This is a genomic window from Thiorhodococcus drewsii AZ1 (assembly GCF_000224065.1).
Lineage (GTDB): Bacteria > Pseudomonadota > Gammaproteobacteria > Chromatiales > Chromatiaceae > Imhoffiella > Imhoffiella drewsii.
Genome location: NZ_AFWT01000026.1, coordinates 1 through 57671, shown reverse-complemented (window position 1 = coordinate 57671; position 57671 = coordinate 1). Strand labels below are relative to the sequence as shown.

Here is a 57671-nt window from a genome sequence, read left to right as displayed (position 1 = left end):
CTCCAGCATCGAGGTCGAGGAGACGCTGTTCCGGCACCCGTCGATTCAGGACGTGGCGGTCGTCGCCATGAGCGACGAGAAGTGGGGCGAGGTGCCCTGCGCCTTCATCTCCCTGATTCCGGATGCGCAGATGACCGAGGAAGAGGTCGTCCGTTATTGCCGCGAGAACATGGCCCATTTCAAGGTGCCGAAGAAGATCGTCTTCAAGGATCTGCCGCGAACCTCGACGGGTAAGGTTCAGAAATTCATCCTGCGCCAGTGGGCGAAAGAGGAATCATGACAATGAAGGTACTGGTCGCGGTCAAGCGCGTCATCGACTACAACGTCAAGGTGCGCGTCAAGCCGGATCACAGCAATGTGGATCTGGCCAACGTCAAGATGTCCATCAACCCCTTCTGCGAGATCGCGGTCGAAGAGGCCGTTCGGCTGAAGGAATCCGGTGCGGCGAGCGAGGTGGTGGTGGTCTCCATCGGACCCAAGTCGGTGCAGGACCAGATCCGCGCAGCCATGGCGATGGGTGCCGATCGTGGTATCTGGATCGAGACCGCCGAGACCGATCTCGGCGCGCTCAGCATCGCCCGTCTGCTGGCCCAGGTGGTGCGCGACGAGCAGCCCGGTCTGGTCCTGCTCGGCAAGCAGTCGATCGACTCCGACAACAATCAGACCGGTCAGATGCTGGCGGCCATGCTGGACTATCCCCAGGCGACCTTCGCCTCCAAGCTGACGGTTACGGGCGACGAGGCCGAAGTGACGCGCGAGATCGACGGCGGTCTGCAGACCCTCGCGCTCAAACTGCCGGCGGTGGTCACCACCGACCTGCGGCTCAACGAGCCGCGCTACATCAAGCTGCCCGACATCATGAAGGCCAAGCGCAAGCCGCTGGCCCAGACCAGTCCCGAGACGCTCGGCGTCACGCCGTCGGCCGGTCTGAAACTGCTGTCGGTCGAGCCGCCGGCCGAGCGCCAGGGCGGTGTCATGGTCGAGTCGGTGGCGGCGCTGGTCGACGCCTTGAAGAACCAAGCCCGAGTGCTGTGAGGGGATCGAACATGAGCATTCTCGTCATCGCTGAGCACGACAACCAAACGCTCAAATCCGCGACACTCCATGCCCTCGCGGCAGCCACTCAGATCGGTGGGGACGTCGACCTGCTGGTCGCCGGCAGCGACTGTCAGTCGGTCGCAGCCGAAGCGGCGGCTATCCCTGGCGTGCGCAAGGTTCTGGTCGCGGACGCGCCGGCCTACGGTCATCATCTGGCCGAGAACGTCTCCCGGCTGGTCGCGGATCTGGCCGAGGGCTACGGCTATCTGCTGACCCCGTCCACCACCACGGGCAAGGATTTTATGCCGCGCGTGGCGGCGCATCTGGTGGTCGAGCAGATCTCGGACGTTATGGCCGTGGTCGGCCCCGACACCTTCCGCCGTCCCATCTATGCCGGCAACGCCATCGCCACCGTCCAGTCCTCGGATCCGATCAAGGTGATGACGGTGCGCACCACCTCCTTCGAGGCGGTCGAGACCTCGGGCGGCAGTGCCACCATCGAGTCCCTGTCCCAGGTCTTCGAGGCGAGCGGAACCCGTTTCGTCTCCGAGGCGTTGGTGCAGTCCGATCGTCCTGAGTTGACCTCGGCCCGCGTCGTGATTTCCGGAGGTCGCGGTCTGGGCTCGGCGGACAACTTCGCGCACCTGTACGAGCTCGCCGACAAGCTTGGCGCGGCGGTTGGTGCCTCGCGCGCGGCGGTCGATGCGGGCTATGTCCCCAACGACATGCAGGTGGGACAGACCGGCAAGGTGGTTGCGCCAGAGCTCTACATCGCCGTGGGCATCTCGGGGGCCATCCAGCATCTGGCCGGCATGAAGGAATCCAAGGTGATCGTCGCCATCAACAACGATCCCGATGCGCCCATCTTCCAGGTCGCGGATTACGGGTTGGTCGCGGACCTCTTCACCGCGTTGCCCGAACTGATCGAAAGTCTCTAGCAGGTAATCCAAAATGAGCTATGTCCACCCCTACCGGGACGCGGAGTTCGTCCTGCGTCATCTGGTCGATTTCGATGCGCTCTGCGCCACTGCCGGACTCGACGAGGTCAATGCCGATCTGGCCGTCGCCATCCTTGAGGAAGCAGCCAAGCTCGGCTCGGAGGTGCTGGCGCCGCTGAATCGGGTAGGGGACCAGGAGGGCGCCCGGATGGACGCTCAGGGCGTCGAGGAGACGCCTGGGTTCAAGGAGGCCTACGGTCAGTTCGCCGAAAGCGGCTGGCTCTCGCTGTCGGCGGCCGAGGAGGTTGGTGGTCAGAATCTGCCCAACGCTCTCAATACCGCCGTCAACGAGATCTGGCATTCGGCCAACATGGCCTTCGCGCTCTGTCCCATGCTGAGTCAGGGGGCGATGGAGTCGATCGCCCACCATGCCGACGAGACGCTCCAGGCGCTCTATCTGCCCCGTCTGGCGACCGGCGAATGGACCGGAACCATGAATCTGACCGAGCCGGATGCCGGTTCGGATCTCGCGGCCATCAAGTGCAAGGCGATCCCGGACGGCGATCACTACCGTATCAGCGGTCAGAAGATCTTCATCACCTGGGGTGATCACCGGATGACCGAGAACATCGTGCATCTGGTGCTGGCGCGCCTGCCCGATGCGCCTCCTGGCGTGAAGGGCATTTCGCTCTTCATCGTGCCCAAGGTGTTGGTCGAGGAGAACGGCGACCTCGGTGCGCCCAACCAGGTGCGCTGTCTGTCGCTGGAGCACAAGCTCGGCATCCACGGCAGCCCGACCTGCGTCATGGAGTTCGACGCGGCCATCGGCTATCTGGTCGGCGAGCCCAATAAGGGCCTGGCCTACATGTTCACCATGATGAACCATGCCCGCCAGGCGGTGGGTCTGCAGGGGCTTTCCATCTCCGAGCGCGCCTATCAGGGCGCCCTCCAGTACGCCCAGGAGCGTTTGCAGGGCACCCGGCGCGACGGTTCGCGCGTCGCCATCATCGAGTATCCGGACGTGCGCCGCATGCTGATGACGATGAAGAGCGCGACCGAGGCCATGCGTGCACTGGCGATGGTGGCCAGCGCCGAGGTCGACCGTTTCCGCTATGCGAGCGATCCGGCCGAGAAGGCGAGCCATTTTGCGCGTCTGGAACTCTTCACGCCTATCGTTAAGGGCTGGCTGACCGAGATGTCTCAGGAGCTGACCTCGCTGGGCATCCAGGTCTACGGCGGCATGGGTTACGTGGAGGAGACCGGCGCGGCTCAGCACTATCGGGACGCGCGCATCCTGACCATCTACGAGGGTACGACCGGCATCCAGGCGCTGGACTTCATCGGCCGCAAGACACTGTCCAACAACGGCGAGGCGCTGCAGCTGCTGCTCGACGAGATGCAGTCGACCGCCGAGGCGCTGCGTTCCAGCGGCTATCCGGATGCGAGCCTGGTTGCGGCCTTGGACCAGTCCCTGGAGCACGGCGTGAAGGCGCGGGCCTGGATTCTGGAGCAGGCCGCGTCCGACCGCGATCTGGCGGGCAGTGCGAGCTTCAATTTCCTGATGCTGTTCGGCTATCTGTGCGGCGGCTGGCTGATGGCGCGCGAGGCGCTGCAGGCGCGTGCGCTGAGCGAGGCGGGCGAGGGCGATCCTTCCTTCCTTGAGGCCAAGATGACCACCGCGCGCTTCTACTGCGAGCATCTGCTGCCGCGCACCCAGTCCTACCTGGCGGCGGTGCTGGCTGGCAGCGACAGCATCATGGCCCTGACGGTCGACCAGTTCTAGGAGTTCATCATGAGCGAACGCGAATCCATGGAGTTCGATGTCGTCATCGTCGGTGCCGGTCCGTCCGGTCTGGCGACGGCGTGCCGACTGGCGCAACTCTCCAGCGATCGGCAGCTCGACCTCAGCATCTGCGTGGTGGAGAAGGGCTCCGAGGTCGGGGCGCACATCCTCTCCGGCGCCGTGATCGAGACGCGGGCGCTCGATGAACTCTTTCCCGACTGGAAGGAGCGGGACGCGCCGCTGGTCACGCCGGTCACGCGCGATCAGGTCTATCTGCTGCGCGACGACCAGAATGCCTGGAGCCTTCCGTCGGCATTGGTTCCGCGCACCCTGCACAATGAGGGCAACTACATCGCCAGCCTCGGCAATCTCTGTCGCTGGCTGGCGGCCCAGGCCGAGGAGTTGGGTGTCGAGATCTTTCCCGGATTCGCCGCGACCGAGGTGCTGTTCGGCGACCAGGGGCAGGTGATCGGCATCGCTACCGGCGACATGGGCGTCGGTGCCGACGGCGAGCCCAAGGACAGCTATACCCCTGGCATGGAGCTGCTGGCGCGCTACACGGTGTTTGCCGAGGGCTGCCGCGGTCAGCTCGGCAAGGTGCTGCAGCAGCGCTACGACCTGGCGGCCGGGGTGGACCCGCAGCATTACGGGATCGGGCTCAAGGAGCTGTGGGATGTGGATCCGGCCCTGCATGAACCTGGACTGGTGGTCCATGGAGCAGGGTGGCCGCTTCAGAACGGGACCAACGGTGGATTCTTCCTCTATCACCAGGAGAACAACCAGGTCGCCGTGGGCCTGATCGTCGACCTCGACTACGACAACCCCTGGCTCAGCCCCTACGACGAATTCCAGCGTGTGAAGCAGCATCCGGTGATCGCGCGTTATCTCAAGGGCGGCAAGCGTGTCGCCTACGGCGCGCGCGCGCTCGCCAAGGGCGGCTTCAACGCGCTGCCGCGCATGCATTTCCCCGGCGGTCTGCTGGTCGGCTGCGATGCCGGCACGCTCAACGTCGCCAAGCTCAAGGGCACGCATACGGGGCTCAAGACCGGCATGCTGGCAGCGGAAGAGATCGTCGAGGCGATCGGTGCGGGCGACCAGGGCGGTTCGGATCTGGCCGGGTTCGACGCACGTCTGCGCGGATCCTGGGTCCATGAGGAGTTGTACGCCACCCGCAACTTCGCCCCGGCGCTGCATCGCCTGGGGATCCTGGGCGGTGGCGCGCTCAACTATCTGGATCAGAATCTGGTGGGCGGCAAGCTGCCCTTTACGCTGCACGACCGCACCCCGGACGACGCACGGCTGCGTCCGGCCAGTGCCTGTTCGCCGATCGACTATCCCAAGCCGGATGGAGTGCTGAGTTTCGATAAACTGAGCTCGGTGTTCCTGTCGAACACCAACCACGAAGAGGATCAGCCCTGTCATCTGCATCTGGCCGATCCGAGTATTCCGGTCGAACGCAATCTGCCGGAGTTCGCCGAGCCGGCGCAGCGCTATTGCCCGGCCGGGGTCTATGAGATCGTCGACGATGGGGCAGGGCCGCGTTTGCAGATCAACGCCCAGAACTGCGTCCACTGCAAGACCTGCGACATCAAGGATCCGGCACAGAACATCACCTGGGTCGCGCCCGAGGGCGGCGGCGGTCCCAACTATCCAAACATGTGAGGAACGAACATGGCTCGTGAGCTCAAGATCGGCGACAAGGCGACCATCACACGGCGCTTCAGCGATGCCGACGTGCGTCAGTTTGCCGAACTGTCGACCGACCACAATCCCATCCATCTGGATCCCGACTACGCCGCCGAGACCCAGTTCAAGCAGCGGATCGTCCATGGCGCGCTGGTCGGCAGCCTCTTTTCGGCCCTGCTCGGCGAGCATTTGCCGGGAAACGGTGGCATCTACATGGGGCAGACCCTGCAGTTCAAGGCGCCCGTCTTTCTGGACATGGAGGTGATCGCGAGCGTCGAGATCACCTCCATCCACGAGCGCAAGCCCATCGTCACCCTCAGCACCCAATGTGTCGACGCCGAGGGCAAGACCCTAATCACGGGCGAGGCGGTGATGTATGTGCCTTGGCTGAAGGAGGCGGCGAGCGCCTGAGTCGGGTCGCCGACATCGCCATCGATCGGGAACAGGGTCCCGATCGATGGGGTTCTAACGCATGAATTGGGAGAAACGCTCCCGCCATTCCTCGTCGATGCGGATCGGTCGCAGGTTCTCCAGCGATACCATGACGATCTTGAGTCGGATCCGCACCCGCTCCTCTTCGCCGTTCCAGGCGCTGACCGCGAGCTGAACCGAGCTGTTGCCCATGGCCTCGACGGACAGGGTGAATTCCAGCATGTCTCCATAGACGCTCGGAACCAGATACTCGATCTCAAGTTTCACCGCTGGGATGGTGAGTCGATGTTCTTCCTGTAGCGCGCGGAAGCTAATGCCCAGCGCGTCGCGAAACCAGTCCTCGACGACCTCGTTGCAGAGCTCGGCATAGCGCGGATAGAAGACGATTCCGGCGGGATCGCAGTGGGAGAAGCGGACGTTTTTGCTGACTCTGAAGATCATGGTGCAAGGGTCTTGATTGGTGAGCCGTTCGCCCATCTGTTGGCGTGACTCGGATGGATGAAAGAACCACAGGGAGCGGATCCGTTCGTCGGAGCAGGAGGCTATTCCTGCACCCCGTGACGCACCATGTCGAACATGACGCGGGCGATTTCCTCCGGGCTGCGGATGCCGCCGGGGCGATACCAGAGACAGGCCCAGTTCATGCCGCCGAGCAGGAATAGGCGCAACAGCGAGCGATCCGTGCCGGGCGCGGCGGGCAGTGCGTCGATGAGGTCGCGGAAGACGTTTTCGTAGTCGTTGCGATAGGGCGTGGTGCGCTTGAGCAGATCGACCTTGCCGGTGAGGGCCAGGTTGCGTCCGGCGATACGGTCGATCGGTGCGCCTTCGAGGATGCCGGCGAAATGCACCTCGCAGGCGATGCGCAGTCGCTCCCAGGGATCGGCCGACTGGGCGATGGCGCTCTCGATGCGCGCCTTGACCTGGGCGATGCCCTCGCGATGGACCTCGATGAAGAGTTCTTCCTTGGAGGCGTAATAGTGATAGACCGAGCCGGGCAGCAGGCCGGCGCGTGCGGCGATGTCGCGAATCGAGGTGCCTTCGTAGCCCTTCTCCGAGAAGAGCTGGGCGGCGGCGTTGAGGACGATCTGACGGCGGTCGATGGGCTCATCGCTCTCGCCGTCTTGAGGTTGGGAGGGTGACGGGCGGCTCAAGCTTTGGGTGAGTGCGCCGCGAGCGAGGTATTGGCGTTGCTGTTCGGTCAGCGCTTCGATGCCGTCGCTCGACTGTTCGGCGAGTGCCTGGAGCCGCTTGAACGTGGTTTCCAGTCCGTGGCGCTGGAGGATGTAGCGTACCCCGGAGGGCGAGACCTCCAGGTTGCGGCCACGCAGCGTTTTGGCGACGCCGGCCTGTCCGAGCTCTGGCCGCTCGCGTGCGAGCCGCAAGATTTCGGTCTCGATGACGCTGGTCTCGGACGATGCGCAGGGGCGTCTGCGTGCCTGTTTCATGTCTACTCGTTTTCCGGGTGAGTGGCGGCGAATACCGACCCTAGAGCATAAAACTACTTATTCTATCGTTTGACAAGCTAGTTTGTCGGTATCGCCGCCCGGCGCCCGTCCGCCGGAATGGGACGGGTGCCTGAAGACCTCTATATGACGATGGGGTCAGGGTCGTTCGAAGATGGCGGCGATCCCCTGGCCGCCGCCGATGCACATGGTGACCAGGGCATAGCGACCGCCGACACGCTCCAGTTCATGGATCGCCTTGGTCGCCAGGAAGGCCCCGGTGCAGCCAACCGGGTGACCCAAGGCGATGGCCCCACCGTTCGGGTTGGTCTTGGCTGGATCCAGTTCGAGCCCTCGGGCGACTGTGATCGCCTGTGCCGCGAACGCCTCGTTGGACTCCACGATGTCCATCTGGTCGAGCGAAAGCCCGGCGCGCTCCAGCGCCTTCTTGCTGGCCGGAATCGGTCCCTCGCCCATGATGTGGTTCGGTACGCCGGCTACGGCGCTCGACACCAGACGGGCGATCGGACGATAACCCGCACGTTCGGCCGCCTCGGCCTCGGCCAGCACCAGGAAGGCGGCGCCGTCGTTGATACCGGAGGCGTTGCCGGCGGTCACGGTTCCGCCCTTTTTGAATATGGGACGCATCTTGGCCAGCGCCTCGATGGTGACGTTCGCTCGTGGATGTTCGTCGGTGTCGAAGACCATGACGCCCTTGCGCGATTCCACCTCGATAGGAACGATCTGCTTGGAGAAGCGTCCCTCGGCGATGGCCGCACAGGCGCGTCGCTGCGACTCCAGCGCGTACCGATCCTGCTCCTCGCGCTCGATGCCCCATTTCTCGGCCAGGTTTTCGGCGGTGACGCCCATGTGGCCGACACCGAAAGGGTCGGTCAGGGTGGCGACCATGGCGTCGATCATCTGGGTATCGCCCATGCGCGCGCCCGACCGCATTGAAGGTGAGAGATAGGCGCCGCGCGACATCACCTCGACACCGCCGCCGACCCCGAATTCACACTCGCCCGTCATGATCGCCTGCGCGGTGCCGAGGATTCCCTGCATACCCGAGCCGCACAGCCGGTTGACCGCCATGGCCACCGATTCCATCGGCAGACCGGCCTGGATCGAGGCGACGCGGGCGACGTAGGGATAGCGTGCCTCGGTGGGGATGCAGTTTCCGACCGTGACGTATTGCAGTTGCTGAGGGTCGGCACCCGAGCGCGCGACGGCCTCTTTCATGACGATCCCGGCGAGTTCGGTGGGTTCCATCCCGCTCAATGAGCCGCCGAAGGTTCCGATGGGTGAACGCACCGCGCTGAGGATGACGACATTAGGTGTTGGCATGAGCATCTGTCTCCGTTTCGACGATCTGATTGGCGCCTCCGTCGCACAGGCAAGGAGGCGCTGTACTTTCCTCTCCATCCTGACGTGATGCCCGCGATTCGACGCGATGGTGTTCCTCTCGTCGGATACGTCGGGCGGCAGTGCTCGGAAAGGTCGAAGATTGTACCCGGATCCGGCGGATTGAGCCGCAAAGATGCATTTTGTGATAATTAAAACAATAGTTTGTCCGCTGTGTGGCGCGGCGCAATCCTGTGCTCTCTTTGTATTCCGACGCGGGACTCGATGCTGGATCGCGATGTGGATGTCATCACAGCGTCACGGGTCGAAATCCGTTACAACAATTGGGCCGGCGTGGACGTGACGATGGCTTAAACTGGAGCAGAGCCTGGCTTGAGAAGCGGAAAGGTGGTATCCATCTTCGACGATCAGGTCCGTTTTGCGCCTTTCGAGAGCAGACCATCGGACACGCGGCAGGTGTCGATGCGACCAGCGCAGCCATGATCGGATGACGCGAAAGGGTTGCGAGTCGTTATGGCGAGAGCAGGTATGATCGAGGGCGCTCGATGCGGCTAGGAGTGCTCCCGGTCGCGGGACCTGGTCCGATTCAGGGACTGTTCGTCTTTTGTCAAAGAAGCGAAGCTCTAAGGGCGAACTGGAAAGGATCTATATATGAGCTGGCGCATTCCGGCGGCGTCTAGAATCGACCGCCCTGGATTGCTCCGGGACTTCGCCTGCGTCATTTGCGGATGTGAACGGCGTGGCACCCATCCAGAATTACATTCTGTAGAAGAGAAGGATACAGGTGGCAAAAACAAATACGCTCTCGACGGACGACGTCCTGTTGATGCTGTGCGGGTCCGTCAAAAAGGTGCTGACCACCGCCACGGGAACGGAGATCGTTTACTCCCCGATGGTGCAGCGGATTACCCGTACCTGTCTGCGGCCAGATATCGGTTGCTTCGTGCTCTTCGATGGCAGCTTTTCCGGCCTGGTCATCATGAATTTCTCCTCCCAATCGGCCATGGAGCTCTATCGGGCCTACATGATGAACATGGGCATGCCCGAGTCCGAACTGGCGACGTTGCATACCTCGGACGAGGTCGGGAATATGCTCGGTGAGTTGATGAACCAGATCGTGGGCGATTTCACCGGCAACGTTGGGCATCAGTTGCGGGTTTCCATCAATCAGAATCAGCCGAAGATGCTGACCATCAACAAGGAAGTGATGGTCAGTATCGATACCAATCTCGATCGTGCCCAGGCCCGCCGTGTCGCGTTCACGACCGAGCGACGCAACGTCTTCTACATGGAGTTGGCGATGGACAAGACCGACTTCATCAAGCTGCATGACTTCGAGAGTATGGAGTCGGATCCCGATCGCATCATGGAGGAGCAGCGCACGCCTCGTCAGCCGGCTGCGGATTCCGCCAAGGCTCAAGCGCAGGTCGATCAGGATCTTCTCGACGAATTGGGTCTTTGAGCGAGAGTCGTCGTTCCTGCGTTCGACTGTCCGCGAACGAGGCGCGCTGCATGGGTTGCAGCGGCGCCTCCGCCTAGAGGGTTATGTCTCCGATCCCACGTAACCCTGGATCTCAGGACCCCGTCATCGTCTTTGCACGATTGATCAGTTCGTCGATCTCCCGCTCTGCCTCGGCCCAATCCTCGGTCTCGTGACCCGGCCCGAAATTACGTTTCTCGGCCTTGTAGTAGGCGGCCTCCTGAACCATGGCCAGACGCTGTTGTTCGGAGGGGTTGGCCAGTAGCTTGAGATGCCCCTGAGTGTTATCCGCAACGCTTGCGCTCTTGGTCCTGGCCGCGACGGCGGTTTTCTTGACGGTCGTCTTTTTCGCAGCGGCGCTGACCGAAGCCTTCTTGGCTTTTGGCTCTGCAGGCTTGGTTGCGGTTGGCTTGCTGGGTACGGCTTTTGTTTTGGCCGCCGCCGAGGCGGTGCCTTTTTGGCTGACGGCTACCTTTTTGGCTGCCGTCTTTTTCGGAGCCGGCTTCTTCGCCGCCGTCTTCTTGGTTACGATCTTCTCGTCGGCCATGTCACTCGCTTGCCTCTTGAGTTCTGGATTTCGCCCTCGGCCTCAGCCGGTCGTACCCTAATGGTGTGAGCGACCGCGCGAAAAGCTTGTCTGCGGTGCGCTTAGGGCGGTCTGGAATACACGCGATTCCGTGCGGTCTCTGTGATGATCGATCAGGCTTCGACCGATTCCGTCTGGATCAATGATAGTGCCGAATCGCTTCGGGTGCAGTCTTGCGAGCCGGCCAGATGCACTCCGTCCGGCGTTGCTTCGAGGGTATAACATCGAAGTGCCCATATCGCCAATTTCCGACACCATTGGTCGCCGTTCGGTAAACCGGTTTCATCCGGTTGTGGTGGGTCTACCGTGCGGCCTTTGATATGCTTCTCCGTAAGCATTGCAGCCAGGATCTTACAACGATGATGATTCATCACGCGCTCGTGCTCAATCTCCACCAACCCTCCGGCAATCTCCAGGATCTGCTTGAGCATCAAACCTGGGAGGCCAAGGAGATCCTGTTCGCGCTCGACCGCATTCCTCGAAGTCTATGGGGTCATGAGGACCGTGCCCGCGTGCATCTGTCCCTGTCTGGCACCCTGTTGGAGACGCTCTCCGATCCGGCCTTTCAGCAGCAGGTCTACGGCATCGTCGATTGCGGCTCGCTGTTGTGGCACCTCCAGAACCAGTCGCTGTTCGAGGTGATCGGGACCGGTTACTACCACCCGGTGTTGCCGCTGATTCCCGAGGCGGATCGACGGGAGCATCTGCGCCGCTGGCTGGGTATCGCTCACCATCTCTTGTGGCGTCCCCGGTTTCAGGGGTTCTGGCCGCCGGAGATGGGGTTCTCGATGGAACTGATCCCTTTGCTGCGGTCGTTTGGTTACCGATACGTCATGGTCGACAGCGAGCATGTCGAGCCGGTGACCGAGATGAGTTGGCAGGAACTGCGCTATCGTCCGCACATCGCCCGTTATGGGGATGACGAGATCATCGTCGTGGTGCGCGATCGGGAGCTTTCGGACGCACAAGAGTCTGGGATGGATTTGGACTGGTTCCTCGGCGAGGTCGCCGAGCGGACCAAATGGTGCGACTTCGAGCCCTTGGTGACGACTTGCACCGACGGCGAAAACGGTGGCTGGTTCCGCAATGTCACCGAAGGGGCGAATTTCTGGAGTGTCTTCTATCTGCCGCTTCTGGAGCGTTTGTCGGCGGGCGACTCGAACGTGGCGCCAACCTTCATCAGCACCTATCTCGACACCCATGGCGTTCATGGCGAGGTGCGGGTACGCACCGGGGCCTGGAATACCGGCTGGCACAGCGGTAAGGATTTCACTCAATGGATGGGGTCGGACCGTCAGCGCCGAGCGGCGGCCGACTTCGAGCCTCTCAGTCGCGCGATCCATGATGCGCGTTGGTTCGCGGGCGAGCGCGGGATCCACGAGGGACCTCGGGTCGAGGCCATCGATCGGGCCTTGTGGCATCTGTTGCGCGCCGAGACCAGTTGTAATCTCTATTGGGGTGAGGATTGGGTGCCGCGCGCCGAATCCGATCTCGACGCCAGCCGCGCAGTCCTGTCCGAGGTCGGAATCGAGGTTCCGATCGCCGAGGCGTCCATGCCGACTCTGGAGTCTGGCGTGGAAGACGAGGTGGCTTCGGGAACGGAGGAATCGGCCGCTCCAGTGTCGGATCAGGTGATCGAGGACGATTCGAATTCAACGGGGCGCTAGTCCGCTCCACTCTTGCCACTTCCAGCAAACGACCAGATCGAACGAATCGATAGGAGCTGAGCGTGAACCAACTACCCGAGTATATCGGCGATGTCCCCAATGTCTCAGGGCGGGAGTCGGAGGTGGAGGCAGTCCTTTCGGCGGGACGTTCCCGAACGCTATTCACCGAGCGCGGCGGCATCGACTTCGGTGCCATCCGGGCGGCGAGCGCGATCGCCCTGCACCAGCATCAGCCGCTGATTCCGGCCGGTGGCGAGGATCTGCGCACCGCCGCGCTGATCAGCAATCTGCAGTACATGATGCACAACCAGCATATCGGGGATAACTACAACGCCCCGGCCTTCGTCTGGTGTTACAAGCGCATGGGCGAGTTCATCCCGCAGCTGGTCGGGGAGGGCAAGTCGCCGCGCTGCATGCTGGAATATTCCGGCACCCTGCTGCACGGATTGCGCAAGATGGGCGAGGATCACGTCATCGACGCCCTCAAGACCATCACCTGCAATCCCGACTACAACTGGGCGGTCGAATGGCTCGGCATGCCTTGGGGGCACGCGGTTGCGCCCTCGACGCCGGTGCAGGACTATCGGCTGCACGTGCGCGCCTTCCAGCAACATTTCGCCGCCCTCTTCGGCTGGGAGGCGCTGGAGCGGGTCAGGGGCTTCTCGCCCTCCGAGATGGCCCTGCCCAACCATCCGGACGTGGCCTACGAATTCGTCAAGACGCTGGTCGACTGCGGCTATCAGTGGGTTCTGGTTCAAGAGCACACGGTGCAGCAGATAGACAACGGGCGGCATCCGGAGCGTCCGCATATCCCGCACCGGCTGGTCTGCACCAACTCCCACGGCGAGACGACCAGCATCATCGCCATCGTCAAGACCCAGGGGTCGGACACCAAGCTCGTCGCCCAGATGCAGCCTTGGTACGAGGCCCAGGGGCTTGAGCGGGTCGAGCTCGGCGGCAAGTCCGTCCCGCCGCTGGTGACCCAGATCGCCGATGGCGAGAACGGTGGGGTCATGATGAACGAGTTCCCGGGCAAGTACATGGAGGTGGTCGCCTCCTCCAGTCACTCGGATACACCCCTGATGAATGTCAGCGAATATCTGGAACACCTGTTCGCGATGGGTGTCGAAGTCGCGGATCTGCCCGAGGTCCAGCCGCTGTTCCACGATCGTATCTGGTCGAGAATTCAGCCTGGCGACGGACCGGAGAAGCTGGCCAAGGCCATCGAGGATCTCAAGCGCGAGGATGGTCGTTTCCACATGGAGGGCGGTAGCTGGACCAGCGATCTCTCCTGGGTCAAGGGGTACGACAACGTCCTTGGTCCGATGGAGGCGGCGAGCGCGCTCTTCAGCGAGAAGGTCTTGCAACCGGGTACGGAGACCAGCGACGAGCGCTATCGCAATGCGCTCTTCCATCTGATGGCCTCTCAAACCAGTTGCTACCGCTATTGGGGGCAGGGGCTCTGGACCGAATACGGGCGCGAGATTTGCCGCAGAGTCGAGGATATCGTCCGGCACGACTTCGCCTGAGGCTGGGAATCGGGCGGGTGCCCCCCTATATTCCAAGTTGAGATCGTGGTTATTGGGGAGCGAGATCTTGGAAGTCTCCTCCCCGGATTGCGGATACCCAAGAACAACATGAAGGAGTTTTTATGAGTCCAAACCTATCCTTGGAAAGACCGAATATGAAGACACGGATCAAGCGCCTCATCGCGCTCTACGATCCGCGTATATGGAAGGAGAAAGGCCTCTGGTGGACGGCCGGGCTTTTCCTCGTCACCTATGTCGTCGTGGTGCTCATCCTGGGTATCGTCTGGTCGCGCTCCCCGGCAACCTTCGACGTCAAGGAAAACGCGCTCGAAATGGTCGGTGGCGATCAGAGCAAGCTGGTCACCGGAACCTATACCACTGCCACGGCGATCCAGATCGGCAACACCCTGCTGCATAAGCCGGGCGGCTATCTGACCAACGACATGACACCGCCGGGCGTCTATCTGGACAATATCCCGAACTGGGAATTCGGCGTTCTGACCGAGCTGCGCGACCTTTCCGATGCCTTGCGCAACGATTTCAGTCGGTCACAGTCTCAGTCGCTCGAAGACAAGGATCTTCAGATCGCGCAGCCTCAGTTCAATTACGACTCGAACTCATGGATTCTTCCCTCAAGCGAGTCCGAGTACCAGAAGGGGCTGACCGCGCTCGAGCGCTATCTGGTACGTCTATCGGACGATCGTGCGACCGATGGACAATTCTTCGCCCGGGCCGACAATCTGTCCGCCTATCTGCAATTGGTCGAGAAGCGTCTGGGGAATCTGGCCCTGCGGCTGTCCTATGCGGTCGGTCAGTCGGATCTGAACACCAGTCTGTCCGGCGATCCCAGTGCGCGTCAGTCGACGCCCGCTCCCGCAGAGTCTGTCAACAAGACGCCCTGGTCAGAAATCGACGACATCTTCTTCGAGGCGCGTGGCTACACCTGGGCGTTGATCCACACTCTCCAGGCCATGGAAATCGACTTCGAGAGCGTTTTGCAGGACAAGAATGCCATGGTGTCTCTGAAGCAGATCATCCGCAAGCTGTACGATACTCAGAACCCCATTTGGAGTCCTCTGATTCTCAACGGGACCGGTTTCGGCCCTATGGCCAACCACTCGCTGGTGATGGCTTCTTACATCTCGCGGGCCAATGCCGCAGTCATCGATCTGCGTAAGCTGTTGCAGCAAGGATAATTTTCAGCTGTCAGTCACCAGCTGCCAGCGTGCTGGTCCATTCCGGTAAGAGGGATGGATCGGTGCGCTGGCGGCCGGTCTCTTCATCCAGTCTATAGACGGACGATCTCTCGTTCCTGGAGATACTGGATCACCTCATCGACCAGTTCGCCGGGCGACTTCTGGCCCGCGTAGAGGGTCAATTCCGGTGAAAGGGGTTGTTCGTAGGGGTCGTCGATTCCGGTGAAACCCTTGATCTCTCCCGCGCGCGCCTTCTTGTAAAGCCCCTTGGGATCGCGTTGCTCGCAGATCTCGATCGGCGTGTCGACGAAGACCTCGATGAATTCGCCCGGTGCCATGGTGGCCCGGACACGGTCGCGGTCTTGGCGGTAGGGGCTGATGAAGGCCGTCAGCGCGATGATTCCGGCCTGCGAGAAAAGCTGTGCAACGGCCCCGATTCTGCGGATGTTTTCCTCGCGATCGATGGCCGAGAAGCCCAATCCGAAGCGTTCGGCGAAGTCGTCTCCATGAACGCTGCGCAGCATGCTGGGGCTGGCGTTGAGCGCATGGCGAACATTGTCGCCGTCGAGCACGGCGCTATGCAGGCGATGGCCATGCAGTCGATGGTCGAGCGTGTTCGCAAGCGTGCTCTTACCCGAGCCGCTGAGTCCCGTGAACCAGACGACGCAGCCCTTGTGGCCCTTCATTGCCTCGCGGTCGGAGCGTGCAACCTGATGCTCATGCCAGGTTACGTTGGTGTCGTTTGTCATCGCCTAATCTCGCTTTCGTCCGTTGATGATTGAGGGAAGATCCATTGCGGGGGATCTGGCGTATCTCGAAGGGATGCCTTTGACCCTATCTCTTTCAGCGTTTCGATGCGGGTTTCCTTGTCGGGATGTCCACTCAAGCCGGATGGCGGTTTTCGAAGCGTATCCGGTGTTCGTCGATGCCGATCAGATCGCCGTCTTGGAGCAACCGGACCTTGACGCGCTCCTTGTTGACATACACCCCGTTGGTGCTGCCGAGATCCTCGATCGAGATTCCCTTGCGGCTGGTGGTGAGTTTCGCGTGATAGCGACTGATGCGTAGGTCGCGGATGCAGATGTCGTTGTCGGTGGCACGCCCGATGGTGACGGTTTCCTGATCGAGCTGGAAGGCGCTGTCCTCGCGGAATTCGAGGATGAGCGTCGGTATGCTTCCATTGGCGCTCGGCTTGGCGGCGGCCGCTTCTACGGCCGTATCCCTCGACGGGTCCCATTGCAGGGCGTTGAAGGTGGTCTGTACCAGGTCCGGTGTGATGTGGTGTATCTGGCCCATGCTGGCGTTGAACAGCACGAAATCACACAGGGTGTTGATCAATCGCATGCTGCCGCCGGTGAGCTGATGGATGCGCAACATGGCTCCATCGGAGAACGGTATCCTCCGTTTCAGGCCGGCCGCGGTCAGTTGATATCGGATGTAGGCGGCCGTATCGGTGGTGCCCAACTTGGACAGATAGATCTGAAAGAGGATCATTTCCTTCAGCTGTCTGCTTCCGTGCATGACCAGCGACTGTTCAAAACCGTCCTGGCCGATCAGGATGATGAAGAACCCCGGACGTATCTCGTCGTGAGGCCGCAGCAGGCTCGGCAGCAGTTCCAGCACCCCGGGCTTGAGGTTCTGTGCCTCGTCGAGGACCAGGATCGCGCCCTTGCCGGCCTTCTCCTGCTTATGCAGGAAATCGCTGAACCGATTCAACGACTGGGCCGGCGTGAGTCCTGCCGACTGCAATCCGAAGGTTTGCAGCAGTGTTTGCAGGAATTCGTCTTCCGACAGCTGGGTGCGATTGATTTTGGCGACCCGATTGGTCTCGCTGCGCCGGTCGGCGATCCGATTGGCCAGGGTGGTCTTGCCCGAGCCCGGTGCGCCATTCACGACCAGAATGCCGCCCTCCCGACTGTCCAGCGCGGTATCGAATTGCGCCTGCGCTTCGGTCAGGGGGCCGTTGAGAAAGAGTTTGGCGATGTCGGAGGCATTGCGGAAAGGGGGCTCAGCGAGTCCGAAGAAGTCCAGATAGTTGAGCTTGCCGATCGAGGCGATGCGTGACTGTGCCGATAGCTCGGTATTGGACGTTGCAGATGTCATCTGTTTCGGATGTGCCTCGAAATCGGTTCAGATAACGGATTGTAACAGCCGTTCAAACGGGCGTGAGCTGGCGGTTCGGGATTTCCCGCAGTCAATGAATCTTACACGCGTTGATCGATATCGTGCAGACCGGGCGACGGCATCAGCGGTCGATGTCTGCGTGCGGTTCATTGCCGGTCACCATCGCGCGAATCTCTTGCAGCAGACGCTCGAAGTCGGGTGTGTCCGTCGCCGCGTAGTTGAGATTCTTGAACAGATTGGTGAGCCGTGTGAAGTGCTGGCGTGCGGCGTTCTTGTCCACGAACCGCTCATCGCGCTCGATCAGGGCGCAAAGCAGGTCGAAGGTCAGGCGCTGGCGTTCCAGAGGCACCGAGGCGTCGACTGCGTCGAAGGCATCCTGCTGGAGATAGACCATGTCGAGCAGTTGGGCCTTTTGGAGTTCGACATAGTCCTCGGTGGTGATGCCTTCCTCGCCGGTGACCTGCATCATCTGCTGGACCGCATCGCCGCGTTCGAGCAGCGATTGCATGGACTCGACCCGCTCGTTCCAGGTCGGGTCCAGATTTTCGGCGTACCAGGAGGCGAGTTGCTTCAGATAACGCGACCAGGAGATGAGCGGGTCGATGGCCGGGTAGAAGCGCTTGTAGGCGCGGTCGTAGGAGAGCCCCAGAAAGCACTTGACCGTCCCCAGCGTCGACTGGGTGACCGGCTCCTCGAAGTTACCGCCGGCCGGCGAGACGGTGCCGATCAGTGTCAGGCTGCCGGTCGAGCCATCGGTGCTGCGGACGACGCCGGCACGCTCGTAGAGACCTCGGATGGCCGAATCCAGATAGGCGGGGAAGGCCTCCTCGCCAGGGATCTCCTCCAGACGCCCCGAGGTCTCGCGCATCGCCTGCGCCCAGCGCGAGGTGGAGTCCGCCAGCAGCAGCACCTGATAGCCCATCTGGCGGTAGTACTCGCCGAGCGTCAGGCCGGTGTAGATGGATGCCTCGCGCGAGGCGACCGGCATGGACGAGGTATTGCAGATGATGATGGTGCGGTCCATGAGCGATCCGCCGGTTTTTGGATCGCGGATCTGGGGGAATTCGGCGATGGTCTCGACCACCTCGCCGGCCCGCTCGCCACAGGCGACGACGATGACGATGTCGACCCCGGAATGCTTCGCCAGTAGGTGTTGAAGCACCGTTTTGCCCGCTCCGAAGGGTCCGGGGATGCAGCCGGTTCCGCCGCGCGCGATCGGGAAGAAGGTGTCGATCAGCCGGATGGTCGTGGTCAGGGGCGCGTCGGGATAGAGTCGCTCGACGGTTCGCGCGCGCAGCATGGTTTCGGTCAGGGCACGGCGCACCGGCCAGCGCCGCGTCAGGTCGAGCGAGCGCTCATGGCCTTGGTGATTGCGGATGCGCGCGACCGGGGTGTCCACGGTCACGCTGCCTTCCTGGATCCATGTGACCTCAACCTCGCCTGGCTCGTCGAAGGGCACCATGATCTTGTGGGTGTAGATGCCTTCCTGGACGGTGCCGAGCACGCCGCCGGCTTGGAGCTTGGCGCCGTGCTGGACGCTGGGGACGAAGGACCATTTGCGGTTGCGATCGAGCGCCTCCAGATCGACCCCGCGCGGCAGGAAAACGCCGTGTTGGATGGCGAGCGTTTCGAGCGGGTTCTGTAGCCCGTCGTAGATCTCGCCCAGCAGACCGGGTCCGAGTTCCACCGACAGCATCTCGCCAGTCTGGGTGACCGGATCGCCGATGGAGACGCCGCGGGTGTCCTCGAAAACCTGGATGTCGGCCAGATCGCCGCGTATCCGCAGCACCTCGGATTTGAGCTGCTCCTGACGCCCGTCCGCGCTTGGGCGGTCGGGTTCGATGAAGACCACCTCGTTTTTCTTCAGCGCCAGGCGCGCTCCATCCTTCCAGCCGGCCTCAATGGTCGCCAGGCTCTCCTGGACGGAGATGACCCGGGCGGGGCTATCGGGTCGGTGAGTGTCTGGGGCTTGGATGCTCATGGTGTTTCCGCAATCGTTCGTCGTTGATCGTGCATGCAGGGGATGTCCAAAGGCGACTTCGGATTCGGCTCATCCCGCGTCATTCTGTCGATCCCGGTTCGGTTGGCGTTCTATGTCGACCGAGGCTCTGGCTCATGAAGCGATTTCGGTCTCGATCATGCGCCCCAGATCGACATCGGCCATGGCGTGCGCGACCAGCGTATCGAAGCGCTCAAGCCCGCCCTCGTCTTGATAGCTGGTCCAGCGCGCGATCAGATCCCAGCGTGTCACATAGACGACGACCGCCTCGAAATCGAAATGATGTCCCCCGCTGATGCCTTCCAGGTGATTCCAGACGGTTTGAAGCAGCAGTCGCTCCAGACCGAGCGCGTCACCGAGCGCGATCATTCGGGCGGCCTCGGGTAGCCAGGGGAAGACGCCTTGCAGTCCGAAGGCGCTCTCGGTCCAGTTGCGTCGGATCTTGTCGGTCCAGCGGCCATAGCCCCAACGGTTATTCTCTGGCGCTAGGTCGCCGCGCCGACGTCGACGCAGCGCGGCGATCAGGGTCCGCAGTTCCAGTCTCCAAACGGCCAGATCGTGCGCGAAGGGGTTGGCGATCTCGGCGACCTGGCGCTTCGCCTCGGACATAGCCTGCTCGTCGGAGCGGCTCGTGTCCTGATGGGTCCAGTCGAGGAGCTGGCCGAGGATGGCGATATCGGAGGCATCGGCCGGCTCAAGCTGGACCAGTCGCTGGTGCAGTCGAAAGCGCGACAAGGGCGTTTGCTTGGCGCCGAACAGCGGCCCGTGATAGGGCAGGGCGTTCAGCAGCATGGCATAGCGATGGGAGTCCGGCACGGTGTCTGGATCCTATTTGACGGTGCCTTCGAGGATGGCGCGGAACCTGGGCTGCAGATGCGCGAGCAGGATCGCGGCCACCTTGTCGTCGGTCAGATCGATATGCACGTCCTTGTCTCTGAGATAGAGCCGGATTCCGCGCGCGTCCGTCTTGTCGACCGAGAAGGTGACGCCCTCCGCGAGGACGTTGCCGGCCAGGGAGAGCACAAAGTGCGAGAGCGATCCCTCGCGCAGCTCCAGCGGATTGCGCCGCAGTTCCTCGGGTCCGACCAGGGCCTTGGGCAATTGGATCTCGACCGCTTGGCCCGAATCGATGCCCGTTTCCTGGCGGGCGCGGCCGGCGACCTCCAGGATCAGCCGCTCGATGAAGGTCTCCTGTTCCATCTCGGCCGCGATGAGCCGTTTCACCTCGTCGCTGAAGCGGTCGGAGAGCTCGGCCTTGAGTCGCAGCACGGTGTCGCGCATGGCGATGCGCAGGGCCTCCTCGCCACCCTTTTTGAGCGATTCGGCCTCTAGGCGTGCCGACTCAAGGATCGTGCGTGCGCGTGCTTCCGCCTCCTGGATCAGTTGGTCGGACTGTTTCCTGGCCTCGGCCGCGATCTGCTCGGCCTGGGCGCGTCCGCTCGCGACGCCCTCGTCGCGCAGCCGTTCGATCAGGGCCTCGACGCCGGATGAGGCCAGATCCTGAGTGCTTTTCTGTGTGCTTGCCGCCATGTCGCTATTCCTCCGCGATGGTGTCAGCCGGGGATGCCGCCGGCCATGACCAGGGCGAAGACGAAGGCGAAGACGGCGAAGCCCTCGACGATGGCGGCCGGCGCCAGCGAGAGACCGAAGATCTCGGGCTTGGTCTTGCTCGCGTGAATCGCCGAGGCGCAGGCCTGGCCCTGGCGCACCGCCGACATCATGAGCGCCAGACCGGCGAACAGTCCGATGCCGAACAGCGCCGGTCCGGTCTCCGGCGTGACCGGGCGCTGCAGGGTGAACATCACCACGATGCCATAGATGACCTGAGAGGAGGGCATCACCGAGATGCCGATATAGCGGCCGTAGCCCGATTCGGTATCCACCATGGCCCCGATCGCCGCCTGGCCCGCGACCGCGCAGCCTATGATGCTGCCGATGGCCGAGAGCGCCATGACCCCATAGAGGCCCGCCCAACCCAGGGCGATCACGAATTCGTTCATTCGCCTAGCTCCGCTTTCTTGAATGGCTTGAATGGATAACCCTCGCCGGATAGCGCCCAGTTGTAGAACTCGATGAAGTTCAGACGCAGTCCGTGCACCACGCCGCTCATGAGGCTGAGCGCCAGGTTCAGCAGGTGGCCGACGAGGAGGATGAGCAGGGCCATGAGCAGCCCTACGCCGGGATGGCTCGCGGCCACCTGGCGGGCGAGGTCGTTGAAGGTGATGGCCAGCGAGGCCGAGGCGAGTCCGAGCGCGAACAGTCGCAGATAGGACAGCACGTCGCCGAACACCTGGGTAACCTTGACCAGCTGTGCCAGTCCGTCCAGGACGCGCAGCGCGAACGAGCGGATATCCTCGACGCGGCGGTCGCTACCGAGCAGGAAGACGCCGATCAGACCACCGATGCCAAGCACCTGACCCAGCATGGACAGCCAGTGTCCCGATGGCCGGTCGCTGCCGAGCCAGAGGGCGAAGCCGCCGACCAGGGCCGCGATCCAACACAGGGCGACGCGGCCGGTGGCGCGTCCGCGATGGATCAGGGCCATCTCGGCATTGGCGAGCACCAGATGCAGCACCCCGATGCCCACTGAGAGTTTCATCATGCTGTCGAAGTCCTGGATCTCGAACAGCTTGAGTTGTCCTGGAAGACTGTCGGCCGGCGGCGAGAGGCCGAAGTAGCTGCCGAGCAGCACGCCCCAGACGAACGATGTCGAGGTCAGTGCCAAAGCCATCAAGCGCATCCGCTGTCCCAAATCGCTGCGTCCAAGCCGACGCCAATAGGCGGCGAGTAGCAGCCCCAGGACCGCAGCATAGCCCGCGTCCGACAGGATGAGGGCGAAGAAGAGGGTGAACGAGAAGAAGAGCACCCGCGAGGGATCCCAGGCGCGATAGGCCGGCATCTGGTAGAAGCCGACCAGATCCTGTCCCGCAGCAATGGCGGGCGGGTTGTCGAGCAGGGTCGGGGGTGCATCGTCGGGGCCGGGCGGGTCCAGGATCAGCGCGAGCCCGAGGGTCTCGGCGAGCGCGCGTACCTTGGGGATGTCGCGCTCGGCTACCCAACCCTGCACCAGGAAGACCGATGCGTCGTCCAGGGTCTGAGTCTCGGCGAATCTCAGCCTCGCCTGGTCCTCGGCCTGTGCCAGATGGCTCGACATCAGATAGATCCAGCGCGTGAGCGCATGGCGCTCCGCTTGAACCTCCTCCAGTGCGAGTTCGGCTTCCTCGGCTTGACGGCGAATCGCCGAGAGTGACAGGGCGCCCGTATGGGTGCGTGCAACCGGCAAGGCGTCGTGCGGTGGCTCCTCGGGATGGATTACCACCACCCAGGCGTGGCGCTGATCGCGATGCACCAGTTGCCAGGGCAGGTCGAGGGACTGGAGCGCGGGTATCTGACGCTCGGGCACGATGTAGAACCAGAGCTTGCGTCCGGCGAGTGCGTCCTCGGCGGGCAGACTGAAATCGCCCCAGGGTTCGAGTTCGCTCAGACGTTGCCGCAGTCCGTCGAGTCGGTCGGTCAGTTCGCGCAGACGCTGCTGATTGTCGAGCACCGTACGGGTCGTGCGGGCGATGTCGAAGTCCGGCGCCAGGCGGACCTGGCGACGCTTGTCCGGCAGGTCGCTCAGATAGCGTAGCGCCTTGCGTGTTTCCACCGCGTGCGCCGGCGGGGCGCGTTCGGCCTCCTTGGGCGCGGGGCTCAATGGCAACAGGTGCAGACAGCCGAGTGTCTGCAGCCGTTCGAGCACGGTGTGCTTCTCTTGGGTCAGCCCGGCAAGGGTCAGTCGAGCGAGTGGGAGAATGCTCATGCCGTCGTCTCGCGATGGCGCTTGGCCTTGGCGATCTTGGAGCGCACCACGGCCGCGCGCTCGGCATCCGAGAGATAGATACGGATGGTCTTGATGTTCTGCTGAGTGCGTGGGATCAGCACCTTATCGAACAGATTCACCCGCTGAGTGACCTTGCGTACCGCCGTTTCCAGAAGCGCGACACGTTGTTCGTCCAGCGCCAGACGGACCCGCAGTTCCAGCATGCGCCCGATGGCCTCGACCAGCGGTTCGACCCAGTGCGGCTGGACCATGAGACCGTAATCGGTCGTTTCCAGATCCACGCCGAGCAGCACCGGCAGCTTGGTGCCCATGCGGTTCTCCTCGCCGAGACGCACACCCTTGAGATGGACCAGATCGTCGAGCGGGATCTCGCGATGGGCGAGCATCGGCAGGCGTTCCCGGACCTCCTCGCGCAGCGCGGCGATGGCGGCCAGAGTGTCCTCGCGGGCTTGCAGCGCCTTGGCGCGCTCGGTCATCAGTTGCTTGCGTTTGAGGTCGAGCGCGGGCAGAAAGCGCTCGAAGGTCTGGAGCTGGCGAGTCTGTTTGGTCAGCGAGGATTTGCTCAGGCTCAGCCGGGCCATGGGTTTTCCTGATAAAGGATGTATTTACGGCATTGCCGTTGTTCAACTATTTGAATCGGTTTAGAAAAGTTTCTTGGCGCTGGGTCTCCGGGATTTCAGGGTAACGCTCAAGTAATCATCCCCTGGCGTTCTGCCAGGGGATGATTGTTCGATCCTTGACTTATCGACAGCGTTGTATAGGGGTTCCCGACTCGTCAAGAATATGACTGCGGATCTCCTCTAACTCCCCAATATGGGGCATATTTGCACGATTGGTGCACGAAGACTTGAGCGAGCGCATGCGCGCTTGTAGCTGCGATACCGGTGCTCCAGGTCGTTCCGAAAGGCATCGCAGAACCTCGTACATGGAGCAGGAATCGTAGCCCGCTAATTCAAGTAGACGGACGGCCTCCGCATCTGCCGCGCGTTCTGTATCAAGATCGAAGTGTTGCACAATGGAACCGTAACGGATCCGTTTGGCATCGGTTGGGGCTTGGTCGCAGAAATGTCTCAGGCGTTGATGGGCGATCTCATGAGCCAGAACAGCGACGAGATCGCTTTCGTTTCTCACGAAAGCGATGAGTCCGTCGCTAACGACGAACCGGTTGCCACCGACGGCAAAGGCTGTAGGCTCCAAATTACGAACAACGAAGAAACGCCAATCGTCGACATGATGCGGATCGACCTGCGCCACGATCTTCTGCCCCAGGCGCAGAACATAACGTCTGACCGGATCGCCTGCAAACCGAAGCGGCCATGATTCGGCGATCCGCTGCATGGTGCGTGCGCCTGCTTGCGCGGATGCGCTGCAATCTCCGGTCTCGTCGCCACCGCCCAGAAGCCCACCAAGTAGCCATAAACCAGCCAGGGACAGACTCACGGTCAGTCCCCGGCCGTCACCCGAGTGGAGGGAATGGGCACGCTTCAGCTCCGAACGACGAAGGTCGACTCGTCGACATCATAGCTGCTGCCCACTTGGACACGGTGCTCGATTAGATAAGTGCCCGTCGGCACATCGGAAGGAATGCTGATCTCGGCATCGGCCACCCAGCCTCCGGGTGCCCTCGAGGCGGATTTAGACGGCAGCTTCGCGACCTTCTTTCCGTCTTTTTTCAGAACCCAGCTTTCGGTGACCCGCGCTTTGCTTACCCCCTTCGGCAAGGTCAGGGAATAGTCCGTGCTGATGTTCACCGGATCACCGTGCCTGACGGTCCGTGGCGAAGATTTCCCTTTCCGTATCTTGACCTGGGGGCTGGACGGCGCGGTACTCAGGCCGTAGACCCTGGCATCCTTTGAGGCCGAACGGACTTGGCGGGCGTTGTATTGTGAAATGACGACGCTCCCAAAGCCCACCACGGCGCCTACGGCAGCGCCGGCGGCACAGCCTTTGGCGTCTCCCGAAATCAAGGCTCCGACCCCGCAGCCTAGGGCTGCACCGATCGTGGTGCCTATCGCTTGGTCCTGCATACTCCCCGTCGAACTGCATCCTGACGCGATCACCGTTCCCGCAGCCAATGCAGTGGCCAACCCGATTCTCTGCATCCCCTTCATTTCCATGCTCCTGACGATTCGACCATGCTGTTTCTCGATCCATTGCTCCCATTGAAGCCATCCGGCTCATTGCTCCAGCGCAGAGGCCGGGTCATTGGGCAGGGGTACCCGTTGGTATCGACATTGCGGAGTCGGAAGTCTCCCAATAAGGATTTCCGCTCGGGACTGGAGGAATCTTCTGATTCAGTGCCTTGAGGGCTTTCTGGATGGGTGCGATCGGCGGCGGCTGGATGGCCTCGAAATAGGTGTCGTCACTCATGTACTTGCCACTGCCACTCGGGAATTCGATACCGACCTTCAGATTGTGGCGTTCGCCATCCGGCTCGATATAGGAGCGAAAGGTGATGACATAGTCGCTCTGAATGATGTTCTGCACCTGCTCGACGATTCGCTGCATTCGCTCGGTGGTCTCTCCGACCACATAATAGATTCCGAACGAATTCTTCGAAAGCGCCTCCAGATTTTTGAAATGGCTCTGATCGATCTTGGAATAGGCCAGTGAATAAATTGGAATGGGGATCTCGAGATTGGAGATTCGCGTCATGAGCTCGTCGCGGCGGATGGAACTCTCTTCATCCTTGCCGTCGGACATGACCAAGATCGAGCATGATACGATGTAGTGGCCCGTGCGTACGGATCCCTGGCCGCTCATGGCACACATCTGCATCGCCGCACCAATGGTGTCGAAAAGCCGCGTCTTCAGTCCGTCAGGCTTGATGTCATTGAGACGCCGCACGAGTGCGGTACCGTCGCGCTCGAATTCCGAAACCAGATCGAAGCCGTTCTTGGTATCGCGGATGGCCAAGATGGCGACCTCATCCTGCGGTCTCTTGCTCTCGATGAAGCGCACCGCCGCTCTCCGCGAATCATCGAAGGGCTTACCAGCCATGGATTTGCTCGCATCCACCACGATCACCGAGCGCGTCGCCTCCTCGCGTTTGCGGATCGATTGAATTCCGAACTGACGCTTCAAGGGATCATAGGGCCGCCCTTTGACCATCAGACCTACATTCATCTCATTGAGATTGACCAGGGGCTGCATCTGCGAATCGAAGGTACGCAGATAAACCTGCACGAAGGGATAGAGCGTGTAGTCGGTTTTGTAGATCTTCACCCCGTAGTTGCCTGGGGCGGCAAAGCCGTAACCCTGGGCACCGACTGAGGTGCTGAGAAATATGGAGGCGGCAGCCAGCAACACGGCTAACAACTGGGGACCGGACCTACCCTTGTATCGTGACAAACGGTTTTTCATCGCTGTGTCTCCTGTGTGAATCCAGGGTCGTTGACCCTCAATCGGTCTTTCTGGCACCTTTGTACTGGAAGCCCCAATCGCTCGAGCGGCTAGTCTTCGGCTTCGGACGCGGTTTCGGCTTCGGCTTGTATCTCGTCACCTTCTTGGGTGTCGGCTTGGATCTTGTCACCGTCTTGGGTGTGGTTTTTATGGTTGACTTGGTGGTCGCTTTCGGCGTGGTGGTTGCCTTGGGCGTGGGCGCCGTGGTCACCTTGGGGTCAGCTACGGCGTCGGGCTCATTGGCGGTCTTTGGAGCGGCGTCTGGGAGCAACCCAGTCTTGGATTTGGATGGCGCAACCGCTGGAATTAGGGCGGGCAACTGGTCGGGACTGTCCGTAGCCGGAGGCGTCGAGGCGCTGCGCAGGGTTTCGAATAGCTCCATCAGGCTCTGCTTAGGCTTGGTGGCCTCGGCAGAGCGCTGATCCGCCTGGGGCTCCTCGTCGGAAAAAACGGATGGCAGAGATGAGGCCGCCGGAGGCGTCCCGGCAGAGACCTGTGCTGTCTTCGAATTTTCCGTCGACGCATCGGCGGTCGTCTTTCCAGACGGCCTCGGGGACTGGGGCGGCGCCTGGGTCGCAGGCGCTGGCGACACCGGCACGCTTTCCGTATCGTCTCCTCCGGAGACCGCGTCCGACCCGGGCTTTGAGTCGCCACTGGAAACCTCGGGCTCAGACGAGCGGGTGTGCCCGCCCCAGAGCCAGTAGCCACCGGCTGCCGCCGCTCCCAGAAACAGCATGGAGGCCAGAATCAGGGCACCGCTCCGGCGCGGCCTGGACTCGACCACCGATGGTTGGCCGACCTGGATGTTCGCGGTCGGAGCTGCTCCGGTACGAACCGAAGGCAACTGCACGCTTGGCAACGCATAGCCGCCCGTATCGACAGAGGGCTCTGCGCCTGCCGGGGCCAGAACGGTCTGCGCGCTGCCGGATCCGGATTGAATCAGTGCGAATACCGAAGCCAGTTCGAGAATGGATTGCTGGCGAAGATTGATGTTGAGCTCGAGTGCCTGCATCACCGTCGATTCCACGAGCGGCGGGATATCGGGCAGGAAGTTCGAGAGCGGCTCAATGGCTCGGCCCGTAACACGCTCATGGGCGGCGGGCGGCATCTGCCCCGTGAGACAGAAATAGAGGATGGCCCCTAGGGCATAGACATCCGATCGGGCATCGGTCCCGGTGCCGAGTACCTGTTCCGGAGGGCTAAACCCCTGGGTCACGGCGCGACCGATGGTCCGCGTCATGGTGTCCGTAGCCGCCTCTTTGGCGATGCCGAAGTCGATCAGCATCACCCGTTCATGCTCGTCCAACAGCACGTTGTCCGGCTTGAGATCCCGGTGTACCACCGGCGGATCTTGGACATGAAGGTACTGCAGGGCCTCGCATAACTGCTGAACCCAAGGCATCAGTACAAACAGCGGGATGCGGCCACCGCGACGCTCCTGCTCGGTTCGCAGCGTACGATCCCCGCCAAACTCCAGCACCTGATAGACCATGCCATCGGCGCTGAAGCGGTCGGTGATGTCGGGAATGGCTGGGTGCGTCAGACGGCCGAGCAGACGTGTCTCGTATTCGTCGAAATAGAGCTCGGGGACCTCCTTCAGCGCCCGGCGTTTTCCATGCAGACGCAGATCGTCGACCAGATAGGTGACGCCGAAGCCACCCTTACCCAGCACGGCCGAGACACGGTAGCGGTCGTTTACCAGGGTGCCGATGTCCAACAACCAGCCGAGCACGCCTCGCACGACACCATTCGACAGGGTATCTAGATGGGCGAGTTCAAGGCCGCAGTCACCGCAACGATATTCCCGCTTAGCCAGTTCTTCGGTCAGATTTGTCGCCCCGCATTTGGGGCACCGTTTGGTCTCGGTAGAATCGCTCATGAGGGCATTTCTCGCCGAGGACCCCGACGAGGGGCCGAGGAATTCCGGCCTCTGGCTCCGATGGCGATGAAAGGTTCAGGAATCATGCTACACCCGCCGGTCCTTGATCTTGAGGCCGACCAGGGTCAGAGCGAAGAAGCCACCGGCCTGGGCAAGGAGATACCAGAGGGTCCTTGACCATTCGCCAACGACCGGAATCAGTGGCGTGCCGGTGTTGGAATCGCGAAGCGCCAAGAGTTCCGGATCCAGTGTCGAACGCATGGCGTCGATGCCCCAATAGGCGATCACGACGACCCTGGCCAAGTCCTCGGTCGCTCCGGACAGGGCGACGACCGAATTGGAGAGAATGAACTGAGGGATCAGCAAGAGCGGCAGGGCCGCGATCGCCTTGTCGTTCGAGTCGACGAAGGAACTGACCGCCAGTCCCATCGCCGTGGCGGCGAATCCGGACAGGAAGAGGGTCAGCAGCCGATCGAGGAAGGATCCGTTCAGATCCAGCATATAGGTGACGATCGCCAGAAAGCTCGCCACCTGGATCAGGCAGAGGACGGATAGCGGCAGCACCTTGCTTAAGAGGTAGGCCGGAAGCGTGACGGTGACCGAACGCTCGCGCAGATACACCGGCAATTCCTTGACGATCTCGCGCGCGGAATTGATGCAGCCGAACCAGATCGCGGACAGGACCAGCACGAAGGCGATCTGGCTCTCAGCAGCGGCACGCTCGGCCAGACTGCCATCGGTATGGAATACCGAGCCGACCACCAGGGCGATGAGGGGTGCCTGCAGGAGCAGAACCAGGAGATTGACGCGATCGGAGAGCAGCAGATCCAGGTAGCGATGCGTCAGGGTCACCATCTGACGAAGATCTAGCAGCCTCCAGGGGCGCCACGAAGCGCCCGTGGCTCCAGCGGCATGATGGGGCGCCTGCTTCGAAGGAATGCTTTCGAGACGCTGCTCGACATAGCGCTGATGCTGTGGCGACCCCTCGAAGCGCGACCGCCAGTCCTGCCCCCCGGTTCCCTCGAGGGCCTCGTAAACGTCCGAAAGACGTCCCACACCGAAATGCGCCGCGGCCTCGTCGGGCGGTCCGTAATAGACCAGCTGCCCCCGATGCAGCAGGGCGACGAGATGGCAGGTGTCGATGTTCTCTAAGCTGTGGGTCACGCAAGCGACGGTCTTACCATCTCCTGCGAGGTCGGCGAACAGCCGCATCATCCGCTTGTCGGTACCGGCATCCAACCCGCTGGTGGCCTCATCGAGGAACAGGATATGCGGATTGGCAACCAGTTCGACCGCCAAGCTGACTCGCTTCAGCTGACCTCCGCTCAGAGGCTCAGGCGTATCCACAGCGAGATCCGCCTTCTCTTTGAGCCCCACTCGCTCCAGTACCTGCTCGATGATCGCGTCGATTTCTCGGGCCGAAGTGTCGTGCGGCAATCTCAGGCGTGCTGTATAGCGTAACGCACGGCGGACACTGATCTTGCGATGAACAATGTCTTGCTGCGGCACATAGCCGATACCCGAGCGAAACAAAGCGAAGAAGCGATAGAGATCGACGTCGTTGTAGAGTACCTGGCCCGAGGACGCCGGCCGACGCCCGTTCAGTGCATCCAATAGGGTCGATTTACCCGATCCGCTGGTACCAAAGATGACGACGAATTCGCCTGGCTCGATCACCAGGCCAATGCCGTTAAGCAGATGCCGGGGTTGCCGTGTCGTGCGGTCGATTACTGTTTTGGTGAGATCGGACGCGATCACCCGAATGCGATTGCTCGCGTCCACTGGCTCTAGGGCTGAGCCGGTAAAAACGAACACGAAGCTCGCGAATGCAACTCGGTCGCCTGGCGTGAGCTGAGTCAATGTCTTGATACGTGCACCATTGACCCAGGTGCCATTGACGCTTCGCAGATCCTCCACGAAGACGCCGTCTGGCCTGAGACTGAGCCGTGCGTGCTCCCGCGAAACCAGTGGAGAAAGGATGGGCAATCCACAGCCGGGCACGCGACCGACGATAATGCTCCCGGACTGATCCTCGCCTAGCGAGGCTACTACCTGTGAATCGCTGTCGCCGTGTGGGACGACAGCAGGAAGCCGGATCTGAATCAGAGTTTCGCCGAAGGCGATCCAGTCTCCGTCTGATAGCGTAGTGTCTGCGGAAATCGCCGTGCCGTTGACGAAGAGCGGGGCGCCTTTGAGTGGTGCCAACAAGGCTGCGCCATTTTGAAACGACAGATGCGCATGCAGCGGTCGTACCCCGGAACCTGCAATCGATACCAAATTACCTGCATCGCTTCCAATGGAATACGCAATATCAGGTATCAGGTCGACCCTCGCGAGCGAACTGCGGGAGGTCCTGAACTCGACCTGCGGCATTTATGGCCTCCTGCGACGTGTCCGGTCGGACGCGTTGAGCACGCGTAAACGAAGTGTCCATTAATCGAGCGTTTTGAAGGCTAACAGGCAGGCAACTACCAGGCAAGGGGAAAGCATGAGGGCGTCATGTGTGCCGTAGTATTTTACGGCTCAGTGTCGTTCTCCTCGGTGCTTTGAGGAGCGCGTCGCGATTAGACAAGCGGCTCAATCGCGGAGCAATCGCACCAGTGTCTGTTGAACGACGTCTGTCTAAGCCGCGTTCAGGTCGGCTGTTTCAGCCCCAACCTGCGCTTTGCGTGGGTAATATTTGTCGATCAGCGCGGACTTCATCAGCAGCATCTCGGGCTCGAAGCACTCGGCCAGGGTCTGCCAGCAGAGGTCGAGTGCCTTCTCCAGCGGTAGGCTGACGTCGATCGCCATGAAGCGCTCGCGGAAGAGTTGCCCGAAGCGCAGCAGTTGCTGATCGAGCTCACTCAATTCGAAGGCCATGGCCTGTTTTTGCTCGGCCTCGCGGGCATTGGAGTAGAAGCGGATCATGGTGTTCATGATCTGGCCGTGATCCTCGCGCGTGACCTTGCCGATGACGTGCTGCTTGAGTCGCGATAGGGAGCCGAAGGGGTCCAGCATGCCGTCGTGCAGATAGAACTGACCCTCGGTGATGTAGCCCGTGTTGTCGGGCACCGGGTGGGTGACGTCGTCGCCCGGCATGGTGGTGACGGTCAGGATGGTCAGCGAGCCGCCGTCCTTGTAGTCGGCGGCCTTCTCGTAGCGGCGCGCGAGCTGGGAGTAGAGATCGCCCATATAGCCACGGTTGGACGGTACGGCCTCCATGGCGATGCCGACCTCCTTCATGGCGTCGGCATAGGCGGTCATGTCGGTGAGCAGCACCAGCACCCGTTTGCCTTCCTCGACCGCGAACTTCTCGGCCACCGCAAGCGCCATGTCGGGGACCAGGAGGCGCTCGACCACGGGGTCCGAGGCGAGGTTGACGAACATGACGGTGCGGGCGAAGACCCCGGCGTCCTCGAAGCGGCGCAGGAAGAAATGATAGTCGTCGAAGATGAGACCCAGGCCGCCAAAGACCACGATGTCCGCATCGGCCTGGATGCCGATGCGGGCCAACAGCTGGTTGTAGGGCTCGCCGGCGACCGAAAAAATAGGGATTTTCTGGCTTTCGACCAGCGAGTTGAAGACGTCGATCATGGGGACGTCGGTGCGGATCATTTTGGAGGCGAGCAGTCGCTTCGCCGGATTCACCGAGGGCCCGCCGATCGCGAGCTTGGGGTCCTGCGAGAGATCGGGGCCGGCGTCGAAGGGCTCGCCGTCGCCGCGAAAGACCCGACCCAGGATGTTGGCCGAATAGGTCACGCGCATCGGGTGGCCGAGGAATCGGACCGATGCCTCTGTGGAGAGTCCCTTGGTGCCGACGAAGACCTGGAGCGAAACCAGATCGTCGTCGAGACGGATGGCGCGGGCGAGCGAGCTGAATCCGCCCGGATCCTCGACGAGTGCCAGGTCGTCGAAGGCGACGCGAGCCTGATCGCCCGAGGTGGGCGGCACTCGGACCTTAAGGATGTCGCCGACGATTTCCATCACCTTGGAATAACGCGCCAGGGTTTGGGTCACCGCACATTCCCTCCGTTCGCAAAGTCATTCATGGTGCTGTGGCATCTCACGAATTCAAGTGGGTTTACGATTCGGGGGCCTCGCTGGGCATGAACTCGACACGGTTGCGACCCTTGTGTTTGGCCTGGTAGAGCGCGGCGTCCGCCATCTGGATCAGCGTTTGCGGTGAGTTGGCGCATTCGGGGTAAGAGGCCAGACCAATGGACAGGGTAGCCCGGATCTCGACATCTTGATAGCTCATCCGAAAGTTTCCGAACGCCTGACGCAACCAATCGGCACGGGGCAGACAGATCTCGATCGAGGTGTGCGGCAGAAGCACGAGAAATTCCTCTCCGCCATAGCGACAGACGATGTCGCCCTCACGGAAGCGTTCCTGGAGGAGTGCGGCAAGCGACTTCAGCAACGAGTCTCCGGCCGGGTGCCCCCAGGTATCGTTGATGCGCTTGAAATGGTCGACGTCGACCATCGCAGCGGTGAGCGTATAGCCTTCGTGCCTGGCGCGCGCGAACTCGCGCGGTAGGGTCTCGTCGAGATAACGTCGGTTGTGCAGACCGGTCAGCGGGTCGCGAATTGTCTGCTCGGCGAGTTCTTTCTGAAGCAGACGAATGCGCGTCAGGTTCTCGCTGAGTTGGCGATTGGCCTCTTTGAGTGCGCGCTCCATGGAGCGGCGCTCGCTGACGTCGCGTTTGATGGCGACGAAACAGTCGACCTGCCCCTTGACGCTTATGACCGGCGCAATGGTCATCTCCTCCTCGTAGAGCGAGCCGTCCTTGCGTTTGTTGATGAGTTCGCCGCGCCAGATCCGACCGCCAAGGACGGTTTGCCACAGATCGGCGTAGAGGCTCGCATCGTGGCGTCCGCTCTTGAAGGTGCGTGTGTGCGCCCCTTTGAGTTCTTCCAATGCATATCCGGTCTGTTTGGCGAAGGCCGGATTGGCGTAGAGCAGGTATCCCTGGACATCGGTGATGGCGATCGCGTCGCCGGCAGCCTCGATCGCGGCAATACGGGTCCGTAATTCGGCCTCGAGCACCTTGCGTTGAGTGGTGTCGCGGGTGATTCCGAGCAGCTTCACGGGATGCCCAGACTCGTCCAGCACCGGGGTCGTCACGACCTCGGTTTGCACGGTTCCGCCCATTTTGACTGGCTGCTCGATCTCGGTCACTCGGGGCGCGAAATCGATCTTCATCCTGGTTCGCTGCTGTGTCTCGATCGCCTCGACCAGGTGCGCGATCCGGTTCCATGATTCGACCGTCATGGAGTCCTCGATCGGGCGTGCCATTACCTCCTCGGGCGAGAATCCACGCATGGATTTCACCGAGGGGCTGACGTATTCGAGCCGCCGGCGTGCGACGTCCAGGATCCAGATGACATCGCTGCTGTTCTCCGTGATCAGACGGAAAAGCGCATCGTGTTCCTGCAGGCGGCTGTTGATCCGTTCGCGTTCGACGATCTCGCGCGTGAGACGTCGATTCAGACGGGCGATCTTCCAGGTTAGCGCCGAGAGAAGCAGCAGCAACGCCAGGCTGCCGGCCAGCGCGGTCAAGAGTCGGGGATCGACCAGCGGCCTGTTCGGGGCATAGAGGAATCGATCGAGTGAAACGTTCCTTGGCAGCATGTCCAGGTCGGCATAGGTGTCGGCGATGTGTCGCCATCGACCTGGGTTGGTGTGTCCGACATCGATCAGATCGGGACGTATCAGCCGGCGGCTCTCGTTCGCCTCGAAACGGTAGGAATCGCGGTCGCGTTTCTGGCTGTTGTAGCGCTCCATGATGAGATCGATGGCCGTCTCGCTGTGTGTGATCGCCTCGCGCCAGCCAGCGAGGCTGGCATCGAGAAAGCCCTTGACCCGTTTGGGATGACGACGAATCTGATCTTCTGTCGTGAAGAGGATGTCGCCGTAGAAGTCGATTCCGCTCGTCCGGGCCGAGAAGAGGTTGTAGTTGAATCCAAGGCGTCGCAGCTGATAGGGCTCGGTCGTTGAATAGACCGACATGGCGGCGACCCGCCCGGAGATGAGGTCGTCGATGCGTTGGGTGTGAGGTCGGATATCCAGCTGATCGATGGACACGCCTTCCTGTTGGAAGAGGGCGAGGATCTCGGCGGCGCCGGGCTCCAGCATGATGGGTTGGCCGACCAGTTCGTGGAGGTTGGACGCGCGATCGGCGCGTGCCGCCAGGGCGAAGGGCGAATGCTGATAGATGGGCGCGAGGGCGACGACTGGCTGTGTCTGGCGTGCGAGCAGCAGTTCACTGGTTCCAATGCCGAACTCGGCTCGCCCCGAGACCACCTCGTCGACCATGTCCGTGTCGGGTTGCGCCTCGATCAGTGTGACCTCCAGTCCCGCATCCCGGTAATAGCCCTGATCCAGTGCGACGTAATAACCGGCAAACTGGAACTGATGCCGCCATTTGAGCTGTAGCTTGATCTCGTCGAGGGCGCGTGGTTCAGGGGAGAACAGGAGGGACACGCTCGCGACGAAGGCAATTTCGAGCCAGTTTGCTCGCCATCCGAGAGATGGGCGGGCCGAGCGTTCCAGGCTATCCACGATACTGAATCCCTTCCTGATTGGCGGGCCATTGGGTTCAATCATAATGGGTAATCTGTACCGGAAATCGTGAATCCACACGGAACCCGACGCGCGCCGGTTTCCGCCCTGCGCTGACTGTCGGGTGGATGCGGAGCGGCTGGGTGGTGGCAAGGGCTGTGCTAGACTCGGCCCGTCTCGTGCTACCTGACATCATCGACTATGACCGCCTCCAATCTCCCCCCGGACTCTGCCGATCGGTTGCTTGATCTGCTGCGCACCTTCGCGCGTGAATCCAGGCTGCCGGAGCCTCCTGAAGGCATCGGGCTCGATACCCGTCTTGAATCGGATCTCGGGCTCGACAGTCTGAGCCGCTCCGAGCTGATCGCGCGGGTGGAGCAGGGGCTCGACGTGCGCCTTCCGGACCAGGCGCTGATGGCCGCGACCGCAGGCGATCTGCTCCAGATGATCCAGGGCGGGGTGGATGGTACCGAAACCGACCTGTCCGCTGCATCCATTGCTTCCGGCGCTGACGACCTAGAGATTCCGGCCGGCGCGCGCACCCTGCTTGAGGTGCTCGACTGGCACCGGCGGCACGCGGGCGATCGCACCCACATTCTCTATTACGACGGCGAGGATCGCGCTCACCCCATCCGCTATGCCGATTTGGCGCAGGGTGCCTCGCGGGTGGCGGCACGACTGCGTCATGCCGGGATCAGTCCGGGCGACACGGTCGCCGTGATGCTGCCGACCGGCCCGGACTATTTCTTCAGCTTCTTCGGCATCCTGGCCGCCGGTGGCGTGCCCGTGCCCATCTATCCGCCGGCGCGACCCCAGCAGATCGAGGACCATCTGCGCCGGCACGCCCGTATCCTGGACAACGCAGGGACCAGCTTTCTGATCACGGTCCCCGAGGCGCGCACCATCGCCAAGGTGATGCAGGTCCAGGTCGGCTCGCTGCGCGAGGTGCTGACGCTCGAAGACATCGAGACCGAGACCCCGCTCGACGATTGGGCCGCGCCCGAGCCGAACGACATCGCCTTCCTCCAGTACACCTCGGGCAGCACCGGCGATCCCAAGGGCGTGACCCTGTCGCACGCCGATCTGCTGGCCAACATCCGGGCCATGGGCGAGGCCATCGCCATCCGTGCGGACGACGTCTTCGTCAGCTGGCTGCCGCTCTATCACGACATGGGACTGATTGGGGCTTGGCTCGGCAGCCTCTATTTCGGCGTGCCGCTTATCTCCATGTCGCCGCTCGCCTTCCTGGCCCGCCCCCGGCGCTGGCTGCAGGCCATCCATCAGCATCGAGGGACGCTCTCGGCGGCCCCCAACTTCGCCTACGAACTCTGTCTGACCCGCATCTCGGAGTCGCAGATGGAAGGGCTCGATCTCAGCTGCTGGCGCCGCGCCTTCAACGGCGCCGAGCCGGTCAGCGCCCAGACGCTGCGCCGTTTCGCCGAGCATTTCGCCCCTTGCGGTCTGCGCGAGGAGGCGCTGGCGCCGGTTTATGGTCTGGCGGAGGCGGCGGTCGGTCTGGCCTTTCCACCGGTGGAGCGCGGACCGCGCGTCGATTGCATCGATCGGGTCAGATTCGCCAATTCGGCCTACGCGCTGCCGGTCGACTGCGAGGATCCGGACGCCATGGAGGTGGTCGCCTGCGGCCGTCCGCTGCCTGGATACAGGGTGCGCGTGGTGGACGGCGAGGGTCGCGAGCTGCCCGAGCGTCACGAGGGGCTGCTTCAGTTCCAAGGGCCGTCGGCGACGCGCGGCTATTACCGCAATCCAGCGGCGACTGCGCGGCTCATCCGCGACGGCTGGCACGAGACCGGCGACCGCGCCTATCTGGCCGGGGGCGATATCCATCTGAGCGGGCGGGTCAAGGATCTCATCATCCGTGGCGGTCGCAACATCTATCCCTACGAGGTCGAGCAGGCCTTGGGCGAACTGCCCGGTATCCGCAATGGCTGCGTGGTGGCCTTCGCCGCGACCGATCCCAAGCAGGGCAGCGAGCGTCTGGTCATCGTCGCCGAGAGCAAGGAGCGCGACCCCGGCCGCCGGACGGCGCTGCAGCAGCGTGCCCGCGAGCTGGCGACCGACGTCCTGGGCGTGCCGCCGGACGAGATCGTGCTGGCACCGCCGCGCGCCGTGCTCAAGACCTCCAGCGGCAAGCTGCGCCGTGTCGACACGCGCGAGCGCTATCTCGCCGGCAAGCTGTTCGAGGGTCCGCCGCGTCCGGTCTGGCAGCTGGCTCGGGTCGGCATCTCGGGCCTTTGGGGTCGGATCTCGCGTCTGGTGAGCGACCTGCCGGGAATCCTCTATGCCCGTTACGCCTGGGTGCTCTTCTATCTGTTCGCGCCCGGCTTCTGGATCGCGGGCACGCTGGTTCCGACCCTGGGACTGCGTTGGACATTCACCCGATTCGGCTTGCGTCTGCTCGGCGCTCTAACCGGGATGCGGGTGCGTGTCTCGGGGCGCGAGAACCTGGACGCGGCTCCGTCACCATGCGTTTTGGTCGCCAATCATCAGGGCTATCTGGATGCCCTGGCGCTCATCCTGGCGCTCGATCGGCCGGTGTCCTTCGTCGCCAAGCGCGAGCTGACGGCGACGCCCTGGGTCGGCCGCTATCTGGCGCGCATGGGGACGCTCTTCGTCGATCGTTTCGATGTGCAGCGCAGCAGCTCCGAATCCGCCCAACTCAACGCCGCGCTGGAGCGGGGCGCGAGCCTGCTCTTCTTCCCCGAGGGGACCTTCCGCGAGCAGCCGGGTCTGATGCCGTTCCGCATGGGCGCCTTCGCCGCCGCCGCACAGGCCGGGGTGCCCGTGATTCCGATCGCCATCAAGGGCACGCGCGAGCGCATGCCGGGCGACAGCTTCCGTCCCACGCCTGGCCGGGTCGAGGTGACCCTGGGCGCGCCGATCCGACCCGAGGGCAGCGATTGGCCGGCCGCCGTCGCGCTACGCGAGGCGGCGCGGGATTTCATCGCTGGTCACAGCGGGGGGCGGATTAGGTCGCGGATCTCGTGAATCCGCTCCCTTTGCGGTTTTTGAGGGGCGCGAGCGCCGCCGCGAGCCGGTCGAGGAGCTTGTCGCCATAATCGGCGCGATCCTGGCCATTCAGCTCGTACTCGGCGATGTAATAGCCGTCCCTCGGCCGCAATCCTAGCCCGAGTTTTTCCGGTGGATGTGCAATCCTTGTTATGCCCACGTCGAGATGCCGTTCGGTGCGTTTGGCCTCAATTGACCGCCGCGATGCATGGCGAGACGAAGAGCGAGCCTTTCCAGCCGCCTTGCAGGGTGCGCGCGCTGACCAGCAGCCACATCGAGGCCAGTACGACGACGAGTAGGGTGCCGAAGATCGAGAAGAAGCTGACCTGGAAGAGCGTGCCGAGCTTGAGTGTGGCGAGGGTGTAGACCCCGAGCGGGAAGGTATAGCCCCACCATCCGAGGTTGAAGGGAATGCCGGCGCGGAAGTAACGGATCGTCACCAGAATGGCCAGCAGGAACCACCAGAATCCGAATCCCCAAAGCAGAAGGGCGACCAAGGCGCCGAGGCTGGCTGCGGCGATGCCGATTTCGGGCAATTGTTGGGCTGCGAAGATGTCCGGTGCGCTTGCGCCGAGCAGCAGCATGCCGAGCGCGCCGGTGCCGATGGGGCCGAGCGCGAGCCAGCTGGATGCGGCCATGTTGACGTGTGGCAGTTTATGCAGGGCCATGCGCAGAATCAGGATGACCAGGATTCCCATGGCGAGCGGGACGGAATAGGCCCAGAGCACGTAGCTGACCATCAGTGTTTGGAACTGGGCGCTTGCGTCCGCCAGGTGCGGTGCGAGCAGCCCGCCGCTGGCGGCGGCGACTTCTGCGGCGACTACGGGCAACAGCCAGACGGCGGTCATCTGGTCGATGCGATGCTCCTGGAGGGTGAACATCAGATAGGGGATGAGGACGCCGCATCCGATCGATAGAGCAACATCGAGCCACCAAAGCCCTTGCGCGACCAGGATCATGTCGTCGCCCCAGCGCGGTATGCCGAAGACGAGAAAGCCGTTGATGATGGTTGCGAGCCCCATTGGAATGGTGCCGATGAACATGGACACGACACTGTGGCCGAAGATGCGGCTGGCCTCGCGTCTGAACAGGATCCAGCGCGCTGTGTAGAGCAGGGTGAACAGCAGGAAGAGGCCGATGTTGAACAGCCAGAGTCCGGCGCCAAGCTGCGAGAACAGCGCGGGTGCCCCTGGCACTTGCGGTAAGGCGAGCGCCAGGATGCCGGTCCCCATGGTGGCGGCGAACCAGTTCGGGGTGAATTGCCGGATGACCTCTCGCGGGTGTTCAAGCTGGTGAAAGGGCTTGAATCCTTGCGCGCGGTTATTGAAAGAGGCGGTGGTCATGGATGACTGTCCTGGATGAGATCGAGCAGGGCCTTGGCCGCCTGGCTGACGCGGCGCTCGCGATGCAGAAGGGCGCTGAAGGTGCGCTCGGGGAGGGGAAGGGGAATGGTGTGCAATGCACCGGTGCTCAGGGCGCGCGCGACGACGAGTTCGGGGAGGACGGCGATGCCGGCTCCGGCCTCGACAGCGGTACGGACCGATTCGTTCGATGGCAGGGTGAGCGCCACATCGAGATCCTCGATGCGCTTTCCGCGCTGGCGCAGGATCTCCTCGAAGGTCGAGCGTGTCCCCGATCCGGGTTCGCGCAGGATCCAGCGTGCCTTTCCGAGCCAGTCCTCGCCGAGGTCTTCGGCTGGAATCCGGCTCACCAGGACCATGCGATCCTGAGCGAGGGGCCAGCGTTCGAGCGCCGGATGCTCGACCGCACCCTCGACGAAGCCAAGCTCGGCCATGCCGTTCAGCACGCGTTTCGCCGATTGTTGGGTGTTCGCAACGGCAACCTCGACGGTGAGTCGCGGGTGACGCTCGCGAAATGCCGCCAGGTGGCGAGGCAGCCAATATCCCGCGATCGTATGACTCGCGACCAGGCGTAGCGTCCCGCGCGTCAGGCCGCCGAGCTGGCTCAGGGTCAGCTCGGCGCTGGCGACGGATCCGAGCACGCCGCGCGCCTCTTCGAGGAACTCGCGCCCGGCTTCGGTCAGCTCGATCCCTCGGCCGACACGATGGAAGAGCGCCACGCCGTAGCGCGATTCCAGTGCCGCAATGGCGGCGCTCGCCGCTGACTGCGTGACATTGAGTGACTCCGCAGCCTTGGTCATGTGCTCGCGCTCGGCGACGCCGACGAAGATGCGCAATTGTTCGAGTGTCATGCCCGTTTTCATGGCGGGCAAGACTAAGGCCGACCGAATCGACACATCAAACAAATTATTTTGGTCGAATCGATCATAAATCGCGATTGGTTGGTCGGGAGGTTCTGCAACGGGTTCCGCTCGGATCTCATGCGGGTTCGGAATTGTGAGCGGGGTGGGAGCGGAACAGATGGGTTGATCGGTCGAGACCAGAAGCGCCGGTTCCATCTATGGCGCTTACCTGTCATGAGAATCGGTATTTCCGATTATGGTTGCCGTCATGATCGGTCTATCTTTTGTTGAGGCACGAAGGGCATGGACTCATGTGCTCTATTCGTGTACGGCGCGGGTCGGCGTTGGAGTACGAGCACGCTGGAATTCATGCCGACGCCGCGCGAAACAAATGAGATACACCAATGACGAGGAGACGATTCAATGCACAGAACAACCCTCTCCGCCGCCATCATGGCGGCGCTGTTCACCGCACCCGCAGCCCTAGTCGCCCAAGCCGAAACCGAGTCTGACCAGCCCCCACGCAAGGCCCACGCAGAATTTGGTCTCTCTCTTCCCTCGTTCGACTGGGTCCAGAAGAAGTCCAGTCGAGTCGATGTCGCGCGCACGGAAGGCGCGAACGCGACCCCGTCGACCAAGGATGCGGCCATGGCCGACACACAGGCCCCGGCCATGGCGTCCGGCAAGCCGAGGCCCAACCAGTTCTGGTGGCCCGATCAGCTTAACCTCCAGCCGCTGCGCGACCATGACCCGGCGTCCAATCCGTACGGCGAGCACTTCGATTACGCCAAGGCATTCGCCAGCCTGGATCTCGATGCCGTGAAGAAGGACCTCAAGGCCATGATGACCACCTCTCAGGACTGGTGGCCGGCCGACTTCGGCCACTATGGACCTCTGTTCATCCGCATGGCCTGGCACAGCGCCGGCACCTACCGCGTCGCGGACGGGCGCGGCGGCGCCGGTGGCGGCCAGCAGCGCTTCGACCCGCTCAATAGCTGGCCCGACAACGTCAACCTCGACAAGGCGCGGCGTCTGCTCTGGCCGATCAAACAGAAGTACGGTCGGAGTATCTCCTGGGGCGACTTGATGGTTCTGGCCGGTACCGTCGCCATGGAGGACATGGGCTTCAAGACCTTTGGCTTCGCCGGCGGCCGAGCGGACGACTGGGAGCCTGAGATCATCAACTGGGGCCCGGAAGCCGAGATGCTGGGACGGAAGCGTTACGACGAACAAGGGAAGCTGGAAAACCCACTCGCCGCCACGCAGATGGGGCTCATTTATGTGAATCCGGAAGGTCCCGGCGGCAACCCGGACCCGCTCGCGGCCGCAAAGCAGATCCGCGTGGCCTTCGGCCGCATGGCCATGGACGATGAAGAGACCGTCGCCCTGATCGCCGGCGGCCACACCTTCGGCAAGACCCACGGCGCGGGCAAGCCGTCCGAGTGCGTGGGTCCCGAGCCGGCTGCGGCGCCTATCGAGCAGCAGGGACTCGGCTGGGCCAACAGATGCGGTAAGGGCAATGCCGAGGACACCATCGGCAGCGGACTGGAAGGCGCCTGGACCCAAGCCCCGACGCAGTTCACGATGCTGTATCTGACGAACCTCTTCAACTTCGACTGGGAACAGACCCGCAGCCCGGCCGGCGCCATTCAGTGGACGCCCAAGGACGGAGCGGGTGCCGACACGGTTCCGGACGCCCATGTCGCGGGCAAGCGGCACGCCCCGATGATGTTCACGACGGATCTGGCACTGAAGTTCGATCCGAAATACCGCGAGATCTCCAAACGCTTCCTGGATAACCCCGAGGAATTCGAACTCGCCTTCGCCAAGGCCTGGTTCAAGCTGACGCACCGCGACATGGGACCGCGCGCACGCTACCTCGGCTCCGAGGTGCCCGATGAGATGCTGATTTGGCAGGACCCGATCCCTCAGGTCGACTACCAACTGGTCGACGCACAGGATATCGCCGATCTCAAGCAGACGATCCTCGACTCCGGTCTTTCCCCAGCGGAGCTGGTGCGGACCGCGTGGGCATCGGCCGCCACCTATCGCGACTCGGACATGCGTGGAGGAGCCAACGGCGCGCGTATTCGTCTGGCACCGCAGAAGGATTGGCCGGTCAATGATCCGCCGGAACTGGCGAAGGTGCTGGAGACGCTGGAAGGTATCCAAAAGGACTTCAATGCCTCGACGACCGGCGGCAAGCAGGTCTCCCTCGCCGACCTCATCGTTCTCGGTGGCGCTGCCGCGATCGAGCAAGCAGCCAAGGCTGCCGGCTACGAGGTCGAGGTGCCTTTCAACCCCGGTCGAGCGGATGCGACTCAGGATCAGACCGATGTCGATTCCTTCGCCGTCCTCGAACCGACCGCAGATGGTTTCCGCAACTACTTCGGGAGTGACAATGGCGCATCGCCGACGGAGATGCTGGTCGACCGCGCGGACCTACTGGGCCTGACGGTTCCCGAGATGACCGCACTCGTCGGCGGCATGCGGGCTCTGGGTGCCAACGCCGGCGGCGTCAAGCATGGGGTGCTCACGGACCACCCCGGCACCTTGAGCAACGACTTCTTCGTCAATTTGCTCGACATGTCGACCCAGTGGTCGAAGTCGGCGGATGAGGAGGGCATCTACGATGGACGCGACCGCGCCTCGGGTGAGCTGAAGTGGACAGCGACGCCGGTGGACCTGATCTTCGGATCGAATGCAGAGCTGCGTGCCGTCGCCGAAGCCTATGCATCGGCAGACGGTGACGAGGAATTCGTCCGCGACTTCGTTGCCGCATGGAGCAAAGTGATGACAGCCGACCGCTTCGACCTGAAGCAAGGCTAGGAAGACACGGCTCGGGTCGGGGCTATCTCAGCCCGACTCGAGCCGTCGAGCATTCGCGATTGATGCCTACGCAGCCTGGTTCGTAGGGCGCAATAGCGCAGCGTATTGCGCCGGAAGGACATTGGCACAGGTCCATCGGATTGGTGGCACAAAGACGCAATTCGACGTGCGAAGGACATGCGGCGTTTGTTGCGTCTTGAGGTGAGCTGCCTGCCAACCATGCGGCGCAATACGCTATCGCTATTACGCCCTACGCAGCCTGGTTCGTAGGGCGCAATAGCGCAGCGTATTGCGCCGGAAGGACATTGGCACAGGTTCATCGGATTGGTGGCACAAAGACGCAATTCGACGTGCGAGGGACATGCGGCGTTTGTTGTGTCTTGAGGTGAGCCGCCTGCCAACCATGCGGCGTAATACGCTATCGCTATTACGCCCTACGCGGGCTATCTCCGCTGACGGCTGGCAGGCTTGATGCGCCGCAGGTCTACCCCGCACCTATCCTCACCGCTATCATGCCCCCCAGACCACTGGTGACAGGTCCGACAACCCGCCCAGGGTGCTCATCAGCTACGCCCAATACGACGGCGCCCACGGCACGGGGTGCCGGAACTCGCCCACCCACAGGCCCCGAAGGTCTGGCCAGCGGAGCTGGACAAGTAGCAGATTCACGGGTTGACCAACTGGTTGCAGTGGATCGGGAGACAAACCGATCAAACATTCAGCGATGATTCGATCAAGGTGACTGTATGAGTGGAAGTACTGGACAAGGCTTGACCGACGAATCCGCCTCCGTCCAATCGCACCTGCAAATCATGCAAGGTGTGATTCAGCGCATGGCCGCGAACAGCAGTTCCTGCAAGACCTGGTGCATCACCATTGTCTCGGCGATTCTCGTCTTGATGGCGGACAAGGATAAACCCGAGCTTGTCTGGGTCGCGCTGTTCCCGTCGATCCTGTTCTTCGTGCTGGATGCCTACTACCTAGCGCTGGAGAAGGCATTCCGAGCCTCCTACAACGCCTTCCTCGAGAAACTGCACACCGGACAGTTACAGCCGGAAGACCTCTACGCCGTGGCTCCAGAAGGCCGCATAGGGCAGCACCGTAAGGAGGCCGCCAAATCATTCTCGGTATGGGGGTTCTATGGCTTCCTGATCGTCCTGGTCGCCATTGGGTGGTGGCTCATCCGGCAATAACCCTCCGCGCCAGGACGTGGGGTACACGCCATTCGAGTCCACCGCTATCATGCCCCCAGACACGCCGTCAGGGAGCCCCCATGAGCACCGGTGACACATCCTCCAGACCGCCACGGATCTTCATCAGCTACAGCCACGACAGCCCCGAGCATGCCGAACGGGTGCTGCAGCTGGCCCTGCAGTTGCGCCGGGACGGCCTCGATGCCCGGCTGGACCGCTTTGAGACCGAATCCCCCCAGGGACCGTCCCAGGGCTGGCCGCGCTGGTGCGCCGAGCAGATCCTCGCCGCCGACTTCACCCTCCTGGTCTGCACCGCCACCTACCGCCAGCGCTTTCTCGGGCTGGAGACCTACGGCCAGGGACGCGGGGTCAAGTGGGAGGCCAAGGTCATCCACAACGTCCTCTACTACCGCGAGGTCAACACCGGTTTCATCCCGCTCATCCTGCGCCCCGAGGACACCGATCAGATCCCGGAGACGGTGCGCGATGCCTCGCACTACCTGATCGCGGGGACGGTGCCGGCCGACGCCGGCTATCTGGACCTCCGCGAGCGTCTCGCTCAGGGCCGATCCTGGCCACCCTTGCCCCTCCCGGAGCCGAGCCAGGCCCCGCCAGCAGTCCCCTGGGACGCCACCATCCCCACCGGGCTTGTATGGGCGTCGTCCGAGCACATCACCCAGGCCCTGGAGCAGATTCAGCAGGCCCAGACCACCCATGAGCGCCGCTCCCGGTGGCGGCATTGGGTGCTCGCCATGCTCATCCTGGTGGTGCTGGGCGCCGTCGGAGGCTTGGGCTGGCAGCAATGGCAGACGCGCCACGTCCTGTTCGATCCGGTGGCCCTCAAGGCCCGGATGGGAGCCCAGATCGAGGAGACCTTCCAGGCCAAGCTCGCCAGGCTCAAGAAGACGGGCGCTCGGGCACCGCAGATCGACGGGCTCTACCGCTGGCGTGAGGAGGCCGAGGGGCAGCTCGATCAGGCGGTGGCCTTCGTTCAGCGGATTTCGGAGACCGAGCGCCAATCCCTCACCGCCGAGGCCGCCCGGGTGGCGCAGGAGCGCGGCGTCGAGGCAGCCTTGGAACTGCTCACCCAGCGGCTCGAAGAGGCAGGCGAGCGCCACAAAGCCCGTGCCCGCGAGCTGGCCGAGGCGGCGCTGTTCAAAGCGGATCTGCATGAGACACGGCTGGAACGCACGGAAGCGCGGGCTGCCATCGAGCAGGCGATCGCACTGGATCACGGCTGGTGGGAACCGCACAACCGGCTTGGCATGCTGGCGCTCGATCAGGCCGATTGGAAGCAGGCGGAGCGATCCTTCCAGCAGGCTCGGCTGCTGGTGACCGAAAAGACCGACGAAGCGACGGTGATTAACAACCTGGCCCAGCTCCTTCAGGCCACCAATCGTCTGGGCGAGGCCGAGCCGCTGATGCGCCGAGCGCTGTCGATCGACGAGGCGAGCTACGGCCCCGAGCATCCCAATGTGGCCATCCGGCTCAACAACCTGGCCCAGCTCCTGAAGGCCACCAACCGCCTGGGCGATGCCGAGCCGCTGATGCGCCGAGCGCTGTCGATCGACGAGGCGAGCTACGGCCCCGAGCATCCCAAGGTGGCCATCCGGCTCAACAACCTGGCCCAGCTCCTTCAGGACACCAACCGCCTGGGCGAGGCCGAGCCGCTGATGCGGCGCGTGGTCGGCATCTTCGAGGTGAGCTACGGCCCTGAGCATCCCAACGTCGCCACGGCGCTCAACAACCTGGCCCAGCTCCTTCAAGCCACCAACCGCCTGGGCGATGCCGAGCCGCTGATGCGCCGCGCGCTGTCGATCGACGAGGCGAGCTACGGCCCCGAGCATCCTGATGTCGCTGTCGACCTCAACAACCTGGCCCACCTCCTTCAGGCCACCAACCGCCTGGGCGAGGCCGAACCGCTGATGCGGCGACATGTCGTCATCTTTCTGATCTTTACCCGACAGAATGGATACGCTCATCCGCATCTGAGCGCGGCATTTCAAAATTACCGAACCTTGCTCAAAGAAATGTCACTCGATGAGACCGAAGCCCAGCAGCGCATCGACTCCCTCGGCTCCGAAGCCGGTCTCGACGAAAACCAATACCGCCAGCTCTTGCAGACCCTTTGAGACCACAACCCACGCCTGGCGACCGATCACTCACAAGAGCACAAAACCGCCCCGGCCCCCACAAACAGCCCCCATCGTTTGGAGAATGGACATGTCACCGGGCGACATCTTGGCCACGCTGGACGACTGCGAAGAGGTGATCGAATCCTCGTTCTCGTCAGGGAGGTCAGAACCTAACTGTCCCGTCGACAGCTGCCTCCAACGGAAAAGGCGTGCTTGTCCGCACCTGAGACATTTCGCCCAATCTGCAGGTAGCGAACGCCGACAGCGCGCGTCGTGCTGATGGTGGGGTTTTGCTTGGAGCTGCGACCACTCCTTGGTGTGCAACGTTTGCGTTGGGGCTTTCGCTAGGCGCAGCCGCCTCCCTGGCAACCGCCGCCCGTGCGCCCGGGGGCGTGAGCTTTGCCGTGGTTGCCGCATCCAATCGTTGGGGGCGGTGAGGTGATCGTCCGCTCCCCGATTGGGCGAATGAGGAGCCGGTAGGCGCTGTCCTGGGTCTCCTGCTGCTCCCAGTCGAGGCCGAGCGCCGGTAGCTGTTTGTCGAGCCAGCGCGGCGGGTGGTCGCAGACGACCTCTAGTCGTCTGAAGTCGGTCTGCTCCAGGAATGGAATGAGGACGATCTGTGAGTTGAGGCTGGAATCGCTGGCGAGCACGGCGGCGAGGTCGATTCGATAGGTGCCCTTGCTGTCGCCTGACTCGAAGAATCGGGCCGGGTCCGGCATTTCGATTGCGGACTGTTCGATCTCATGCCGGACCGCGTCGAGTGCGGCCTCGGGCGGTCCGTCGAGGCGCCACAGACGCAGTCCCAGGTTCTGCAGCAGGGTGACGGCGATGCCCTTGACGTCGCGCACCAGCAGCGCCTCGGCGCCGTCGAGCAGGCTGCCGAGCTGTTCGGTGCGTTGTGTGAGCTCGCTGATCGAGCCCGCGCCGATGCCCTTGAAGGCGGTATCCGATAGCTGTTGCCAGGTGCCGTCCTGGTGCGCGAAGAGGCGCAGGACGCCCGGCTCTTGTGGCGACAGGGGCTGGCCCTGGCTGTCGATGCAGGCGGCAATCTTCATCGTTGACTCTCCCGATGGACGTGGACGGTCGGTACGGCGATTTCCCGGTCGTGCGTGGAGGCGGTTGCGCGTTTAGCCGAAGCCGTGGCTCTTGCCCTTGATGGATTCGATCTCGATCCGGATCACGGCGGTAGCGTCGAGATTGGTCTTGGGATAGGTGAAGGCGTGCTCGCTGAAACGGGCGACGATGCGATCGAGCGCAGCGATCTTTTCGGCCTCGTCCTCGATGAAGCAGGCGCGGCCGAAGCCGATGACGGTGCGGTGTTTGGCCTCGAAGTCGCATGCCTGGTCGCTCTCGATGACCCCTTGGTCGACCGAGATGGCGAAGCAGACCTTGTCGTTGCGACGCATGATGCCGATCTTGCTGCCGCCCTTGGCCGAGTGGATGAAGAGCGAGCGCCCGTCGTAGGCGTAGAAGACCGGGACGACGAAGGGGACGTTCGCGTCCGATAGGGCCAGATTCATGACCCGGGTCGATTGGATGATGGCGTCGATCTCGGCGCGTTCGGTGATCTCGCGGTCGCTGCGCCGCATGGCGGCGTGCGGGTGCCGCGCGGATTGGGGTTGGTTCGTGGTCATGCTCTGGATTCCGTTAGACCTGTCCGGCCCGCAGTGACGGCGTGTCGGCGGTGTGAGGTGGCTCGAACATCTGCGACAGCGCGTCGCAGATGGTCAGGGTGCGATCGGCGTCGATCTGGATCGGTGTGCCGTGGTGGTAGTTCTCGAGCGAGCAGATGCCGAAGATTGTGTCGAGCGAGAGGATGGCCGTCTTCAGCTCGGGCGTGAACGTCACGGCTTCCTCGGCGACTGTCACCAGACTGCCGTAGTCGTGATTGAACGGCAGGATCTCGTGACGGGCACAGAGCGCGATCAGATAGGCCTCGATCGCCACGGCGGCGATGTTGAAGACGAGGCTCGCGCGCTCGCCGTCGGTGGCGAATTGCACAGCGCGCTGGTGATAGCCTCGGGCGTCGGTCAGGCAGCGCTGGAGTTTCTTCTCGTGCGTTTCGAAGAGGACGAGTGACATCATCGAACCTGCTGGTGGTTGGGGCGCGCCGCTCCCGTGCGGGGAGCGGTCGGGCCGGTGTCAGTGACGGGGCGCGGTTGCGGCTACCAGACGTTGAGTACCCACTCCTTGTTCTTTTTGTATTCCATGTCGGTGAAGAGGGTGTTGGCCATCTGCTCGGCGAGCCAGGCCGCGCCCTCGTACCCGACCACCGGGTAGCGGTAGAGACCGGCCCGGTCGTAGGTCGGGAAGCCCACCCGCACCATCGGCACGTTGCATTCCATCGCCGCGAAGCGCCCCTTCGAGTGCCCGAGGATCAGGTCCAGCTCCAGCCCCTCGTTCTTGACCCGGTTCTCCAGATCCCACAGGTCGGCGTTGGTGATGATCTCCATCGGGTAGTCGACGTTCTGCTGGATCGCCTGGATGCGCGGATCGTCCGGGTAATTGGCGTTGTCGTCGCCGAGCAGCAGCAGGACCGGCTTCATCTCCAGGTCCAGACAGAACTCGGCGAGTCCGATCACCAGGTCCGGATTGCCGTAGATGGCGACCCGCTTGTCGGCCAGGAACATGTGCGTGAGGTCGGTCAGGGCATCGATGGCGATGCCCCGTTCCACTACCAGCGAGTGCGAGATCGGCTTGCCGGTGAGCGTCTTCAGGTTGGCCAGGAAGGTATCCGTGTTGCGGATGCCGATCGGGGTCGGACCGACGATGGTCGGCTGGTTGAACTCGCTTTCCAGGTACTTGGCCGCCTGGCCCCCCTCATAGCGGTTGAGCGCGAGGGTGGCGCTGGCGCTGCCGGTGCTCTTGAGATCCTCAATGGTGGTGCTGCCGTGCGAGACGTAGTTGCCGTCGGGCATCAGCGGCGAATCGAAGCTCTCGATCTCGAACAGCACGTTGGCCTGGATGTCCATCTCGGTCATCAGATGTTTGAGCGCCTTGACGTCGCCGGGGTTGACCCAGCCGGTGATCAGGTTGACCTTGCCGTTGGGCTCGCCGGGCTCGCCGGGCTCGGCGAAGTACTTGACGAAGTCTCTCACCGCGACGTCGTAGCCGCTGACCATGCTGCCGACGAAGCTCGGGGTGTGGATGGGGATGAGGTGGACCTCGCGTCCCGCGTACTTTTCCTGCAGCAGCCCCTCGTTGAGCTTGCGCACCACGCCGTCGATGTCGTCGCCGATGACCTCGGTCGAGCAGGTGCTGATGATGGGCACCACCTTGACGTGCGGATAGCGCATCAGCAGCACGTCCACTGCCTGCTCGACGCGGTCGAGCGCGCCGAACACCGCGCCGTCCTCGTGCACCGAGGAGGAGGCGATCTCGAAGCTCTCCTTCAGGTGCTGCGAGATCAGCAATCGCACGAACATGACGCAGCCCTGGCCGCCATGGACGATGCCGATGCACTCCTTGATGCCGATGCTGGCGTACTGGGCGCCGGCCGGCTGGCAGGTGAAGATCGGGTTGATGGTCCCGATCCGGTCTTTCTCTTTGAGTTCGCAATGCATGGTGTTCGATCCCCGGTCAGTACATCTGGTCGGTCAGCTCTTCGTTGAGCGAACCGTCGATGGTCAGATAGTCGAGCCGCTCGTGCAGCCCCTGCATCAGATCCTTGATCTCGGGCACGCTCATCCCGGCCAGCCAGGGCAAACGTTCCCGGAATGCCTCGGCCAGACAGACCGCGTCGACCCAGTAGCAGCGGTCGGCAGGGGTCTCCAGCGCGACGTGCTCGTCGCACAGCAACTGGGTGGTCTTGCTCAGAATGCCCTGGTTCTGGTCGCGCCGGTCCCAGGCGCGCGAGTGGAACTGCCACAGGCACTTCTTCATGATGTAGTCGAGCATCTGCTCGATCCGTTCGGTCTTCAGGTCGCTCATGCCGCAGCCTCCTGGGCACCCTGGCGCGCGAACTCGGGATAGGTGCGCTCGCGCAGCTCGGCGACCATGTCGTACTTGCCGGTGTAGCGTCGCAGGTTGGGATCGTTCCTGACCGCCTCGGGCAGGTCGGCGTCCGAGATCATGCGCGCGGTCTTGAAGCCCTTGTCGGTCGGGATCTCGTCCTTGCTGATGTCGAGCTTGGAGAGTTCGTGGATCGGCGAGTAGATGCCGTTGTAGATGTCGCGGGCGAAACGGACCCAGCCCTCCCAGCCCTTCCAGGGGCCGTTGTGATAGGCGTGGGCGTTCAGATAGGGCACGCGGATCTTCTTGGCTACCTCGCCGGGACGCTTGCCGGTGAAGATGATGTCCGGCTGGAGCCTGTTCATGGCCTCCAGACCTTCCAGCTCGTTGGGGTCGTCGATGGCGAGCGCGCCCTGCTCGCAGCGGGCGATGCCCTTCTCCATGTCGCCCTGATGGCCGAACTTGGTGTAGACCGAGACCACGTCCAGGCCCATTTCATCGTGGATGACGTGCGCCCAGTGCCAGAGCTTGGAGCCGCCCGGCCAGAGGCAGACCTTCTTGCCGGTCAGGCGCGCCTTGTACCAGTCGAGCTCGGGCTTCCAGCGCGCGGTTTCCTCGTCGATGATCTTCTGTGCACGGTCCTCGATGCCGAAGAAGAGACCGACCTTGCGCAGCGAGTTGCCCAGCGGCTCGAAACCGAAGCCGTCGATGTCCAGGCGCGGGATGCCGTACTTCACGCGCAGCTCGTTGCAGATGTATTCGGCCGAGCGGGCGCACTCCAGGACGTTGAGATGCGCCTTGTGCATGGCACGCAGGTCGTCGTAGGAGCCGTTGCCGGTGAAGGTGGAGAGGATCTGGATCCCCATACGCTTGAAGAAGTCCTGCATCACCTCCTGGTCGCCCTGGATGTTGTACTCGCCCACGTAGTTGATCACGTAGTCGCTGGTGATTTCGGGCTCGACCGTGCCGACCTTGTTCTTGATCCAGGCGATGTTGATCTTGTGGTGACCGCCGGACTGACTCGGGCCGGCGAAGCCGGGCGAGTTGCAGACGAAGATGTCGACGTCCGGCAGCTCTTCCATGACCTCCTGGGCGATGGCGTCGATGTCGTCGCCGATCAGGGCCGTGGCGCAGGTCTGATAGATGGTCATCCGCTTGATGTCGGGATGCGCCTTGAACGCCTCGATGATGTTCTGCTTCAAGAGCTTTTCGGCACCGAAGACGATGTGCTTCTCCTTCACGTCGGTGGCGAAGGTGTACTTGAGCTGGAAGTTGTCGTTGTCGCTGATGTAACGCTTGGTCTGCCAGGTGTCGTAGGTGCAGCCGACCGGACCGTGACTGATGTGGATCACGTCCTTCATCGGCGTGCCGATCACGTGCTTGGCGCCGCAGTAGGCGCAGCCGCGCTCGGAGATGGTTCCGGGGATGGTGTTGAGATAGCCGAGGGGCAGGGCGTCGGCCAGGGTCTCGCCCGGTCCTTTGACGACCGCGTGCTTCTTGCGCTCGGGAATGCAGGTGCTGCATTCGAATTCATGGTATGGCATGGCTGGTGCTCCGAATGGGCGCTCCGAATGGCGGTTAAAGGATGGCGTGCTCGCCGGTTTCCTTGGTCCGGACCCGAACGGCGTCGTCGATCGGGCAGACGAAGACCCGACCGTCTCCGATCTGCTCGGTGCGATTGACCTGGATGATGGCCTGCACCACCGGCTGGACGTCGGTGTCGCCGACCACGATGCTCAGCAGGCGCTTGGGGATGTACTTCATGCCCCGCGAGCGGCCCTGTCCCTGCAGCTCGGCCGGCAGTTCGCAGCTGACCTCGTTGGCGATTCCGCGCTGTTTGCCGCGCCCGGTCGCCGGGATGGCGGTGAAGCAGGGGAAACCGAGCTCCTCAAGCGCCGCCTTGGTGGCGGCGACCTTTTTGGGTCGGATGATGGCGATGATCTCTTTCATGGGATCCTCCGGCCTCAGAGCCCGGGTTGGCCGGTACGCACCGTGAAGGCTTCATCGACCGGGGAGACGAAGACCTTGCCGTCGCCGAAGTTGCCGGTGTAGGCCTTGAAATTGACCAGCTTGACGATCTCCTCGACGTCATCGTCCTCGGCCACCATCAGGATCATGGTCTTGGGCAGCTCGTCATAACGGATGCTGCCGAGCGAGATCCCTTTCTGCTTGCCGCGCCCGAAGGCGTGGACCTGAGTCATGGAGTAGAAGCCCGCATCGGCGAGTGCCTCGGCGACACTGTCTGCGGCGTCCGGACGTACGATCGCTCGAATCATTTTCATTGCATTGACTCCCGTCTCTCGCCGATTAATCCATGAGCCCGTATTTGACGACCATGTCTTCGAGCTGCTCCATGCTGAGCGGATTGGGAATTACCAGGTCCTCGTTTTCGATGATCTTGCGTCCGAGTTCGCTGTATTCGCGCGCCTGGTTTTCCTCGGGGTTGAATTCGGTGACCGTCTTCTTATTGAATTCGGCCTTCTGTACGATATTGTCGCGTGGTACGAAATGGATCATCTTGGTGCCGATGGCGGCGGTGAACTCCTCCAGGAATTCGCGTTCGCCGTCGACCTTGCGGCTATTGCAGATGATGCCGCCCAGGCGCACGCCGCTTTGCTTGGCATATTTCACCAGGCCCTTGCAGATATTGTTGGCGGCATAGATGGCCATCATCTCGCCCGAGGCGACGATATAGACCTCTTGTGCCTTGCCATCGCGAATCGGCATGGCGAAACCGCCGCAGACCACGTCGCCGAGCACGTCGAAGAAGACGAAGTCCAGATCATCGGTATAGGCGCCGCGCGCCTCCATGAGATCGATAGCGGTGATGACGCCACGGCCGGCACAGCCGACGCCCGGCTCCGGACCGCCAGACTCCACGCAGCGGATATCCTTGAATCCGGCCTTGATGACCTGGTCGTTGGTGATTTTCTCCGCGCCCTTGTCGCGCAGCACGTCCATGAGCGTTTGCTGCGGCTTGCCGCCCAGAATCAAGCGCGTGGAATCCGCCTTGGGGTCGCAGCCGTGAATGAAGACCTTCTGTCCATGGAAATGAGCGAGTGCCGCAGCCGTATTCTGCGTGGTGGTGGACTTGCCGATACCGCCCTTGCCGTAGATAGCGACTTTGCGTGTCATGATTTCGGTTTCCTATTCGGTCTTTATTGAATCAATGAGAGTGAGTGAAGATTCGGCCGGATTGGGAGATCGCCCCGGCATGAATCTATTTGCAACGGGTGTGCCAGGAATTGAGTTTCCGATCCGTGGCTGGTGCGCTCACTCGCTGCGTTTTGTGGAAGTCGTTGAAATAAAATGACTTGATATGGCTGGCGCTGTTTTTTGATGAAGCTAAAGCCAACTCGGAATATTTATTCGGCGTTTTTTGTTCCTGGATGAACGAAATATCATTCGGTTTTTGGAGCTGCCATTTCGAAAGAGTTACCTCTCGGGTGCAATTTCGGTGGGATTGTTCGCGAGACGTCAATTCGGGTTTCGTCATGCGGATCGGCTGCTGATGGAGCTGTCTGAACTGGTTCGCTGGATCGGCGGCGTTTCCTGGGAGCAAGACCGGCGGCCGAGTGGCAACCCGGCGCGGCAACGCAGGCTCAACGTCGGATTCAAGATGGAAGGCGCTGACCGATTGAGCATCGGTCAGCCAGTGAGCGCATGAAGCAGGGGATGCCCCGAGGTGGAGCCGGGGACCTGGAAGGGAGGGAAGGGAGGGAAGGGAGGGAAGGGAGGCGAAGGCGGATAAGCCTTCGGTGGAGCGTAGGGGTCAGTCGAGTGCGTCGGTGACTCGGGTGCGGAAGGTCTTGTAGCTGATGCGGTGTCTTTGCATGCGGATGCCCAGCATGCGGCGGGTGAGCCCGAGTTCCTTGGCGGTCTCGCCGACGTTGCCGTTGTTGTTCTTCAACGCCTCGACGATCATTTCGTATTCGACTGCGCGCAGCTTGTCTTCCAGCGTGAGCGCGTTGGTGGTGCCGCTCTCGTGCGAGGTCTGAATCGAGGGCGGCAGGTCGTAGCTGTGTATGACCCCGTCGTCGGACAGGATTACCGCGCTCTCGATGACGTTCTCCAGCTCGCGCACGTTGCCGGGCCAGTGATAGCTCATCAGCATGTTGAGCGCCGGGGTCGCGATGCGCTTGACGCTTTTGCCGTTCTCGGCGGCAAAGCGGTTGACGTAGTGGTCGGCCAGGGTGATGACGTCGCTGCCGCGCTCGCGTAGCGGCGGGAGGGTGATGCAGAAGACATTGAGCCGGTAGTAGAGGTCCTCGCGGAAGGTGCCGTTCTCGACCATCTCGATCAGGTTGCGGTTGGTGGCGGTGATGATGCGCAGTTCGACCCTGACCGGATTGATCCCGCCGATCCGCTTGAAGCTGCGCTCCTGTAGTACCCGCAGCAGCTTGGCCTGGTTGGCCAGACTCAGTTCCCCGACCTCGTCGAGAAAGATGGTGCCGCCGTTGGCCTGCTCGAAGCAGCCCTTGTGGGTCGCTATTGCGCCGGTGAAGGACCCCTTCTCGTGACCGAAGAGCTCGCTTTCGACCAGGTTTTCCGGGAAGGCGGCGCAGTTGGATTTGACGAATGGGCCTTCGGCGTAGGGGCTGTTGTAGTGGATGGCGCTGGCGACCAGTTCCTTGCCGACGCCGCTTTCGCCGAGGATGAGCACGGTCGCGCGCGTTCCGGCCACCTTGCGGATGTGCTCGTAGACCTGCTGCATCGGTTTGGAGTTGCCGATGATGTTGGACGGTTTGAAGCGGCGCTTCAGGGCGTTCTTGAGCCGACGGTTCTCGTTCTCCAGACGCACCTTGTCGATGTTTTCAAGCAGATACAGCTCGACCACGGGCGCAATCATGGAGGCGATGGTTGCGAGCAGCTTGACGTCCTGATCCAGCAGGCGTCGGCTCATGTAGATGCGCTCGGCACAGAGGGTTCCCAGGACCTTTTCGGCGCGCATGATGGGCACGCAGATGAAGGATGCGTTGGCGCTGCCACGCTCGGCGTGTGCCCGGGTGCGATCGAGAAAGTCCAGGCTTTCGTTCAGTCGGGGGACGACGATCGCCTTGCCGGTCTCGACCACTTTGCCGGTGACGCCTTCGCCGGGCGCGTAGATGCCGCGCCCCTTCTCCTCCTCGGTGAGTCCGAAGCTGTCATGGATTCCGATGGTGTCCGAGTGACGGTCGTAGAGCATGACCATCCCTCGGTGCATCTTCAGTGGCTGCTGCATCACCTCCAGGATGATGGCGAGCAGCGCCGAGAGGTCGGCGTTGCGGGTGCTGACATGACCGATCTTGTGCAGGATCGGCAGCACATTCACTCGGCATTCGCCGGTGAAGCAATGGGTGAAATCTGCCTGTATCTCGTCGAGGTCGAGTTCGAGCGTGGGTGTGTCTGTCATAAATGGCGGAGCGGATGCTGCGGGTACGATCTGCCTAGCACAGCAAGTCGAGTGCCAGGAGCAGGGACCCGAGCGTCCTTGGCCTTGGCAGATCGCAGCGCGGCGGCCTGTCTGCGCTGAGGATTGCCCCGCGTTTGGCCGTTAGGCTCGGTCGGAAAAGTGACGGAAAGGTACATCCGCCTTTCGGTGTGTTCCGAATGGGTCGATTTCGGTCGGTGCCGTGGCGAATTCGCCGTTTCAGGCAAGCCGCTGGTTCTCGAAAGCCAGCGTATGTCCTCTATCGGCTGAATCTTGTCCGGTGTCTGTCCTGTCGCCGGCAACCGATTCTGGCTAGATTTTGTGTCGAGGATCGGCCCGTCGCCGATCCCATCGAAGGGAGCCGGACCATGGGCAGCAATTGGTTGAGGGGGCCGCGAGAGGCCGTCGAACCCGATGGACTCACGCAAGAGGCGCTGGCTGCGGCGCTGAATGTCAACGTCAAGACGATCCAGCGGCTGGAGCGGTGTGGTTCAGACACCCCGCAGCAGGTGCGCTACGAGGATCTGGCGAAAGAGGTCGGTGTTTGCCCGATCCAGCTGACCGAGAATCATGCCCGCGACCTGGACGCCAACGGGCAGTCCCCACATGCCCAGCGTGCCCGCGATGCGGCCGACCGGCTGCGTCGGGCCAAATATTTCCCGACCATCGATCCGGCGCCGATTCGGCGTGCGCTTGCTGCCTGCGATGCAACTGGGCTCGTCGAGCGCATCGCCGAGCGCGAGTCGGGTCTGCCTGATGCCCTGACTCAGGCCGCGCACATCGCCCGGTTGCTGGACGAGGGCAGACTCGCTGACTTCAACAATCTGGTCGACATCCCGCTCGACGAGACCATCGCCCGCGCCGCGACGGCCGATCACCTGGATACCCTGGGGCTGTTTCTCCGGACGATCATCCTGGCCTGTGCCGCTGCCGATGACGGACTTGCTCCCGGTCGTTGGCACCAGCATCACGGTGAATCCAAGGCGTGGCCCTTCCGGGCGCTGATCGATCGGGCGCGACGGCTCGATGGCATGCGCCTGGTGCGAGCGGTCCCGGACACCGCCGAGGCACGGCTCGACGACAGCCAGGGTTCCACCCGCGCGGTGCGTTCTGGCAACGTCACCCAGCTCAGTGTCGATGCGCGACTGCATCAACTCGTCTGCGCATTCGCCGATACGCTCGGCACGGTCGATCAGGACAGACCCGCGCTGACCGACAGTCGTGCCTTCGAGGACTTTCGCCAGAGAGTCAACAGAGAACTGTCCCGACACAACAGCCGCCACTCGCACGTCTTCGGTCTCTGGGAGCAGTGCGCCTGTGAGGCGGAAGACGTCAAAAACGGTCTGTTGAGGCTGTTGCCGAACCTGGTCTTGTTCGATTGCGGCGATCCGAGGCGCGCCAGCACCGTGCTACGTGCCGATAGCGAAATGCTGGAGACCTGGTACGCAGCGCATCTGCAGGCGGTCGACGGGCGTCGTCGAATCCTCGCGACGACTCCCGAGCAAGCAACGCAGTCCACCCAATCAATCCCCAGACCGGAGTCGACAACCATGACCGAGTCCCAAGGCGCACCCGTCCAGTTCAACGTCAACATTCACTCCGGCAATGGTCCCGCCAATATGGCCGCCGGGCCGGCGCAGGCCCATCAGCACAACCTGACCACCCCGCAGGCCGAGCTGCTGCCGCTGCTCGAGCGCTTGCTCGCAGAAACCGGCACCGGGGAGTCTCGCTACGCCGATCTACGCAAGGCGTGCCGCAGCGCCCAAGGGGAGGTGGAGGAGAACCAGCCGATTTCAGAGGCCACGAAGTCCCTGTTCCAGCGCGCGATCGGTGCTCTGCCCGCCGCCGACAAGGTCGTCGAACTCGCCACCAAGGCCACTGACCTGCTCGGCAAGATCCCGGGGCTAGTGGCATGAGCGCGGCAATTGGCGGCCAGGCGGAGGCCGATCGCTACGCCGCCATCGCCGCGCGGGTCGGCGCCGTCCTCCGGCTCCCCGCCACCGGCGCCTGGCC

46 protein-coding genes (1 of these 46 running past the window's edge) are annotated in these 57671 nt (G+C 62.6%); 15 read left to right on the top strand and 31 right to left on the bottom strand.

The genetic code is table 11. From position 1 onward, the window contains the following. The 6 genes in view from THIDRDRAFT_RS16370 to THIDRDRAFT_RS16345 are tightly spaced (at most 13 nt apart) and all read left to right on the top strand, a layout consistent with a single transcriptional unit that may run on beyond the window. A protein-coding gene (locus THIDRDRAFT_RS16370; protein ID WP_007041999.1) for an acyl-CoA synthetase crosses the window boundary here: on the top strand, nt 1-280 show its end. It extends 1355 nt beyond the left edge of the window; the window shows 280 of its 1635 coding nt (coding positions 1356-1635); its start codon lies beyond the left edge, outside the window; it ends in the stop codon at nt 278-280. A gap of 2 nt (nt 281-282) precedes the next feature. Next, nucleotides 283-1035 (top strand): electron transfer flavoprotein subunit beta/FixA family protein, encoded by a 753-nt coding sequence (locus THIDRDRAFT_RS16365; protein WP_007041998.1) that lies wholly within the window; start codon nt 283-285, stop codon nt 1033-1035. Nucleotides 1036-1046: 11 nt separating this feature from the next. Beyond that, on the top strand, nt 1047-1976 hold the full coding sequence (locus tag THIDRDRAFT_RS16360; RefSeq protein ID WP_007041997.1) for an electron transfer flavoprotein subunit alpha/FixB family protein: 930 nt from the start codon (nt 1047-1049) through the stop codon (nt 1974-1976). Nucleotides 1977-1989: 13 nt separating this feature from the next. Further along, nucleotides 1990-3759 (top strand): acyl-CoA dehydrogenase C-terminal domain-containing protein, encoded by a 1770-nt coding sequence (locus tag THIDRDRAFT_RS16355; RefSeq protein WP_007041996.1) that lies wholly within the window; start codon nt 1990-1992, stop codon nt 3757-3759. Nucleotides 3760-3768: 9 nt separating this feature from the next. Beyond that, nucleotides 3769-5421 carry an electron transfer flavoprotein-ubiquinone oxidoreductase gene (locus tag THIDRDRAFT_RS16350; RefSeq protein ID WP_007041995.1) on the top strand — a complete coding sequence of 551 codons (1653 nt, stop codon included), beginning with the start codon at nt 3769-3771 and terminating at the stop codon, nt 5419-5421. A gap of 9 nt (nt 5422-5430) precedes the next feature. Then, nucleotides 5431-5856, top strand: coding sequence for a MaoC family dehydratase (locus tag THIDRDRAFT_RS16345; RefSeq protein WP_007041994.1), 426 nt, complete (start codon nt 5431-5433; stop codon nt 5854-5856). Between the two features lie 54 nt (nt 5857-5910). Here the strand turns inward: THIDRDRAFT_RS16345 and THIDRDRAFT_RS16340 are convergent, their stop codons facing one another. From THIDRDRAFT_RS16340 to THIDRDRAFT_RS16330, 3 genes are all read right to left on the bottom strand, one after another. After that, nucleotides 5911-6354, bottom strand: a complete 444-nt coding sequence (locus THIDRDRAFT_RS16340; RefSeq protein WP_007041993.1) for an acyl-CoA thioesterase — start codon at nt 6352-6354, stop codon at nt 5911-5913. Between the two features lie 65 nt (nt 6355-6419). Then, nucleotides 6420-7322 carry a TetR/AcrR family transcriptional regulator gene (locus THIDRDRAFT_RS16335; RefSeq protein ID WP_007041992.1) on the bottom strand — a complete coding sequence of 301 codons (903 nt, stop codon included), beginning with the start codon at nt 7320-7322 and terminating at the stop codon, nt 6420-6422. A 156-nt stretch (nt 7323-7478) separates the two neighbouring features. Then, nucleotides 7479-8663 carry an acetyl-CoA C-acyltransferase family protein gene (locus THIDRDRAFT_RS16330; protein WP_007041991.1) on the bottom strand — a complete coding sequence of 395 codons (1185 nt, stop codon included), beginning with the start codon at nt 8661-8663 and terminating at the stop codon, nt 7479-7481. An 802-nt stretch (nt 8664-9465) separates the two neighbouring features. On the opposite strand from THIDRDRAFT_RS16330, the gene THIDRDRAFT_RS16325 reads away from it, so the two are divergent. Beyond that, nucleotides 9466-10143, top strand: a complete 678-nt coding sequence (locus THIDRDRAFT_RS16325) for a DUF3334 family protein (RefSeq protein WP_007041990.1) — start codon at nt 9466-9468, stop codon at nt 10141-10143. Nucleotides 10144-10255: 112 nt separating this feature from the next. Here the strand turns inward: THIDRDRAFT_RS16325 and THIDRDRAFT_RS26535 are convergent, their stop codons facing one another. Then, a complete protein-coding gene (locus THIDRDRAFT_RS26535; protein ID WP_007041989.1) occupies nt 10256-10708 on the bottom strand; it encodes a DUF2934 domain-containing protein in 453 nt (150 codons plus the stop codon). Nucleotides 10709-11106: 398 nt separating this feature from the next. Between THIDRDRAFT_RS26535 and THIDRDRAFT_RS16315 the strand changes: the two genes are divergently transcribed. From THIDRDRAFT_RS16315 to THIDRDRAFT_RS16305, 3 genes are all read left to right on the top strand, one after another. Beyond that, nucleotides 11107-12414 carry a polysaccharide deacetylase family protein gene (locus THIDRDRAFT_RS16315; RefSeq protein ID WP_007041988.1) on the top strand — a complete coding sequence of 436 codons (1308 nt, stop codon included), beginning with the start codon at nt 11107-11109 and terminating at the stop codon, nt 12412-12414. Between the two features lie 62 nt (nt 12415-12476). Next, nucleotides 12477-13943 (top strand): hypothetical protein, encoded by a 1467-nt coding sequence (locus THIDRDRAFT_RS16310; protein ID WP_007041987.1) that lies wholly within the window; start codon nt 12477-12479, stop codon nt 13941-13943. Nucleotides 13944-14098: 155 nt separating this feature from the next. Further along, entirely contained in the window at nt 14099-15139 is a 1041-nt protein-coding gene (locus tag THIDRDRAFT_RS16305) for a DUF2333 family protein (protein WP_425358448.1), read from the top strand. A gap of 92 nt (nt 15140-15231) precedes the next feature. Here THIDRDRAFT_RS16305 and cysC read toward each other — a convergent pair whose 3' ends face one another. The 15 genes from cysC to THIDRDRAFT_RS16230 form a co-directional block, all read right to left on the bottom strand. Beyond that, entirely contained in the window at nt 15232-15888 is a 657-nt protein-coding gene (gene cysC, locus THIDRDRAFT_RS16300; protein WP_007041985.1) for an adenylyl-sulfate kinase, read from the bottom strand. A 133-nt stretch (nt 15889-16021) separates the two neighbouring features. Beyond that, complete coding sequence (locus THIDRDRAFT_RS16295) at nt 16022-17242, bottom strand: AAA family ATPase (protein ID WP_007041984.1); 1221 nt, start codon at nt 17240-17242, stop codon at nt 16022-16024. 142 nt (nt 17243-17384) lie between these two features. Then, nucleotides 17385-19244: a V-type ATP synthase subunit A gene (locus THIDRDRAFT_RS16290; protein ID WP_007041983.1), complete on the bottom strand. Its 1860-nt coding sequence runs from the start codon at nt 19242-19244 to the stop codon at nt 17385-17387. Nucleotides 19245-19376: 132 nt separating this feature from the next. Then, nucleotides 19377-20078: a DUF2764 family protein gene (locus THIDRDRAFT_RS16285; protein WP_007041982.1), complete on the bottom strand. Its 702-nt coding sequence runs from the start codon at nt 20076-20078 to the stop codon at nt 19377-19379. 12 nt (nt 20079-20090) lie between these two features. After that, on the bottom strand, nt 20091-20792 hold the full coding sequence (locus THIDRDRAFT_RS16280) for a hypothetical protein (protein ID WP_007041981.1): 702 nt from the start codon (nt 20790-20792) through the stop codon (nt 20091-20093). 23 nt (nt 20793-20815) lie between these two features. Beyond that, nucleotides 20816-21262 carry an ATP synthase subunit C gene (locus tag THIDRDRAFT_RS16275; protein WP_007041980.1) on the bottom strand — a complete coding sequence of 149 codons (447 nt, stop codon included), beginning with the start codon at nt 21260-21262 and terminating at the stop codon, nt 20816-20818. After that, complete coding sequence (locus THIDRDRAFT_RS16270) at nt 21259-23064, bottom strand: V-type ATP synthase subunit I (RefSeq protein WP_007041979.1); 1806 nt, start codon at nt 23062-23064, stop codon at nt 21259-21261. Before THIDRDRAFT_RS16270 ends, THIDRDRAFT_RS16275 begins: the two co-directional genes overlap by 4 nt. Beyond that, the gene (locus THIDRDRAFT_RS16265; protein ID WP_007041978.1) at nt 23061-23666 is read right to left on the bottom strand and encodes a V-type ATP synthase subunit D; all 606 of its coding nucleotides are present in this window, start codon (nt 23664-23666) and stop codon (nt 23061-23063) included. The genes THIDRDRAFT_RS16270 and THIDRDRAFT_RS16265 overlap by 4 nt, the downstream gene beginning before the upstream one ends. Before the next feature lie 160 nt (nt 23667-23826). Continuing rightward, a complete protein-coding gene (locus THIDRDRAFT_RS24765) occupies nt 23827-24525 on the bottom strand; it encodes a M48 family metallopeptidase (RefSeq protein WP_139058778.1) in 699 nt (232 codons plus the stop codon). A 44-nt stretch (nt 24526-24569) separates the two neighbouring features. Continuing rightward, a complete protein-coding gene (locus tag THIDRDRAFT_RS16255) occupies nt 24570-25196 on the bottom strand; it encodes a glycine zipper domain-containing protein (protein ID WP_007041976.1) in 627 nt (208 codons plus the stop codon). Nucleotides 25197-25287: 91 nt separating this feature from the next. Further along, entirely contained in the window at nt 25288-26448 is a 1161-nt protein-coding gene (locus tag THIDRDRAFT_RS16250) for a vWA domain-containing protein (RefSeq protein ID WP_007041975.1), read from the bottom strand. 37 nt (nt 26449-26485) lie between these two features. After that, the gene (locus THIDRDRAFT_RS16245; RefSeq protein WP_007041974.1) at nt 26486-28366 is read right to left on the bottom strand and encodes a protein kinase domain-containing protein; all 1881 of its coding nucleotides are present in this window, start codon (nt 28364-28366) and stop codon (nt 26486-26488) included. Between the two features lie 87 nt (nt 28367-28453). After that, on the bottom strand, nt 28454-30739 hold the full coding sequence (locus THIDRDRAFT_RS16240) for an ATP-binding cassette domain-containing protein (RefSeq protein ID WP_007041973.1): 2286 nt from the start codon (nt 30737-30739) through the stop codon (nt 28454-28456). Between the two features lie 249 nt (nt 30740-30988). Then, a complete protein-coding gene (locus THIDRDRAFT_RS16235; protein WP_007041972.1) occupies nt 30989-32365 on the bottom strand; it encodes a V-type ATP synthase subunit B in 1377 nt (458 codons plus the stop codon). A gap of 64 nt (nt 32366-32429) precedes the next feature. Further along, complete coding sequence (locus THIDRDRAFT_RS16230) at nt 32430-34910, bottom strand: diguanylate cyclase (protein ID WP_245535871.1); 2481 nt, start codon at nt 34908-34910, stop codon at nt 32430-32432. 201 nt (nt 34911-35111) lie between these two features. Here THIDRDRAFT_RS16230 and THIDRDRAFT_RS16225 point away from each other — a divergent pair, with 201 nt between their 5' ends. Then, a complete protein-coding gene (locus THIDRDRAFT_RS16225; RefSeq protein WP_007041970.1) occupies nt 35112-37916 on the top strand; it encodes a 1-acylglycerol-3-phosphate O-acyltransferase in 2805 nt (934 codons plus the stop codon). A gap of 209 nt (nt 37917-38125) precedes the next feature. Here the strand turns inward: THIDRDRAFT_RS16225 and THIDRDRAFT_RS16220 are convergent, their stop codons facing one another. Both THIDRDRAFT_RS16220 and THIDRDRAFT_RS16215 read right to left on the bottom strand, forming a co-directional pair. Further along, complete coding sequence (locus THIDRDRAFT_RS16220) at nt 38126-39280, bottom strand: TDT family transporter (protein ID WP_007041969.1); 1155 nt, start codon at nt 39278-39280, stop codon at nt 38126-38128. Further along, a complete protein-coding gene (locus THIDRDRAFT_RS16215; RefSeq protein WP_040845124.1) occupies nt 39277-40149 on the bottom strand; it encodes a LysR family transcriptional regulator in 873 nt (290 codons plus the stop codon). The genes THIDRDRAFT_RS16220 and THIDRDRAFT_RS16215 overlap by 4 nt, the downstream gene beginning before the upstream one ends. A gap of 639 nt (nt 40150-40788) precedes the next feature. On the opposite strand from THIDRDRAFT_RS16215, the gene katG reads away from it, so the two are divergent. The 3 genes from katG (at nt 40789) to THIDRDRAFT_RS23970 (ending at nt 46294) form a co-directional block, all read left to right on the top strand. Further along, a complete protein-coding gene (gene katG, locus THIDRDRAFT_RS16210; protein WP_050984747.1) occupies nt 40789-42969 on the top strand; it encodes a catalase/peroxidase HPI in 2181 nt (726 codons plus the stop codon). A gap of 770 nt (nt 42970-43739) precedes the next feature. Further along, the gene (locus tag THIDRDRAFT_RS16205) at nt 43740-44162 is read left to right on the top strand and encodes a hypothetical protein (RefSeq protein WP_216725646.1); all 423 of its coding nucleotides are present in this window, start codon (nt 43740-43742) and stop codon (nt 44160-44162) included. 80 nt (nt 44163-44242) lie between these two features. Further along, nucleotides 44243-46294, top strand: coding sequence for a tetratricopeptide repeat protein (locus THIDRDRAFT_RS23970; RefSeq protein ID WP_007041965.1), 2052 nt, complete (start codon nt 44243-44245; stop codon nt 46292-46294). 347 nt (nt 46295-46641) lie between these two features. On the opposite strand, the gene anfO is transcribed toward THIDRDRAFT_RS23970, so the two are convergent. The 10 genes from anfO to THIDRDRAFT_RS16145 all read right to left on the bottom strand — a co-directional run bounded on the left by anfO (nt 46642) and on the right by THIDRDRAFT_RS16145 (nt 55640). Then, nucleotides 46642-47352, bottom strand: a complete 711-nt coding sequence (gene anfO, locus THIDRDRAFT_RS16195; RefSeq protein ID WP_007041964.1) for a Fe-only nitrogenase accessory protein AnfO — start codon at nt 47350-47352, stop codon at nt 46642-46644. A gap of 72 nt (nt 47353-47424) precedes the next feature. Next, entirely contained in the window at nt 47425-47931 is a 507-nt protein-coding gene (locus THIDRDRAFT_RS16190) for a pyridoxamine 5'-phosphate oxidase family protein (RefSeq protein WP_007041963.1), read from the bottom strand. Between the two features lie 13 nt (nt 47932-47944). Further along, nucleotides 47945-48382, bottom strand: a complete 438-nt coding sequence (locus THIDRDRAFT_RS16185) for a hypothetical protein (RefSeq protein WP_007041962.1) — start codon at nt 48380-48382, stop codon at nt 47945-47947. Nucleotides 48383-48462: 80 nt separating this feature from the next. Further along, entirely contained in the window at nt 48463-49860 is a 1398-nt protein-coding gene (anfK, locus tag THIDRDRAFT_RS16180; RefSeq protein WP_007041961.1) for a Fe-only nitrogenase subunit beta, read from the bottom strand. Nucleotides 49861-49876: 16 nt separating this feature from the next. Beyond that, nucleotides 49877-50227, bottom strand: a complete 351-nt coding sequence (gene anfG / locus THIDRDRAFT_RS16175; RefSeq protein ID WP_007041960.1) for a Fe-only nitrogenase subunit delta — start codon at nt 50225-50227, stop codon at nt 49877-49879. Next, the gene (anfD, locus tag THIDRDRAFT_RS16170; protein WP_007041959.1) at nt 50224-51792 is read right to left on the bottom strand and encodes a nitrogenase iron-iron protein, alpha chain; all 1569 of its coding nucleotides are present in this window, start codon (nt 51790-51792) and stop codon (nt 50224-50226) included. Before anfD ends, anfG begins: the two co-directional genes overlap by 4 nt. A 34-nt stretch (nt 51793-51826) precedes the next feature. Further along, nucleotides 51827-52198 (bottom strand): P-II family nitrogen regulator, encoded by a 372-nt coding sequence (locus tag THIDRDRAFT_RS16165; RefSeq protein ID WP_007041958.1) that lies wholly within the window; start codon nt 52196-52198, stop codon nt 51827-51829. A 14-nt stretch (nt 52199-52212) separates the two neighbouring features. Beyond that, nucleotides 52213-52530, bottom strand: coding sequence for a P-II family nitrogen regulator (locus tag THIDRDRAFT_RS16160; protein WP_007041957.1), 318 nt, complete (start codon nt 52528-52530; stop codon nt 52213-52215). Nucleotides 52531-52555: 25 nt separating this feature from the next. Continuing rightward, the gene (nifH, locus tag THIDRDRAFT_RS16155) at nt 52556-53383 is read right to left on the bottom strand and encodes a nitrogenase iron protein (protein WP_007041956.1); all 828 of its coding nucleotides are present in this window, start codon (nt 53381-53383) and stop codon (nt 52556-52558) included. 637 nt (nt 53384-54020) lie between these two features. Further along, complete coding sequence (locus tag THIDRDRAFT_RS16145) at nt 54021-55640, bottom strand: sigma-54 interaction domain-containing protein (RefSeq protein ID WP_007041955.1); 1620 nt, start codon at nt 55638-55640, stop codon at nt 54021-54023. Between the two features lie 386 nt (nt 55641-56026). Here THIDRDRAFT_RS16145 and THIDRDRAFT_RS16140 point away from each other — a divergent pair, with 386 nt between their 5' ends. Then, nucleotides 56027-57574 (top strand): helix-turn-helix domain-containing protein, encoded by a 1548-nt coding sequence (locus THIDRDRAFT_RS16140; RefSeq protein ID WP_007041954.1) that lies wholly within the window; start codon nt 56027-56029, stop codon nt 57572-57574. Nucleotides 57575-57671 lie beyond the last annotated feature (97 nt).

Coding starts and splice junctions, on each gene's coding strand:
- THIDRDRAFT_RS16365 (WP_007041998.1), top strand. CDS start 283: ATGAAGGTACTGGTCGCGGTCAAGCGCGTCATCGACTACAACGTCAAG.
- THIDRDRAFT_RS16360 (WP_007041997.1), top strand. CDS start 1,047: ATGAGCATTCTCGTCATCGCTGAGCACGACAACCAAACGCTCAAATCC.
- THIDRDRAFT_RS16355 (WP_007041996.1), top strand. CDS start 1,990: ATGAGCTATGTCCACCCCTACCGGGACGCGGAGTTCGTCCTGCGTCAT.
- THIDRDRAFT_RS16350 (WP_007041995.1), top strand. CDS start 3,769: ATGAGCGAACGCGAATCCATGGAGTTCGATGTCGTCATCGTCGGTGCC.
- THIDRDRAFT_RS16345 (WP_007041994.1), top strand. CDS start 5,431: ATGGCTCGTGAGCTCAAGATCGGCGACAAGGCGACCATCACACGGCGC.
- THIDRDRAFT_RS16340 (WP_007041993.1), bottom strand. CDS start 6,354: ATGGGCGAACGGCTCACCAATCAAGACCCTTGCACCATGATCTTCAGA.
- THIDRDRAFT_RS16335 (WP_007041992.1), bottom strand. CDS start 7,322: ATGAAACAGGCACGCAGACGCCCCTGCGCATCGTCCGAGACCAGCGTC.
- THIDRDRAFT_RS16330 (WP_007041991.1), bottom strand. CDS start 8,663: ATGCCAACACCTAATGTCGTCATCCTCAGCGCGGTGCGTTCACCCATC.
- THIDRDRAFT_RS26535 (WP_007041989.1), bottom strand. CDS start 10,708: ATGGCCGACGAGAAGATCGTAACCAAGAAGACGGCGGCGAAGAAGCCG.
- THIDRDRAFT_RS16315 (WP_007041988.1), top strand. CDS start 11,107: ATGATGATTCATCACGCGCTCGTGCTCAATCTCCACCAACCCTCCGGC.
- THIDRDRAFT_RS16305 (WP_425358448.1), top strand. CDS start 14,099: ATGAAGACACGGATCAAGCGCCTCATCGCGCTCTACGATCCGCGTATA.
- cysC (WP_007041985.1), bottom strand. CDS start 15,888: ATGACAAACGACACCAACGTAACCTGGCATGAGCATCAGGTTGCACGC.
- THIDRDRAFT_RS16295 (WP_007041984.1), bottom strand. CDS start 17,242: ATGACATCTGCAACGTCCAATACCGAGCTATCGGCACAGTCACGCATC.
- THIDRDRAFT_RS16290 (WP_007041983.1), bottom strand. CDS start 19,244: ATGAGCATCCAAGCCCCAGACACTCACCGACCCGATAGCCCCGCCCGG.
- THIDRDRAFT_RS16280 (WP_007041981.1), bottom strand. CDS start 20,792: ATGGCGGCAAGCACACAGAAAAGCACTCAGGATCTGGCCTCATCCGGC.
- THIDRDRAFT_RS16275 (WP_007041980.1), bottom strand. CDS start 21,262: ATGAACGAATTCGTGATCGCCCTGGGTTGGGCGGGCCTCTATGGGGTC.
- THIDRDRAFT_RS16270 (WP_007041979.1), bottom strand. CDS start 23,064: ATGAGCATTCTCCCACTCGCTCGACTGACCCTTGCCGGGCTGACCCAA.
- THIDRDRAFT_RS16265 (WP_007041978.1), bottom strand. CDS start 23,666: ATGGCCCGGCTGAGCCTGAGCAAATCCTCGCTGACCAAACAGACTCGC.
- THIDRDRAFT_RS16255 (WP_007041976.1), bottom strand. CDS start 25,196: ATGAAGGGGATGCAGAGAATCGGGTTGGCCACTGCATTGGCTGCGGGA.
- THIDRDRAFT_RS16250 (WP_007041975.1), bottom strand. CDS start 26,448: ATGAAAAACCGTTTGTCACGATACAAGGGTAGGTCCGGTCCCCAGTTG.
- THIDRDRAFT_RS16245 (WP_007041974.1), bottom strand. CDS start 28,366: ATGAGCGATTCTACCGAGACCAAACGGTGCCCCAAATGCGGGGCGACA.
- THIDRDRAFT_RS16240 (WP_007041973.1), bottom strand. CDS start 30,739: ATGCCGCAGGTCGAGTTCAGGACCTCCCGCAGTTCGCTCGCGAGGGTC.
- THIDRDRAFT_RS16225 (WP_007041970.1), top strand. CDS start 35,112: ATGACCGCCTCCAATCTCCCCCCGGACTCTGCCGATCGGTTGCTTGAT.
- THIDRDRAFT_RS16220 (WP_007041969.1), bottom strand. CDS start 39,280: ATGACCACCGCCTCTTTCAATAACCGCGCGCAAGGATTCAAGCCCTTT.
- THIDRDRAFT_RS16215 (WP_040845124.1), bottom strand. CDS start 40,149: ATGACACTCGAACAATTGCGCATCTTCGTCGGCGTCGCCGAGCGCGAG.
- katG (WP_050984747.1), top strand. CDS start 40,789: ATGGCCGACACACAGGCCCCGGCCATGGCGTCCGGCAAGCCGAGGCCC.
- THIDRDRAFT_RS23970 (WP_007041965.1), top strand. CDS start 44,243: ATGAGCACCGGTGACACATCCTCCAGACCGCCACGGATCTTCATCAGC.
- anfO (WP_007041964.1), bottom strand. CDS start 47,352: ATGAAGATTGCCGCCTGCATCGACAGCCAGGGCCAGCCCCTGTCGCCA.
- THIDRDRAFT_RS16190 (WP_007041963.1), bottom strand. CDS start 47,931: ATGACCACGAACCAACCCCAATCCGCGCGGCACCCGCACGCCGCCATG.
- THIDRDRAFT_RS16185 (WP_007041962.1), bottom strand. CDS start 48,382: ATGATGTCACTCGTCCTCTTCGAAACGCACGAGAAGAAACTCCAGCGC.
- anfK (WP_007041961.1), bottom strand. CDS start 49,860: ATGCATTGCGAACTCAAAGAGAAAGACCGGATCGGGACCATCAACCCG.
- anfG (WP_007041960.1), bottom strand. CDS start 50,227: ATGAGCGACCTGAAGACCGAACGGATCGAGCAGATGCTCGACTACATC.
- anfD (WP_007041959.1), bottom strand. CDS start 51,792: ATGCCATACCATGAATTCGAATGCAGCACCTGCATTCCCGAGCGCAAG.
- THIDRDRAFT_RS16165 (WP_007041958.1), bottom strand. CDS start 52,198: ATGAAAGAGATCATCGCCATCATCCGACCCAAAAAGGTCGCCGCCACC.
- THIDRDRAFT_RS16160 (WP_007041957.1), bottom strand. CDS start 52,530: ATGAAAATGATTCGAGCGATCGTACGTCCGGACGCCGCAGACAGTGTC.
- nifH (WP_007041956.1), bottom strand. CDS start 53,383: ATGACACGCAAAGTCGCTATCTACGGCAAGGGCGGTATCGGCAAGTCC.
- THIDRDRAFT_RS16145 (WP_007041955.1), bottom strand. CDS start 55,640: ATGACAGACACACCCACGCTCGAACTCGACCTCGACGAGATACAGGCA.
- THIDRDRAFT_RS16140 (WP_007041954.1), top strand. CDS start 56,027: ATGGGCAGCAATTGGTTGAGGGGGCCGCGAGAGGCCGTCGAACCCGAT.